Genomic DNA, 57,671 nt, shown 5'->3' on the forward strand with positions numbered 1-57,671 from the left:
AGAGCCAGAGCCAGAGCCAGAGCCAGAGCAGATCAAAAGATTGCTGACTTCGTCAGCGATTAAGGAAGTAGAAGCCACACCGCGTACGCTTCAAAGATCAGGTCGGCTTTAAGGCCGCCTCGCTTTGTTTTTGATCTGGGATCGCCCCGTTAAACACGCTGGCCGAACGCAGGCTTTGGAGCGTGGGTAACCCGGCAGGACGCCGGGTTAGCCGCACTGGGCCAAGGATGGCCCATTGCGGCGGCCCACGCTCCAAAGCCGGAGTGAGGGCACACCGAGCCTAGGCGAGGTGCCGAGTGTTGGGGCGAAGCGTTTTTGGTTACTTTTGGCGCTCTTCCAAAAGTGACCCGCTGTAAGAGCGGAACCCTAAGTGGCCGTTACCGCAGCAACGGATATGTACTCGGTCAAATCCAACGACATGGTCGGCCCGAAGGCCGCCACGGAAGCAAACCACAGACCTCTGAAAGTTGTGTAGTGGACTTGTTCCCTCGCAGGGCATCAGTTGGATAGGCGCCGGATCCCGAGCCGTCACAGCAACAATCTCCCAGCCCCAACAAAAAAATGCCCCCCCGCCAAGGGATGGGCATTTTCCCTCCAACCATTACTGCTTGGCGTGCTTGGCCTGTACTTCAGGCATCGCCGAAGAATGATGGTTAAGAATTTTCCACTGGCCACCCACCTGCTCATAGACGAAGGTGTAGCGCGCCTGCACCTGACGCACCTTGCCATCCGACTCGGTCAGGGTGAAGGTGTAGACGCCACTGTCCATGGCCACGTTGCTGCCCAGCTGGCGGATCTCGCGGTAGTTGATCTGGCCCACCGGCTTGAGCGCCAGGAAGTGGTCGAAGTAGTCGGTGATCTGCTCCGGCGTCGTGCGCACCTGGTTGGAAACGGTCGGCTGCAACACAGCGCCCGGCGCGTAGAGGTCGACCACGGATTTCGCGTTGCCGGTCTGCAGGGCGCTGTTCCAGCGATCGAATAAACCGGCAATCTCGCGGTCTTTGACATTGGCCGGCGCCTGGGCGACTTCACGGTAGACATACGGGGCCGTCTCGGCAGCATGAACAAACGGTACGCTCAGGGCAAACATCAGGGCGATCGGGGCGATATCGAATTTCATTGCATTACTCCAGTGGTCGTCGTTGAGGCCACTTTGCCAACCTGCCCGCCAGCCGCCATCGGCCAACCGGAGGTATTTACCTATGCCATTTGGCAGATAGCGCCCAAGGGGTCCGACCATGTCTAATAGATCCCCCTCGCGCCCGCAGCAATGGAGCATCAACCATGCATGACACGCCCCATGATCCCGGCAGCGCCCTGGCCATGCGCGCGCACTTTCGCCAATCGCAAAGTCGTACGGCGCGCCTGCGCCTGTTGGTGGATACCGGCCAGGAATTGCGCCAACTGGCCCCCGACGCCATGCGCGAACGCGTGCTCGCGCGGGCCTGCGCGTTTCTGGCCATGGACCACGGGCTGCTGCAGGAGTGGGACGCCGAGGGCATCGCCTATACCAGCGCCCGCCATGGCAACCCGTCGCGCTTGGGCAGCCTGGCCGCCCTCGCCGACCGCAGCCTGCGCACGGCGTGCTGGCAGGAGCGTCCATCCGAGGACGTGCCCAGCGTCTTGCAAGTGCCGTTGCGCGCCGGTGACGGCGATGCCTTTGGTGTACTGGTGCTGGGCAATAGCGTCAGCCTGCGGGCGCCGGAGCACGAAGACAGCGAGTCCCTGCAACTGCTCGCCACATTACTGGCCGCCCACCTGGAAAACGACCGGCTGCTGAGCACCCTCAAGCTGCGCGACAAAACCCTGTCCGACCTGGTCAACCGCTTGCTCCGCGCCCAGGAAGACGAACGCAAACGCGTCGCCTACGACCTCCACGATGGCCTGGCGCAAACCCTGGCGGGCCTGCACCAGCGGCTGCAAGGCTTTGCCGGGCGCTGCCCGCCGCTGCCGGAGGCATTGGCCGCCGACCTGGAGGCGATTCTTACCCTGGCCCAACACTCGGTTGGCGAGGGCCGGCAACTGATTGCGGGCCTGCGTCCCACGGTGCTGGATGATTTCGGCTTGTTCAAAGCCCTCGATAAGGAAGCCGACCGCCTGCGTGACGCCGGCATCAACGTGGTGTGGCAGGCGCACTGTGAGACGCGCTTACCCAGCCAGGTGGAAATCGCCTTGTTCCGGATCGGCCAGGAAGCCATCAACAATGTGCTCAAGCATGCGCGCGCCAGTCAAGTGCAACTGGTCCTGGCGCTGCACGACGGCCAGGCGTCCCTGCGGCTGGACGACAATGGCCGAGGCTTCAAGGCAGAGCCATCAGCAGATGACGTCCAGCATCTGGGCCTCGCCACCATGCAGGAGCGCGCCAGCCTGTTGGGCGGCAGCTTCACCTGCGTCAGCACCGTCGACGGCGGTACCCGGCTGCACGCCCGCGTGCCTGCGCACTTGATTGGAGTCCCGCAATGACCCACGTCCTGCGCCTGGTGCTGGCGGACGACCATGAAGTCACGCGCACCGGCTTTGTCTCCCTGCTGGCCGGCCACCCGCAGTTCGAGGTGGTCGGCCAGGCCAGTGATGGCCTGCAGGCGGTGGAACTGTGCGAACAGCTTCTGCCGGATATCGTCATCCTCGACATCCGCATGCCCGGGCTCAACGGCCTGGGCGCCGCACGCTTGCTGCAACAACGCCTGCCGGCGGTGAAGGTGGTGATGTTCACCATGGACGACAGCCCCGAGTACCTGGAGGCGGCCATGAATGCCGGTGCGGTGGGCTACTTGCTCAAAGACGCCAGCCGCGCCGAGGTGATCCATGCGCTACAACAAGTGGCCGCCGGTGGCGAGGCGCTCAACACGGCGGTCAGCGCCCGGCTGTTGCGGCGCATGACCGAACGCCAGGCCAGCGGTGCCGCCCCCGGCGAACCGCTCACCCCACGGGAACGCCAGGTCCTCGGCTTGGTCGCCAACGGCATGAGCAACCGCGCCATCGGCGAACACCTGGGCATTACCACCGGCACGGCCAAGGCCCATGTCGAGCGGGTGATCGGCAAGCTCGGCGCGGCTGACCGTACCCAGGCCGCCGTGCGGGGCATCGCCTTGGGCCTGGTGACACCCACATGAGGCGGCCCAAATGAGAAAGCGTTGGGCCGACCTGCCGCTGCGCGGCAAGGCGCTGGTGGTGATTTCACTGCCACTGGTGGTGCTGTTGCTGTCCCTGGTGCTGATCTACACCACGGAACGCCAGACCGCCCGCGCCGAAGAGGATGTGCGCCGGGTTTTACGCGTGCAAGGCGATATCCAGGCCGTGCATACCCTGCTCGCGGAAGCCGCCGCCAGTGTGCGCGGTTACCTGCTCACCCGCCGCGAAGACTTCCTGCCCAGCTACCTGAACGCCAAGCCCCAGATCGAGTCGGCCCTGCGCCGACTGGACCGCAACGTACGCGATCAACGGGTGCGCGAGCAGCTCAGCGCGATCAAGCCGCTGATCGACGGCAAGGTCGACGGGCTGGAGGAAATGCTCAAGGACAGCGACGCCACACCGGAGTCCATCAGTGCCATCCTGATCAGCAACAAGCACATCCTCGACGCCCTGCGCCAACACATCAGCACCATGCTCACCCTTGAGGCGTCGTTGCTGGCCGAGCGCAGCGCCGCCGCCTCCGAAACCCGCCAACGCTTGTTGCTGTCGACCTGGCTGGCGGCGATCTGCGGCTTGTTCGGGGCGATTGTCGCGGTGCTGTTTCTGTCCAAGGGTATTGTCGCCCGGGTGCAGAATGTGCAGCGCAATGCCCAACGCCTGGCCCTGGGCTCGCCGCTGCTGCCACAGCCGCCGGAAAAAGACGAAATCGGCCAGTTGGGCACCAGCCTGGTGGAGGCCGGACTGTTGCTGGCCGAACGCGAACGCGCCTTGCGCGACAACGAAGAACGCTTGCGGCTGATCATCGATGGGGTCAAGGACTACGGGATCTTCGCCCTCGACACGGCGGGCCATGTCACCAGTTGGAACAACGGCGCCGAGCGGATCAAGGGCTATACCGAACAAGAGATAATCGGCCAGCATTTCTCGCTGTTCTACCTGCCCCAGGAATGCCCGCAGCACCCGGACATGGCGTTGCGCGAGGCCACCCGCAACGGTGATTACACCGAAGAAGGCTGGCGCTGCCGCAAGGACGGCACGCGGTTCTGGGCCAGCGTGGTGATCACGGCGCAATACGACGGCACCGGCGCCCTGCGCGGTTTTTCCAAGATCACCCGCGACATCACCGACCGCCGCGCGGCGGAGATCGCCCTGCGCACCGCCCGCGAGGAAGCCGAACGCGCCAGCCGCGCCAAAAGCCAATTCCTGTCGCGCATGAGCCACGAACTGCGGACCCCGCTCAACTCGATCCTGGGCTTTGCGCAACTGCTGGACATGGACGCGCCCAAGGCGCAAAAGGCCGATGTCGGTCATATTCTGCGCGCCGGCCAGCACCTGCTCACGCTGATTAATGAAGTGCTGGACATCGCCAAGATCGAGGCCGGAAGCCTGGCGTTGAATATCGTGCCGATCCCGCTTGCGGGCACCTTGCAAGAGGCGCTGACGCTGGTGTCGCCCATGGCCGCCGACGCAGGCGTGCAGTTGCGGCCGCTGCCGGCACTGGCGGCGGATACGGGCATCGTTGCCGACCGCCAGCGCCTGACCCAGGTGCTGCTGAACCTGCTGTCCAATGCGATCAAATACAACCGGCGCGATGGCCAGGTGAGCCTTGAGGTCGATATCCGTGGACAACGAGTCAGCGTGGCTGTGTGCGATACCGGCAACGGCATCGCAGCCGATCATATGGGGCAACTGTTCAAGCCTTTCGAACGCCTGGGGGCCGACCCGAATGTGGAAGGCAGCGGCCTGGGCCTGGCACTGAGTAAAAGCCTGCTGGAGAACATGGACGGCCGACTCAAGGTGCAGAGCCAGCCCGGCGTCGGCTCGCGCTTCACCCTGGAACTGCCCTTCGTGCGCGTGGCCCACGCCCAGAGTATTGCCACGCCCGGCATCGACACCGAATTGAAGCGCCCTGCTCCCGTCGTCAGCACCTTCGAGGGCAAGGTGTTGTGCATCGAGGACAACCTCTCCAGCCTGGCGCTGATCGAAACCCTGCTGCAACGTCGGCCCGGCATACGCCTGCTGTCGAGCATGCAAGGCCAACTGGGCCTGGACCTCGCCGCGCAGCATGCGCCACAGCTGATTCTGCTGGATGTGTCGCTGCCGGACATCAATGGTTTGAAGGTGCTGCAACGCCTGCGTCAGTCACCGATCACCCGCGAAACACCGGTGCTGATGATCACCGCCGACGCCAGCGACCTTACCCGCCAGACCTTGCAGGAAGCCGGCGCCACCGCGGTATTGAACAAACCGATCAACGTGCCGGCGTTTCTCGCCCACCTCGACCAAGCTTTTCCGGAGCCCGCGTGAACCTCGACCTGCGTATCCTGATCATCGACGACCAACGCCCGAACCTCGACCTGGTGGAGCAACTGCTGGCACGCGAAGGGCTGACCAACGTGCTGAGCAGCACCCAGCCGCTGCGCACCCTGGAGTTGTTCAACAGCTTCGAGCCGGACCTGGTGATCCTCGACCTGCACATGCCGGAGTTCGACGGCTTTGCGGTGCTGGAGCAACTCAACCGGCGCATCCCCCAGGGTGAATACCTGCCGATCCTGGTACTCACTGCCGACGCGACCCGCGACACGCGCCTGCGTGCCCTGGCCCTGGGCGCCCGGGACTTCATCAGCAAACCCCTGGACGCGCTGGAAACCATGCTGCGGGTGTGGAACCTGCTGGAAACCCGGGTGCTGTACAAGACCTTGCGTACGCTGGTGCCGGCGGACCGGATTGAGTTGTTGCAACGTAGCGGATCAACGGCTATTCGACGCTGCTAGGGCGATTGGCTCACAAATCCACCACGTCGCCACGCCGGGATGTTGTATACGGCGGCCCGACACCGGACAATCCCGCGCCCGTCCATTTCGCACTACAGGGATATTCCGCGCATGGCTGCTTCCAATAAATGGCTGATGTCATCGGTTGCTTATTACCTCGATTTCTTCACCGTTCCGCTGTTTGTGGTAGCTGCCCTCTATCTGGCGCCCTTTGAGCCCTGGCTGGCACTGTCGGGCCTGCTGGCCTGGACGCTGGTGGAGTATTCGGCGCACCGTTTCCTGTTCCATTCGCTGTATCGCCGCGAGCATTGGACCCACCATATCGACGTGCTGGCCTACATCGGCGTGTCCAGCTGGAAAACCAGTTCGACCTTCGCCGTGCTGTTGTTGCTCGCCTGGTCCATCGGCCTCACCTCGGCGTTTATCGGCGCGGTGACGGGCTATTTCGTCTACATCTCGCTGCACTACGTGATGCACCGCCCGCAGCATTGGGCCTACGCCTTTATTCCGGGATTGGTGGCCAATCACGACCTGCATCACCGCAAAGGCATCGAGAAGAACTTCGGTGTGTCTTCGCCGCTGTGGGACCATGTGTTTCGCACTTATATTCGGGTTGAGGCGGATGCAGAGCCGGCCTGAGCCCCCTCAGTGCTGATAAATCTCCCCAGGGGGGATGCCTCGGGGAGCAGCAATTTACTGCGCTCAAGGCAAAACGGCAGGATCCAGAGTTTCAAGCCCTCGGCGCTCTTGAAATCGAAAACGGGCAAGGGTTCGCGGAACGACTCTGTCCATGGATAGATCAGAACGGCGTGCCCGGCGTCCTTCAAGTAGAGGTGGGCGTACGCATGGAGCTGGTAAAAGTCGGCCTGGCTGAGCTTGTACTTCTCGAAACGGTTGCCTTTGGCGCGATCCAATAACTTCCATTTGGTGTCGAGCACCATTCGCGGCTGCGTGCCCTCTTGAACCAGCAGGTCGGGCTTCAGGCGGAACCAGTTCTCGTCCTTGTGCACCACCAGGTGCTCGCGGCTGACCTGGGTTTTCAGGCCAAAGCCGTCCTCCAACTGGCGCGCCAGATGCTTCGCCACATAGGCCTCAAAAACCGCCTCCATCGGAAACAACAACGACGGCACATGATGCTGGCCGGCGCCCGGTACGGGGCTGTTGCCCTGCAGGATGAGCCGCGCCCATTCAAGGGCAGGTTCGTAATATGCCATGCCCCGGTCCAGCCGGATGCGTTTGAAGTCCTGCGCCACATCGGTGGGCAGCGGCACATCAGCGAAAACAAAACACAACTCGCGCGCCAGACGCTGATTGGCGGGCGCGCTGCACATATCCAGTGCTTTGCGCAGGGCCGCATGAATCAGGCGATTTTCAGCACGGTCCGGAGTGAACTCATCGTGCTCGGTAAAGAACCGGTCGCGCCGCACCAGATTCTCCGAGAGGTGACGCGCCATCACCAGCTTGCCGCGCAGGCTGGATAAGTTGGCTTGCCGGGCGGTGTAATCACTGCGCAGCCCTTTCCTGACGACATGCCTGACCGTCTCGAGAAACTGTTGCAGGAACACCTCGAGTAGCGGCATTCGGTCAGCCTGAAGATCGGCATTCAGCGTCTTGAGGTGACGAAAACCGCGCAGGCACTTGAGCATCTCGATCAGTTTCCGGCGCGCCAGGGACGCTGATGTTTCGCTGCCGATCTTGGGCAGGATCTCGATCTGGAAACCGCAAGGTGCACGCAGGACGCCCACATAGCTGGTCACCTGGATAACGCGCTGCCCTCGGCGGCTGGTCAGTCTGAGCCAGGCAGGTGCGTGCTCGTCGGCTTTCAGGCATTGCTCTTCCAGCCAGGCAAATACGCGCCCGGGGATTACCGTTGCGCTCACCCCGTCGCCAGACTCCACCAGCCTGCCGTACTCAAAGATCTGTATGGCACTCATTCGGCGACAGGCTTGAATAGCGTCGAATAGATACCGATGTACGCTTGCGGTGTGTTGAAGGTGTCAGCATTCAGGCTATAGCGTGGCCGTAGCGCATACTCGTCCCACTCATCACTCGAACCAAACAGGTTCGTGGCCCCTCTGCCCGACTCAACATCGCGTACAAACTGGAGCTCAGGCGCTTTCTTTTGGTTGTCGCCCAGTACCAGCCTGATTTTCTGCCAATCGTCGAAAAAGTACTCCTCCAGCAGCGGGATGATCCGGGTTCTGAAGAGCGTGGCCAACGCTCCGAAACGCTGCTCCGAGGACATGCCTTTCAATGGCGTGAAATAGGCATGCCCGATGGTGTGCTCACGGTCATACAACGCTTCGATGCGCATGTTCAGGGCGGTCAACAGTTGTTCCAGGTCAATCTGGTGATCGCCCTTGGACACCGTGACACCCTTCAATACACGGGGATCCGGCATCAGTTCGATGAACTCGAAGCGGCGGCGCAAGGCGGTATCGACCAGCGCCAACGAACGGTCGGCGGTGTTCATCGTGCCGATCACGTCGACGTTCAAAGGCACGCTGAACGGCTTGCCTGAATAGGGCAGCGTCAGTGTCACCGAATTGACCTCACCTTCACGCTTGTCGAGTTCGATCAAGGTGATCAGTTCGCCGAAAATCTTGCTGATGTTGCCTCGGTTGATTTCGTCGATCACCATCGCGTATTGATGCGCAGGGTCCTTCCTGGCCCGCTCGCACAGGCGCAAGAAAGCACCCGGTTTAATCTCATAACGAACGTCGCCGGTGGTGGTCGCATCCGCATGAGCAGCGGTGCTGTCGAAAATCACCGGACGCAGCCCTTCGACAAATTCTTCGTAGCCGTAAGACTGGTGGAAGGTAACGAATTCGAAGCGTTGCGAAGGGTAGTCGGCCTCGAGCAGACGTTGCAAGGTCCAGGTTTTGCCCGTGCCGGGCGGGCCGAAATAGATTTGATTGCGGGTGATGATATTGGCCTCAGACAGCGCACTGTCACCCAGCAATACGTCCTCTTCCATGGCGACAACCTCTTCGATGCGGTACTGATCCGGCCAATAGCCAATGCGGCGGGAACGCTGGCCTCGTTTTGCCGAAACGCCCTGTTTCTGCGCATTGGCCGCTTCAACCAATGCCACCAGTTCAGGGCTCAACTTCTGGTTCAGCGGCACGGCATCCAGGCCGTCAAACGCCAACCATCGGACTTCGACACAATCAAAGCGCACAAACAGTGCCCCCATCGTCGATCCCCGAATGGCGCTTTTTTCTTTCCCGCCGAATACCAACTGCGTGTTGGTGGCTTTCGTGGCCCACCAGTCAAAACCCAACCCATGAACCGCGATGGCAAGACGCACAAACAACTGCGTCATTTCGCTGCTCCACTTTGGCTGCCGTTCTCTGAAATCCTTGCAGCACTGAAAATGCTGCAACAGTTGCGCCGCGTTCGGCGTTGTAATCAAACCCAGTTGTTCGGCCACTTGGCTGTACCCGATTGGGAAATGGTTGATGGCGTGTGCGCTCCACTCGATGATTCCCGAGAAGCCTATCGCCAGGCCTTCTTCGGCCGACATGAGCGCAACAATCGGCGAGTCGTGGTAAGGCCCACGGATTTCGTCGTAGCGCCTGCGCAGGGAGGCATCGTCGAGTTTGGCGTCGACCAGATCGATCTTGACGAAGAAACCGTCAACAGCGTCGATGCCTACGGTGTAGGCCAGCTCCAGGGGAGCATCCGCGTACGGATAGATACGCGACCAGTTGTAGGCCACGAACTTTCTGTTCCACTGGTCTATGGGTCGGCGAATGGTTTTAGTGGTGCCTTGGGGGAAGAGACGCTCCTGTAAAGTCTCAGCCCACCGCTTGGTGATGTCATAGGCGTTGCGCAGTTGGCTGTAAGCGTCGCGATGGGTGGTATCGGTCTTGTCGAAGACCTTTTCGTGCCATTCGCTCAGGCATGCGAATTGGTCACGGGTAAAGTTGGTGGGTACCACGTGCTGAAATTCCTTCCCTTGAAAGTGATTTCATACTGCCATCAGTGCTTAAGGCTTGGATAGTAGCGAGGTCAAAATGTTTACGGAAAGTCACGCGTCTGCTCCACAGCCTGCTTGGCGATTGTTTTTATTACGAACAAATCTAGCCGCCCATACACCTGCGCCGCCAACCTTATCTACGCTCTAGCCCGTGCCAGGAGGCGCATTGAAGAGTCCATGACGGACCCACTGTCTCCCGGCGCCTGATGCCTAGGAGATACCGATGAGAATGGAAACCCATCGCCCCCGGCCCGGGTTCGGCTGTGCGCTGTTTGGCGCGTTGCTGAGCCCCCTGGTCGTCGCGGCCCCCACGTTGTCTACGCAAATACCCTTCGATGTCACGGCGACCCCGCCCTTTTCCCTGTCCAGCCTGCAAGCCAACTTCGATGAAATGTCGTGGCAGACGTTCATCGCGCTGAACTGGCCGGCCCTGGACACGGGTCAACCCAACAGCGCTGTGCAGATCGGCCAGCAGGACGCGGCCACCGTGTGGGAAAGCTATAAGGAGAGCTATCAGATATTCCTGGCCCAAGGGCAGAAGCCGCTGCCCTTTCATGCGCCCGCCAGCGTGCCGAAAGCCTGTGAAGGCAAGGGTTCCGGGCGCTTGCTGCAACAGATGGGCAAGGTTCCGGATGTGCTCGACGAGTTTATCCAGCCGTTTGAAAGCGGCCCCCTGGTGGACCAGAGCGGCGTGTACACGCGCAATGAAATCGTGGTCAACCAAGCCATGTTCGACGGCATCGTCAACAACGGCCTCTACAGCATCCAGGGCCAACAGGCGTTTTTTGCCGCCAGCCCGACCAATGCCGTGGCGTTCAGTTGCGGTAACCCGAGCACCAGTGAGGTGGGTTCGCTGATGGTCAAGGCCGCGTGGAAGGTGTTGGACGGCAACGACAATCCCGCCAGCTTCCATAGTGTCGATGCCCTGGTGTATACGCCGGGCAACAGCGACCCGAGCAAGGGGCCGGTGGTGGCCGAGTCCTGCGTGGCCGAGCCGGTCGGGCTGGTGGGCCTGCATATCGTGCACAAGACCACCAGCGCGCCGCAGTGGGTGTGGTCGACCTTCGAACACGTCGACAATGTGCCGGAAAAGACCACGCCGCCCGCCGAGCGCAAAGGCCCGTACCTGTTCTACAACGCCAGCAGCCAGGCCGAGGTCAACCAGCCGCCGCCCCGGCCATGGAACCCGGCGGTGAAGGCCACGCCCTCGCAGATCGTGCGCGAGATACCGTTGACCAATGAAACCAAGGCCCTCAACACCACCTACCAGACCCTGCTGCGCACGGTGAATCCCAACAGTGTATGGGCCAACTATCAGCTGATCAGCACCCAGTGGCCGACGCTCAGCGGCCAGCCGCCGTGCCAGATCTCCGCCACCAAGCCGCTGGGCAATCCGGCACCGTCGTTCCTCGCCAATGCCACGCTGGAGACCTATATCCAGGGCACCGTGCCCCAGGCGTCGTCCAGTTGCATTGCCTGTCACGGCAATGCCGCCACCCACGTGACCCAGTCGCCGCGCACCAGCTTCGCGGACTTCACCTACCTGCTCGAGCGCGCCCAATCCACCGGTGTGACAAGGAGTCAGCCATGAGTACCGACCTGGACAATTTCACTGGCCTGAGCGTGGTGCTCACCGGCATCGATCAGGAACTGCTGGCGCCGTCGGTAGACCCCATCGGCCTGCCCAGCACCTTTCTCAACTTCATCGGCCCGCGTGTCGGGCAAAGCGTGCTCAGCGCCCTGCTGGCCCAGTACGCCACGCTGGCGGCCGAGCAGGCGACACCGCAGCAAATCGGCACAGCGATCCTGATGCAGAACGGCCAACCGGCACCGACGCAAACCGCCCAGGTGGCACGCGCGATCATGAAGCTCTGGCTGCTGGGCGTGTGGTACCAGCCGTATACCCAGGGCGCGTTCCCGCTCGGCGAGCAAACCGTGGTGAGTGACGAGGCCTACACCCAGAGCTGGGCGTGGAGTATTGCCCAGGCCCACCCCATGGGCTACAGCGAGTTCTTCTTCGGCTACTGGAACAGCCCGCCGCCCAGCCTGGAAGACTTCACCGGGGTTAACGCCAGCACGCAGCCAGGAGCATCGTCATGAGTAGCGAACAAGCAGATGTGGTGATTGTCGGTGCGGGCCTTGCGGGCAGCCTCATTGCCTATCAATTGGGCCTGGCCGGGGTGCAAGTGCTGGTGCTGGAATCGGGGCCGGAGATCCCGCCCAATCGCAACCAGTACCTGGAGCGTTTCTATACCGCGACGTTGAAGACGCCCGAATCACCCTACCCGCCGGTGAGCACCTTGAGCCCGCTGCGCAAGCCGGCCGAACAGAACGCACCGCGCGCGACCATCGCCGACCTGATCAATGACAACTGGAAAAACCCCGAGGTCAGCTACCTGGTGCAAAAAGGCCCGCTGCCGTTCACCAGTACCTATGAGCGCGTGGGCGGCGGCACCACCTGGCACTGGGTCGCCACCTGCCTGCGCATGCTGCCGAATGATTTCCGGATGAAATCCCTGTACGGCGTGGGGGTGGACTGGCCGATCAGCTACAACGACCTGCAAAGCGCCTATTGCCGTGCCGAAGCGGAGATCGGTGTGGCGGCGAACGTGGCCGACCAGGCGTACCTGGGCATTACCTTCCCGGCCAACTATGAATACCCGATGACCAGCATCCCGCTGTCGCTGGTCGATGGCAGCTTCGTCAGCGCGGTGCAGGGCCAGTCGTTCGAGGGCCTGCCCTTGGTGGTCAGCCCGACGCCGGCCGGGCGCAACTCGCAGCCGTATGCCGGGCGACGGGTGTGCGCGGGTAACACCAACTGCACACCGATCTGCCCGATCCAGGCCAAGTACGATGCCACGGTGACCATGAACAACGCGCTCAACACCGGCAATGTGCGGGTGCTGTACAAGACCGTGGCGAGCAAGGTCACCGTGGGGGCGGACAACAGCATCAGCGGTATCGAGTTCATCCAGTATCAGCTCGGCGATGGGCCACCGACCGGCACCGGCGTTGCGGTGGGGCAACGTTATGTGATCGCCGCCCATGCCATCGAGACGCCCAAGTTGCTGCTCAATTCCACCAGCAGCGCCTGGCCCAACGGCATGGCCAACAGCAGCGGCCAGGTCGGGCGAAGCCTGGCGGACCACCCGATCTACCTGGCCTGGGGCCTGATGCCCGAGGGCAAGACGGTGTTCCCGTATCGCGGCCCGGTGTCCACCTCCGGCATCGAAAGCCTGCGCGACGGCGCGTTCCGCAGCCAGCGCGCGGCCTGGCGGATCGAGATCGGCAACGAGGGCTTCAACTGGCCGATCGGCGATCCCTACACCACCGTCGCCGACCTGATTGATGGCACCAACGTCAGCAAGACCAACCCGCTGCCAAACACACCGGGCGCGCCCCAGGTGCTGTTCGGCACGGCGCTGGTGCAACAGCTGAACAACCTGCTCACGCGGCAATTTCGGATAGGCTTCCTGGTGGAGCAAGTGGAGGAAGATCCCAATAACGCCAACTGCTATATCGTGCCTTCCAGCCAATACAAGGACCGCCTGGGCATCCCGCGCCCGGAAATCCACTACGACCTGTCCAACTACACCAAGGAAGGCTTCAAACAGGCGCGGATCCTGGCCAGCCATGTCATCACCGAACTGCTCGGGGCTACCGAACTGACTGCCGACATCCCGCCTGGGGTGTTCACCTACCAAGGGCAATCCTATTCGTTCCAGGGTGCCGGGCATTTGATGGGCACCTACCGCATGGGGGACGACCCCAAGACCTCGGTGGTGGACAAGACCCAACGCAGTTGGGACCACAACAACCTGTTCCTGGTGGGTGATGGCGTGTTCCCCACTACCGGCACCTCCAACCCCAGCCTGACCATCGCCGCGCTGTCGATCCAGGCCGGCGACACCCTGTGCAACGAGCTCAAGGCCGCGACAGTACAGGTGCAGGCCAACCAGCCATGGCAAGGCACTGGCGTGCAGATCAGCGGCCCGAGCCCGCGCCTGGTGCGGTATGTCAGCAGCAAGTGGCTGGCCAGCCCGGTGGGCGGCATGGTCGATGGCAACGGCAGCCCCGGGCTGATCGCCAAGGCGGGCTACACCTTGCCGGGAGCCAATGAGGGCGCGCTGATTGGCCGTGTGAGCAGCAGCGGGACACCGTTTCTGGTGGGTGACCTGGCGGAGATTCCGGCGGGGCAGACCGGGGAATTGCAGCTGTGCATCAACGATGATCTGGAGGGGCGTTATGGCATTGGGTTGGGGGATAACCAGGGGGCGCTGACGGTGCAGGTGGGGTTCGGTACCACGTAGGGTCCTGGGCTGCGGGGAAAACCCGCAGCCCATTTTTTTAGGTGGCTGGCAGACAGTCGAAAATGGCTACTCGCCACTACTTGAATCGATAGGTAAACTTCAAACCCATGCACCTCGGGGGCGGTCCCCGGTCTCTAATGTCATAGGAAACAGGTGGACATTCATGGAAGAAAGTCATATCTGGCTCGGCGAGCTATTAGCACGCGCACAGGCCAGTCAGCTTCAGAGCGAGATGACGGACGCTCAATTCCAGCAGGTTTTGCTCTATGTCCTCGCCGTGCAAATCGTGGACTGGGACAGCCCTAAATGGGTCAAGGAGCGGGAGACTAAGTACTGGGTCTACCACGACACCATTCAGGCCTGCGTGCACATGCTGATGGAGCACTGTGGCCTCGCCGAAAAAATCACTGCATGCGACGAACAGACCTACGAACAGCTATCAGTGCTGTTGGATGAGGTCACGGAGCAACTGGACGGAGAAGAGTGCCTCAACCTGTTCGACGCACTTTTTTATTTTCTTGCCACCCAAGCCCGTTTCGACCGCCGCCATGCCCAGATCAGCGGAGCACTCGCCACCGGCTTGGCGCGCGATGAAGGGCTGATCGACCTGGAGCCCTATAGTGGCGAAGCCTTCGTCAAGCATTTCGACCTCCATCAGGGCCGGTTTGCATACTTGCTTGTTGAAGGTAGCGCGGCCCTACACCACTTGACCCGACTCAGACTGATCGTGCAAGGCGTCAATGCCGAACTGATCCAAGGTCTGCCGAATGACTTCAAACGTGAGGGCCTGTCACTGCTGGATAACCCGGTCGACTTGAAACAGCCCTTCGTCTCACTGTTACAACGGACCGAAGAAGGCACGTTAACGGGGCGAACACTGATGGTGTTCACGCCTGGCCGGACCCCAACCCCCGCCTCCCTGGATAAACTCAAGCAACACCTGTCCAGCAATGACCTGCTTGAAGCCGTGTTCGATTTCACGAGCTATAACGACGCTGGCAACGCCACCCGCTACTACGCCTGGTTGTTGAATAGCCAAAAATCCCAGGCAGACAGAACGTTGTGCATCGACACACGCAAATTGCTGTCTGGGATTCGGGGGGTCAGCGCAGAAGAGCTCGCCTACTTCTCAGCAGCGATTTACCAGATATGGAGGTCAGATGGAGCGTTGCGCTTTAGCCAATACCCTGAGTCGAAGCTGCTGGGTTCACTCAAAGGGCTGTTTGCCCAATGGTTCGACACTGGGTATGAGGATGTCGACGGCGTTTGCGTAGAATTGGACACCAAGGATGTGCTCAGGACCCGCATCGGCGGGACTCGGGTTCCGCCCGTTGATCGAGTACGGGAAATTTCACTGCTCGACCGGCGCCCGCTGGAGCACCTGCTCGCGCAACCAGGCAGCGTATCTTCCTGCACCTACGTCATCGGTAACAATGGTGCCGGCAAAAGCCTGTTGTTGGCTTCTCTGGTTGACCACCTGCAGCAACAGTCCACCGCCAGTGTGGCCATTGTGGTCGGGCCGATTGACCGTTTTCCCTTGGGCAATCGCGAGAAGTATCCTCATTATCGCTACCTGGGCGACCGGACGAGTACCGGGTATTCATCGCAAACCATCGAGCGCAAGTTGATCGACCTGTTGGTCGAAACGGTCGAGATACCTGAGCGCCTGGCGTTGCTGGAAAACCTGCTTGAGCGCATGGGCCTCAAACAGCGCCTGTACCTTGCGCCCAATGGTGCATTCAACGAACTGCTGCGACCACTCGACCTGGCCGCCCAAGTCATTCCCCTTGCCCTCGCGGTCAGTGAACATGTTTCCCTCAAGGGACTGAGTCTCGCATTGAGTCGCCAAGGCCATTCCAACCTGCTGAAATTCACCGACCTCAGCTCCGGCGAACAACAGGTGCTGCTCTTGTTCGCCAAAATCATGGCAAGCGCCGGCCCCGGCAAAGTGCTGCTGATCGATGAGCCAGAAGTGAGCCTGCATGTCGGTTGGCAGCAGTTGCTGCCGAGCCTGTTCAGCCTGATGGCAGAACGTCTGCAAACCCGGTTCGTGATTGCCACCCATTCACCGACGCTGGTTGCCAATGCCAAGGACAACCTGAGCCATTGTTTTATGGCCAAGGACAATCAACTGACAGAAATTGCGCCTGAACAGCGCCACTCAGTAGAGACCATCCTGCTCAAGGGCTTCGAGACCTACACCCCGCACAACCGGGAAGTCGCCGAGCGCTGCGCGGCGCTTGTGACAGAGGCGATTCGAGCAACCAACCGGGGCCAGGCGGGTAAGTATGCCCAACAACATGAAGACCTCAGGAAAGCACTGGAATACATGACAACCATCATGAAGACCTCCGGTGACGCCGAAGACAAGCGCTACCAACAGGACCTGCAACTCATCGACCACGCGAGTCTTGCCATCACCGAAACCTTTGCCCTTGCGCAACAGGCGTTGCCAGCATGACCCGCCCCACCGGCGAGCCGAAGGCAGCGCTCCCCTACAGCGAACAGCGCAAGTTTCTGCACGCATTGCGCAAGGGGGCAAAAGCTTTTGATAAAACTATCTGGGGCAAGCTGGGCGACCCTGCCAAAGCCGACTGTGCGGCGCTCAAAAAACGCTTGCGCGTAGCGCTGAAAAGCCGCCAGGAGCCCAGGTGTTGTTACTGCAAGCGCTGGTTGCTTAACCATGCGAGTGCAGCACCCATCGAACACGTGCTGTCACGCGACACCTATCCTCAATTCGCCTTGCATCCGCGCAACCTGGCGATTGCGTGTGTCGATTGCAATTCGGTCAAGGGCAAGGCCGACTGGGGCAAGTTCCCTGGCGCCCCGGCGCTTTACCCCACGGCAGACGTCATGACCTTCTTTCATCCCCGTCACCATCGCTACGATGAACATATCCGCTTCATCCGTATGGAAACCAATCGCCAGGAGTTCGTCAGCTATCACGGCCTCACGCCCCAAGGACAACACCTGTGCACCCAATTACTCAGCGCTGTGGTCGGTAAGCGCAGCCTTAAGCGCAGCTACCCCGCGCTGGCGGGCTGGCAACGCACCATCGACGACTTGGATGCCCAGGGCGACTCAACAGACCGCCCAGAACTGCAAGCCTTTCGCCATGCCATGGAAATAACGATTGCCGAACGGCTGAACGACGGCGGCAAGGCCAGCGCACTGTGGGTGGTTCCAGATGACGCCACCAAAGATGCTGCACCTAAAACATCGGGCCGCAAACACACTCGGTCACGCAAACAGCAACTCGCTCATGATCCCATTCGCGCTATCCAGGAACAGCTTGCATTCGACTGATCGCGCAGACGTCAAGCTACACCGCAATCTGGATATGTAGCCTCAACACAAAGGACCTGAGAGGTTCGTTACACACGCAACAACAGTCCTTTGTCATCACGCCCATTGATAGCCCCCTAACGAAACCCCCATGCTAGAGGGCTAACCCCGCGCTTATATCATTCCGAATGATAGTTACCTTTGCTTCATTCGATTCGTGACATACCGCCTCGCCGCGCATGATCCGCCCATCTCAAATACATTGGCGGATGCACCTCATGGAACAGTCACTCAAACATTTGCGCTTCCCCCTGGCGATCCTGGCCGTGGTGGTGATGAGCGCGTGCGGCAAGACCCCGGAACAAGCGGCCGCCATGCCACCGGCAAAAGTCAGCGTGGCCAAGGTGCTTGAGCAGCCGGTCAACGAGTGGGATGAATTCACCGGTCGCCTGGAAGCGCCCGAAACCGTACAGATTCGTCCACGGGTCTCTGGCCAGATTGACCAAGTCGCTTTCACCGAAGGCGCTTTGGTCAAGAAAGGCGACCTGCTGTTCCAGATCGACCCGCGTCCGTTCCAGGCCGAAGTGCGCCGCCTGGAAGCCCAACTGGCTCAAACCAAAGCCGCCGCCACCCGCAGCGACAACGAAGCCCAGCGCGGCGAACGCCTGCGCCAGAGCAATGCGATCTCCGCCGAACTGGCCGACTCGCGCACCACCGCCGCCCAGGAAGCCCGCGCCGCCGTCGCCGGGATCCAGGCGCAGTTGGACCTGGCCAAGCTGAACCTGAGCTTCACCCGCGTGACCTCGCCGATCAGCGGCCGCGTCAGCCGTGCCGAAATCACCGCCGGCAACCTGGTGACCGCCGACGTCACCGCGCTGACCAGCGTGGTCTCCACCGACAAGGTCTACGCCTACTTCGACGCCGATGAACGTGTGTACCTCAAGTACACCGAACTCGCTCGCCAAGGCCGTCGTGGCGCTACCACCCCGGTGTACCTGGGCCTGTCGAATGAAACCGGCAACCCGCACCTGGGCCAGATGAACTTCGTCGACAACCAGGTCAACCCGGCCACCGGCACCATCCGTGGGCGCGCCGTGTTCGATAACAGCAAGGGCGAATACACCCCTGGCCTGTATGCGCGCCTGAAGCTGGTCGGCAGCGGCACCTACTCCGCCGTGCTGATCAACGACGAGGCCGTCGGCACCGACCTGGGCAAGAAGTTCGTGCTGGTGATGGAAGGCGACAAGCCGGCGTATCGCGCAGTGGAACTGGGGCCGAAGATCGAAGGCTTGCGCATCGTGCGCAGCGGCCTGAACAAGGACGACACCATTATCGTCAAGGGCCTGCAACGCGCACGCCCCGGCTCGCCGGTCGCCCCGGAAACCATCCCGATGGCCAGCAAGGAAACCCTCGCCGCCTTGGCCCAACAACGACAAGCGCTTGAAGCCAGCAACCTGGAGCAAGTGGCGCCGGAAAAAACCGCGCCCAAGCTCGCAGCCGTTGCGTCTCCACGCGGTTAAGGGATACGACTCAAGATGAATTTTTCCAAGTTCTTCATTTCACGGCCGATCTTCGCAGCGGTGCTGTCGCTGCTGATCCTGATCGCCGGTGCGATCTCGCTGTTCCAGTTGCCAATCAGCGAATACCCGGAGGTGGTGCCGCCGACCGTGGTGGTGCGCGCCAACTTCCCGGGCGCCAACCCCAAGGTCATCGGTGAAACCGTGGCCGCGCCGCTGGAGCAAGCCATCACCGGCGTCGAGGGCATGCTGTACATGTCCTCGCAATCGACGGCCGACGGCAAGCTGACCCTGACCATCACCTTCGCCCTGGGCACCGACCTGGACAATGCGCAGGTGCAGGTGCAAAACCGGGTGACACGGACTCAGCCAAAACTGCCTGAGGAAGTGACGCGCATCGGTATCACCGTGGACAAGGCCTCCCCCGACCTGACCATGGTGGTGCACTTGACCTCCCCGGATCAGCGCTACGACATGCTGTACCTGTCCAACTACGCGATCCTCAATATCAAGGATGAGCTGGCCCGCCTGGGCGGCGTCGGCGACGTGCAGTTGTTCGGCATGGGCGACTACTCCCTGCGTGTATGGCTGGATCCGAACAAGACCGCCTCGCGCAACCTGACCGCCACCGATGTGGTCACCGCGATCCGCGAGCAGAACCGCCAGGTGGCAGCCGGTGCCCTGGGCGCCCAGCCTGCACCATCTGACACCAGCTTCCAGTTATCGGTGAACACCCAGGGCCGCCTGGTCACCGAGGAAGAGTTCGAGAACATTGTGATCCGCGCCGGCGCCAACGGTGAAATCACGCGCCTCAGGGACATCGCCCGGGTCGAGTTGGGATCGAGCCAATACGCACTGCGCTCGCTGATCGATAACCAGCCGGCCGTCGCGATTCCGATTTTCCAGCGCCCCGGCTCCAATGCCATCGACATCTCCAACGATGTGCGCGCCAAGATGGCCGAGCTGAAAAAGAGCTTCCCGGCCGGCATGGATTACCGCATCGCCTATGACCCGACGATCTTTGTGCGCGGTTCCATCGAAGCGGTGGTGCACACCCTGTTCGAAGCGCTGATCCTCGTGGTGCTGGTGGTGATCCTGTTCCTGCAGACCTGGCGCGCCTCGATCATTCCGTTGGTGGCGGTGCCGGTCTCGTTGATCGGGACCTTTGCGGTGATGCACCTGTTCGGCTTCTCGCTCAACGCGCTGTCGCTGTTCGGATTGGTACTGGCCATCGGCATCGTGGTGGACGACGCCATCGTGGTGGTGGAGAACGTCGAACGTAATATCGAGCTGGGCCTGGAGCCGTTCCCGGCGACTGAAAAAGCCATGAGCGAAGTGACCGGGCCGATCATCGCCACGGCGCTGGTGCTGTGTGCGGTGTTCATTCCAGCGGCGTTTATCAGTGGCTTGACCGGGCAGTTCTACAAACAGTTCGCCTTGACCATTGCGATCTCGACGGTGATCTCGGCGTTCAACTCGCTGACCCTGTCCCCTGCCCTGGCCGCCGTGTTGCTGCGCGGTCACGACGCACCGAAGGATCGTTTCTCGAAGGTCCTCGACAAGCTCCTCGGTGGCTGGCTGTTCCGTCCCTTCAACCGCTTTTTCGAAAAGTCCAGCCATGGCTACGTGAGTACCGTACGCCGGGTGATTCGCGGCACGGGCATTGCCCTGTTCGTGTACGCCGGCCTGATGGTGCTGACCTTCTTCGGGTTTGCCCACACCCCGACCGGCTTCGTACCGGCCCAGGATAAGCAATACCTGGTGGCTTTCGCCCAACTGCCCGACGCTGCGAGCCTGGACCGCACCGAAAACGTGATGAAGCGCATGTCGGAGATCGCCCTGAAGCAGCCCGGTGTGGAAGCTGCGATTGCCTTCCCCGGCCTGTCGATCAACGGGTTCACCAACAGCCCGAACAGCGGCATTGTGTTCGTGACCCTGAAGCCGTTCGATGAACGTAAAGACCCGAGCATGTCCGCCGGGGCGATTGCCGGGGCGTTGAATGGCCAGTACGCCAACATCGAAGAAGCCTACATGGCGATCTTCCCACCGCCGCCGGTACAGGGCCTGGGCACCATCGGCGGGTTCCGCCTGCAGATCGAAGACCGTGGCAACCTCGGCTATGACGAGCTGTACAAAGAAGTGCAGAACGTCATCACCAAGAGCCGTGGCGTGCCCGAGTTGTTCGGCCTGTTCACCAGCTACACGGTCAACGTGCCCCAGGTCGATGCCGCCATCGACCGCGAAAAGGCCAAGACCCACGGCGTGGCGATCAGCGACATCTTCGACACCCTGCAGGTCTACCTGGGTTCCTTGTATGCCAACGACTTCAACCGCTTCGGGCGTACCTACCAGGTCAACGTGCAGGCTGAACAACAGTTCCGCCAGGACGCCGACCAGATCGGCCAGCTGAAAGTACGCAACAACAAGGGCGAGATGATCCCGCTGGCGACCTTTATCAAGGTCAGCGACACCTCGGGGCCGGACCGCGTGATGCACTACAACGGCTTTATCACCGCCGAGATCAACGGCAACGCGGCACCGGGCTACAGCTCCGGCCAGGCCCAGGCGGCGATTGAAAAACTGTTGAAGGATGAACTGCCCAACGGCATGACCTACGAGTGGACCGACCTGACCTATCAGCAAATCCTCTCGGGCAACACTGCGCTGTTCGTGTTCCCGCTCTGCGTACTGCTGGCGTTCCTGGTCCTGGCCGCCCAATACGAAAGCTGGAGCCTGCCGCTGGCGGTGATCCTGATCGTCCCGATGACGCTGCTGTCGGCCATTACCGGGGTAATCATCTCCGGTAGCGACAACAACATCTTCACCCAGATCGGCCTGATCGTACTGGTGGGCCTGGCGTGCAAGAACGCGATTCTGATCGTCGAGTTCGCCAAGGACAAACAGCAGGAAGGCCTCGACCCGCTCGCTGCGGTACTGGAAGCCTGCCGCCTGCGTCTGCGGCCGATCCTGATGACCTCGTTCGCCTTCATCATGGGTGTGGTGCCACTGGTGTTGTCCAGCGGTGCCGGTGCCGAGATGCGTCATGCCATGGGCGTGGCGGTGTTCTCCGGGATGATCGGGGTGACCTTCTTCGGCCTGTTGCTGACACCAGTGTTCTACGTACTGATCCGTCGCTATGTGGAGCGCAGCGAAGCGCGCAAAGCGGCCAAGGCCTTGAAGCTGGAGACACAGCAATGAGTGTGAAAGTATTCCTGCCGAGCTTGCTGGTCCTGGCGCTGAGCGCCTGTGCCGTGGGCCCGGACTACAAGACCCAGACCCCGGAGGCGGCGAACATCACCGCCGCCGCGGACGCCAAGCAGTATGACCACGCCAAGTTCGAAGGCATCTGGTGGCAGCAGTTCGACGACCCGACCCTCAACCAGCTGGTCACACAATCGCTGCAAGGTAACCGTGATCTGCGCGTGGCGTTTGCCCGTCTGCGGGCCGCGCGGGCGATTCGTGATGACGCCAGCAACGACGCCATGCCGACCATTACCAGCCGCGTCAGCAGCGACCAGGGCAAGGGCCAGATCCCCGGCCAGACCACCCGCAGGGTCAAGACCGAGCGTTACGACCTGGGCCTGGACATGGCCTGGGAACTGGACCTGTTCGGGCGCATCCAGCGCAACCTGGAAGCCACCGACGCCGATCAGCAAGCCGCCGAGGCCGACCTGTACCAACTGCAAGTCACCCTGATTGCCGAACTGGTGGACGCCTACGGTCAATTGCGCGGCGCGCAACTGCGTGAACGCATTGCCCTCGACAACCTGAAGAACCAGCAGGACTCGCGCACCATCACCGTCAGCCTGCGCGACGCCGGTGTGGGTGACCAACTCGACGTGGAGCGCGCCGACGCACGCCTCGCCGCAGTGGAAGCCAGCGTGCCGCAACTGCAGGCCGAACAGGTGCGTGAGCGTAACCGCATCGCCACCCTCCTCGGCCAGCGCCCCGACAAGCTGACCGTGGACCTGGGCCCGAAAGACCTGCCGGCGATTGCCAAGGCGTTGCCGATCGGCGACCCGGGGCAACTGCTGCAACGGCGCCCGGACATCCTCAGCGCCGAACGCAAACTGGCCGCCGCCACCGCGCGTATCGGCGTAGCCAAGGCCGACCTGTTCCCACGGGTCAGCCTCAGCGGCTTCCTCGGCTTCACCGCCGGGCGCGGTTCGCAGATCGGTTCGTCCGCCGCAAATGCCTGGGCCCTTGGCCCGAGCATCACCTGGGCCGCCTTCGACCTGGGCAGCGTCCGCGCCCGCCTGCGGGGTGCAGACGCCGAAGCCGATGGCGCCCTGGCGACCTACGAGCAGCAAGTGCTGCTGGCGCTGGAAGAGTCCGAGAATGCCTTCAGCGATTACGGCAAGCGTCAGCAACGCCTGGTCTCGCTGATCCGCCAAAGCGAATCCAGCCGCGCCGCCGCCGACCTCGCCGCGATCCGCTACCGCGAAGGCACCGTGGACTTCCTCGTCCTGCTCGACGCGCAACGCGAACGCCTGGCCGCCGAAGACTCCCAGGCCCAGGCCGAAGTGGACCTGTATCGCGGGATTGTGGCGATCTACAAGGCGCTGGGAGGTGGCTGGAAGCCAGACACCGTCGTGGCGACTGCCAAGTAACGTAAAGAGCTCCTTTGGTTGGTCGCATCCAGCCAATTTTTAGCCCCGTGGCCTATTTGATCATGGGGCTTTTTTTGTTTGGAGCGTCCTAAAATGTTGAAAGTTACTTCTGTAAGCGAAACAAGAAGTCCTTCGTAGGTCACTTCCTAATACCGCGCTGCGCCTGGCAATCAGGAGTACATGCTTTTTATTGCGGCTGCCATTTCTTCTACAACACAGAAAATGAAGCCTTCTAAAAAAAATGCATGCACCTTAAACTTTAAATATCGTCAGCTTAAAAAGACAGATATTTAAATAAAAATGAGCACCCTGAAGCCACTCAAAAACAAGCACGACAACCTATATTACTCCTTATCAATTTTTATGAACCTTGATGTCCAAAGAAGCCTGTTTGTACTTTACCTGCTGCAATTTGGAATTACACAAGGGGAAATAGGCATTCTTCAATCTTTTTTATTCTTTTCTTCCGTAGCGTTAGAAATCCCATCCGGTTTGCTCGCGGATCGATATGGTCGTAAATATTCTCTCATACTCGGCTTTTTAGGGTTATTTATAAGCGGCATTGGATTTCTGCTATTTTCCTCCTTTATTCCTTTCGCCATAATATTTTGTCTGTTCGGCGCCAGCATTGCCATGGGCTCCGGTTCGGACAGGGCATTACTGTATGATAACTTACTGGCCCAGCATCGCGCCGAAGAGTATCCTAAAATACTCTCACGCGCCCGTGCCATTGGTGCGATTTCATTAGGCTTATCTATGCTGCTTGGTGGCGTATTACAAGACACATGGTCTTGGAACAGTGTTTATATTTGTTTTGCGGCATCAAAGCTCATTGGAGCTGTTGTTGTGACATTCATTCCCGAAATGAAGCTCCCGGCGTTCTCACTGAATTTGAATAAAAAAAGTCACAAAATTAATGAAAAAACGGAGGGACATCTCACCTCGCTGATTAATTTTTTTCGGTCTAAAAAAGGCGCATTTCTTATACCTTTGTTTATTGGATATGCTTTATTCGAGCTTTCAACGATCCCCTTGTTCATCTATGGCCAACCCTTTTTTTCCATGCAGGGTTTAGAGGTACCTATCATCGCTGGCATTTATGCTGCTGTTGAAGCCCTGTCGGCATTAATGTTCATGGCTGCTGGATTTTTTTGTTCTCGCTTTTCTCTCGGCATAATTGCTTTCTCTACCACCCTTATTGCCACCTTTCTTCTTTTCATTCTTTCATTGAATATCGGTACAACCACTTCGGTCGCAAGCTTCCTTCTAATCATGTCGCTCCCTGCCATATATGAAACCTCATACGAAACCTATATTCATGACAATATTGAGTCACACATCCGAGCATCGTGCCTATCTGTGGCGAACCTGGTTAACTCAGTTATTATCGGCATCTCCTATACTGTTTTCGGCGGTTTGTTGGATGCATATGGTTTTTCGGTGACGTTGATCATCGTTGCAGTCTCCTGTTTTGTTGGTTTATTGGGTGTAAGTACAACATTGCTGTCAAGTGGGCAAAAAGACCATTTAAAAAAACAAGAAGCTTGAATCGTCCCAGGTTTTCCACGGGGCCGTCGAGTCGTTGAACTATCGTGGTTTTAAACGGCAAATTTCAGCCAATCCGTCTTTCCCCAGTGCATTCAAACATGCGCTTCAGTGCCACTTGAACACCTCTTGAACGACATCGCTGACAGACCGTGGAGCGTGAGGCCCGTGCCCGCCCGGCCGGGGGAGCCGCTCCAGCACCTGGACGATTTTGCCGGTCTGATCATGGCGCACCAGCACAAAGCGCGGTAAAGGAGCGCTGCTGACTGCACGCTTGCGAATAATCCTGACGGGCAATTGTTCGGTAATTACACCACCTGTGGCCTTGGCCTTGTCCAGCGCCTGTTGAATCGCTTTCACATTTTCCTTGTACAACGGCCGGTTGTTTTTAGCCTGGTCCAGCAACGCAATGCCGAACAGGGTCGAATCGGCGTTATGCGCCTGGGGCGCCTTGGCGAACAAGCTCAAGGTCGCCTCCTGCACCTCGTCCCCCAAGTGGCGAAAGTGCTTGGGGTCCGTGGTGTTGCCCAGGTTGAGCAAGTCTGCAATGTCCTCGCGTCCGCCTTTGATCGCGCCGGAATAGACATAATCCTCATCACCGGGGAAACCATGGGCCTGCTCATGGATCAGTGTGTTGGCCATGGCATCGTCGCTACTCCCCATGCTGCGGTAATAGTCCGTGGCGCCGTTCACATTAACCTCTATGTATTTTTCCTGGCGATAGCCTGCTTTGTAACGGCTATAGGACGACGGCAGGAGCTGGGCCTGCCACTCCGAGCCTTCGTTTTCGAGGAAGTTGATGTTGGAAAGATCCAGCTTGTCCAAATCCACTTTCATGGTGCGCTGCTTGCGCGTAAAGGCAGCCACGACGTCCTCGGAATCCGCGCCGAAGAAGGTTTTGCACACGAATTTGAGGTCTTTCTCGAACTCAGGATCGGACAACGCACTCAAGGCACCATTGAGTCGCTCCCGGGCGATGGGCAGTGCTCGTTCAATGGCTTGACGGCTTTGCTCAAGGAGGGGTGTCGCGGCGGGCGTCCCGGCGGTCTCCAGAGTGGGCAGTTGAGCCGGGTCGTGAGGACGTGGTTGCTCACCGTCAACGGAAGGCCTGCGCATTTTCCGGGGACGCTCGGTGGCAAAAGGCGGCGCGCCCAGTTGCTCCTTCATCGCGGTCTTCCAGGTCGCACGGAGCTCCCCCAGCGGCCTGCCAAGACGAAAAACAGGGCGGCTGCTCAACCATTCGTAGCCTGCCTGTAACGGCTGCTCCAAACCCGCAACAGGGTTGAACAGGTTATTGCTCAGCGCACCAAACGCTCTGGTGGCCGCCGACATCTTGGACAAGGCAGTCTCTGCCCGACTGACAGCCTGCGCCCCTTCCACAACCTCGCCAGCGACCACGGAGCCGATCATCACAGCGTCGAGCGCACAGCCGGTGAGCGCGCCCAGCTCGGTCTTCACGCGCCCGGAGGCGATGTCGTCGTAGCATCCCTTGAACGGAATAAGCAGGTCTTCAATGGTCTTGACCGCTTCCTGCGTGCGCGCCTCGAAACGCTCACGCGGCGTCGTGCCCATGGCGGAGTCCAGGAGTTCCTGGCGATTGAGCACCAGGTCATGGCGCCGTACATAGGCGGCAAAATCCCTGGTTTTCTGCGAAAAGTATCCGCCGTCTGCCAATGATCCGCGCCCGCTGCCGGCCGGCAGGGTTTCGCGCAAGGCGCGTATCTGTACCTCGGACTCCCCGGCCCCATGGCCGTCCGCGTGGGATTGCAGTTTCGTCACCCACACACGGGGCACCTGCGCTTCGCCTCGGGCCAGTGCCTTGAGGAAATCGGGACGCTCGAAGTACTCGCCCCTCAAGGGCCAAAACTCAAAACATTTCGCATTGTCACCCTGTCCCGCCTGGACGATAAAACCATAGCGCCCCTTTACCCGCTCCGTTTGTTCCGCCGCATCGCTGATGGCCTTTCCTTCGGCGGTGATGGACTCGCCCTCGACCCGGTAAAACGTCAGTTCTTCTCGCTCAAGCAGCTGTCGGTCCTGATAGGGCATTTTGCTGAACAGTTCCTTGAGACGTGTGGTGATGGCTGAGGTGAACGTGTCGCCCCCCGACTTTACCGAACGGTCGAGCATGTCTTTGGTAAACCGAAGCCGATTAAAACCCGCCTGCAGGTCGGCGAGCTCTCCGCCCGTTTCTGCCGTAGTCCCGCCAAAGGGACCGTTGGCCACTTTTTGCGCATACTCACCGTTCTTCAACGCCCCCATCATATGCAGGTCGATCAAGCTCAATTCATGGGAGGGATCAGCCATGAAAAAAGGCATCGGATAGGTATCTCTCTGCACGGGCTTATCCAAGTCTCGCCCTGGGAACACCGCCTTGAGGTCCGCCTGGGCCAAGGCTCTGCGCGTCACGGGAGGGGTCTGCAGGACCGCAGTGGCCTTTTGCGTGGTCTGGATATAGTCCTTGTATTTGCCCGCGCTCTTGCGCAGATCTTCCACGGTGTAACGGTCATCGGCACGGCCCGCGATCACGCCATTGAGCACGCCCCAATCCAGCAACGGATCTGCCTCGGCCGCCTGGAACAACGGCACCAGTGTGGGTGTTGGAGGCTGGAGAGCCGCGCGCTCCAGCACTTGAGCATAGGTCAGGGTCCGACTCGATCCTGGCGCGAGGGCTTCAAGCAGGGCAACGGTTTTCCTCAACACCAGCCAGGCGGGAGAACCGATATGCACGGTGTCGGGGATATCCCGCACCAGAAACTCCGGCGCGACAGTCGCCAGGAATAGATGGCTGACAACCTCCACGGCGTCCGGACTCACGCCTTTGTTCTGCACCAGGTGCATGTGCAGGTCTTTGCGGGCATCGGCCATCTTGAGCCCGGCATTTTGCAGCGAGTACAGGTCATACCCCGCCACGTGATTTCTCTGCTGCCCCAGGTGCGGATCAATACGCAACAGATGGGCGGTGACCTGCAACTGATTGAGCTGCTGTTTGCGCAAACCATCGTGGGGAGCGTTCAGCCCTTCCAGCAAACGGTGCTGGCGGTACACATTGAGATTCTTCTGGCTGCGTAACCGCCCAAGGATGTGCGCATCGACATCACCGGAAAGAGGCTGCTGTTTATCCAGCCACTTCGGGCCGACGAAGCGTTCAAAGGACCCAACCAGCGTTTGGCGGTCTTGCTGGCTCAGTTTCAGCGGCGAGTCCAGCGCCAGCCAGGGCCCGGTATAGTTGCCCATCGGCGGGCTGGAGGGAAGCGGATGGCGCTGCCAGCCAATCAGGTTGCGAATGACCTTGGCCGAACGCGGGACATCCTGCCCGTCGGCGTTGGGTAGCGTCACGCGCAGCATCTGCAATGCATCGACTTCGCCCGTGGAATGGAGGATATGTCCGGTGGTTTGCGCCATGTCCAACAGCGTGTCGAAGCGTTTCTTCAAGCCTGGCCGGGCGGATACAGGCTCGCTCAAATCGATCCAGCGCCCTGCACTGTCCAATACCTCCAAGCGTCCATCGAAGATGCGTAGATGGGCGGTCTGGCTGTCGATTCCATATTTTTCCCAGGCCGCCTGCATGCCTGGACGATTTGCCAAAGCGGCCAGGGCCTTGCGCCCACGCTGTACATCGGTCGCCAGCGTGGATCTCGTGACGCTTGAAAAGCGGATCTCGGCGAGGTCGATAGTGTCCTGATCCGCCTTGCCCTGCACGTGGCGCTCCAAGGCAGCGATCCAGCGTTCCTTATTTCTGGCTTCCAGTATCGCCGTGTCGAGCAGGGCTTGCGAAAAATCGCTGATGCCCTGCAATTGGCCGGGGATGTGATGAACCAGCGTCGAAGGGCGCAGCAAAGGCTCCGGACGGATGACCTCTGGGGAACGATCTGGCTGAATCCCGGTGGCCGTGGATGGAAAACCCACTGCAACGGGTTCAGGCGTAGCAACGACCTTGGACATCAGGAGAACTCGCTTTCACGATTGAAGAGTGTCTACCCTGCCCCGAATGGATGGGATCGGAAAAGTCCTGGCCGCCAGCAGCCTGTGCGCGACTCAACGAGGTTCCCCCAGGATCAAACTGCGGTAATGCCCAGGATTGGACCCCACCCACTTGCGAAACGCCTTATAAAACGAACTGGTATCGGCAAACCCCAACCGCGCCGCGATCTCGGCAAAGCTGATCTGCGGTTCGGCCAGCCACACAATCGCCAACTCCTTGCGCACGCTGTCCTTGAGCCCCTGGTAGCTCTGCCCTTCTTCCGCCAGGCGGCGGCGCAGCGTGGAAGCGGAGATACACAGCGTGGCCGCAAGGCCCTCGGTCTCAGGCCAGGTGTCGGGAGGCATTTGCCGCAGGTCGTGCTTGATGCGTGTAGCCAGGCTGTCGGGGTTGCGGTATTTGACCAGGATGTTGGCCGGCGCATGGCCGAGGAAGCGCTTGAGTTCTTCCGGGCTGCGCTTGATCGGCAGGTCGAGGCAGTCGGCGGAGAAGATCATCCGCGTGCGTGGCCGATCAAAACGCAGGTTGTCGGAAAACATCACCTGGTAGTCATCGCAAAAGTCCGGCTGCGGGCAGCGCAGTTCGATGGCCAGGATCGGGATGCGCCGGCCTGCCAGCCAGCAGGCGACGCCGTGCACGATCATCCAGTAGGTGAAATAGGTGAATGCGCGCTTGGGCGCTGGCTCGGGTTCTTGCAACACAATTTCCGCCAGGCTCTGTTGGCGCACCAGCTGGGCTGGCAAGTGTTCCAGCATCAGCGAGAGGAACCCCAGGCCGGTTTGCAGGCCCGCTGCCAGGCTGGGCTGTGCAATGGCGGCGCGACAAAGGAACTCGAGGCTACCGGACTTGAGCTTGCGCGGGTCCATGCCGAAGAACTCATCGTCCATGCGCCTGGCCAGCAGACGCCACAAACGGGCGTAGGCGGTGGCCGGAACGCGGGCCACGGGCTGTTCCAGCAATGCCGGATCGATCCCGACCTTGCTCAAGGCTTCGACGGTGGCCGGCCCCGGTGCGCAGCTCTGCAACAAAGCTTCGCGCACGAGATGGATGGAGATGGTGTCTTTTTCCGACATGGGAGGTTGGGCAATCCGGCGGCATTCGAGATGCCGTGCATCATAAGGTGGGTTGCGATACGCCACCACCGTTCAGCCATTGTTCAGCAAACGTCAAGTTTTCCTGTTTAGCAATGAGTATCATTATGTTACAACTTAGCTTCCTACCTACTTAAGCTGCGGTGCCCGATGCTCGTTCCCTTTTTAATCATGCTGCGCGAAGGCATTGAAGCGGCGCTGATCGTCGGCATCATCGCCAGTTACCTGCAACAAACCGGCCGCGGCCAGTGGATGCCCGCCGTATGGATCGGCGTGTTCCTCGCCGCGGCCCTGGCCTTGCTGGTGGGCGGTGGCCTGGAACTGGTCAGTGCCGAGTTTCCGCAGAAGCAGCAGGAATTGTTCGAGGGCATCGTCGGCCTGGTCGCCGTGGGCATCCTCAGCTCCATGGTGTTCTGGATGCGCAAGGTCGCGCGCTCCATCAAGCATTCGCTGCACGCCTCCCTTGACCAGGCGTTGACCGGTTCCAAACACCAGGTCACGGCGCTGATCCTCATGGTGTTCTTTGCCGTCGCTCGTGAAGGCCTGGAAACCGTGTTCTTCCTGCTGGCTGTGTTCCAACAGAGCGAAGGCCCAGGCGCACCGATTGGCGCCCTGCTCGGCCTGGTCCTGGCGATCATCGTCGGCTTCCTGATCTACACCGGCAGCATGCGCCTGAACCTCGGTGCGTTTTTCCGCTGGACCGGCCTGTTCATCCTCGTGGTCGCCGCCGGCATCCTCGCCAATTCGGTGCAAGCCCTGCATGAAGCGGGCGTGTGGAACCACTGGCAGACCGTGCTGTTCGATTTCAGCGCCGAGCTGCCGATGGACAGCCCGCTCGGTTCGGTACTGGCCGGCATGTTCGGCTACCAGGAAGCGCCGACCGTCAGCACCCTGGGCGCCTATCTGATGTATCTGGTGGTGGCGCTGGTGATGTTTTTCCTGCCCGCGGCACCGCCCAAGCCTGCCGCCAGCCCTTCTTCCGTTTCCAGCCAGTAAGGACCGTCTCTTGTCCAACCCAACGCCTCAACCCGCTTCGCCCCCCCGCGCCCTGCGCTGGGCGGTAGCCGGCTCGGTGGTCGTGATGATCGCCGCCGGTGGCCTGTTCTATTACGCCTCGCAGCTGGCGGCCAGCAAGCGCCAGACCAACCACGATGAAATCGCCGTGACCATCCATGGCCATGCCTGCGAGCCCAATGCACTGACGGTGCCGGCCGGCCGTGCGAGCTTTCGCATCATCAACCGCTCTGACCGGGCGGTGGAGTGGGAAATCCTCGACGGCGTGCTGGTGGTCGAAGAGCGCGAAAACATCGCCCCCGGCCTGAGCCAGGTGATCAACGCCAACCTGCTGCCAGGCGACTATGCGATCACGTGCGGCCTGCTGAGCAACCCGCGCGGCACCCTGCATGTGACGCCAACCGCAGAATCCGACGCCCAGGCCAAGGCCAAGCCGTCGATGGTGGCGTTTATCGGCCCGCTGTCGGAGTTTCGCGTGTACCTGAGCAGCCAGGGCAGTGCCCTGGTCAAGGCCGTGACCGCCCTGCAACAGGCGATCGACGCCGGTGACCTGGCCCAGGCGCAAGCGCTGTACGTGCCGGCCCGTGAGGCTTACCAACGTCTGGCCCCGGCCTCGCAGCGCCTGGCCGAGCTGGACAACGCCATCAACGCCCGGGCCGATTACTTTGAAAAACGTGAGCAAGACCCGGCCTTCAGCGGCTTCCATCGCCTCGAATACAGCCTGTTCCAGCAACGCAGCCTTGATGGCCTGGGGCCGATTGCGCAGCGCCTGGTCTCCGATGTCACCCGCCTCAAACAGCAGTTGCTGGCGCAGTCGCTGCCGCCGGAACAACTGGTGAGCATCGTGGTGCGCAACCTCAACAGCCTGGCGGATGTACGCGCCATCAGCGGTGAAGAAGAGCGCTACAGCCATGTCGACCTGAATGGTTTCGCCGCCAACCTGGAGGCCGCGCACAAGGTGGTCGAACTGATGCGTCCGCTGCTGACCAAGTCCGCCGCCGACCTGCTGCCGACAGTCGACAGCGCCCTCGCCGCCTTCGATGCCGAGCTCCAGGGCTTCAAGCTCGACAAAGGCTACGCCACGTATGACAGCGTTACCGCCGATCAGCGCAAGCAGATCGCCGACAAGGCCAAGGCTCTGGCCGCCGCACTCGATGGAATCGACCCCGCCCTTGGCCTTTCCGGCCTGCAGTGAAGACGACCGCACACATGAGTGATTCAGAACAGTTTTCAGCACAACGTCGCCGTGTCCTCCTGGGCATGGCCGCCACCGGTGCCGCCATCGCCGGCAGCACCCTGACCTGCCCGGCCATGGCGGCCGCCGCCGAGCAAGTCACCACCGCACCGCGCAGCGACAAGACCCAGGACCACCACGATTTTTTCGGCCAGCACCAGAGCGGCATCGTCACCCCACGCCCGGCCTGCGGCATGCTCGTGGCGTTCGATGTCCTGGCCAGCGACCGCGAAGACCTGGAGCGCCTGTTCCGCACCTTGAACGAGCGCATCGGCTTCCTGATGACCGGCGGCACCGTACCCCAGGTCGACCCGAAGCTGCCGCCCACCGATTCCGGCATCCTCGGCCCGGTGGTCACGCCGGATAACCTGACCATCACCGTGTCCGTCGGCGCATCGTTGTTCGATGAGCGCTTCGGCCTGGCCGCCGTCAAACCCAAGCGCCTGATCCGCATGGTGGGCTTCCCCAACGATGCGCTGGAACCGGCGCAGTGCCACGGCGACCTGAGCCTGCAATTCAGCTCCAACACCCCGGACACCAATATCCACGCCCTGCGCGACATCGTGAAAAACCTGCCCGACCTGCTGCTGGTGCGCTGGAAGCAGGAAGGCAGCGTGCCGCCCCAGGCACCGGCCAAGCCCGGCGAACCGGCACAAAGCGCGCGCAACTTCCTGGGTTTCCGCGACGGCTCGGCCAACCCCAACTCCAACGACAACAAGGCCATGGACCAAATTGTGTGGGTCCAACCCGGCAGCGACGAACCGAGCTGGGCGGCCCATGGCAGCTATCAGGCGGTGCGCATCATCCGCAACTTCGTCGAACGCTGGGACCGCACGCCGCTGCAAGAGCAGGAAAGCATCATCGGCCGTGTGAAGACCAGCGGCGCGCCCATGGATGGCCAGAAAGAATCCCAGGTGCCCGACTACAGCAAGGACCCGGAAGGCAAGCTGACCAAGCTCGATGCCCATATCCGCCTGGCCAACCCGCGCACCCCGCAGACCCAGGCCAACCTGATCCTGCGTCGGCCGTTCAACTACTCCAACGGCGTCAATAAAAACGGTCAGCTGGACATGGGGCTGTTGTTCATCTGCTACCAGGCTGACCTGGAGAAAGGCTTTATCAGCGTGCAAACCCGGCTCAACGGCGAACCCTTGGAGGAATACCTCAAGCCGGTCGGCGGCGGGTATTTCTTCACCTTGCCGGGGGTCACGGGGCCCAAGGATTTCATCGGGCGCACGCTGCTCGCTGCAACGCCTTTTCAAACCACTGCCCACACCTAAAACAAACCAGAGCGGAACACGTCCCATGAAGAAGTCGACTATCGCGTTGTCGTTGTTAATGACCCTTTCGCCGCTGGCAGCGTTTGCCGCTACCGCGCCGTTGGACCTGGTAGGCCCGGTGTCGGACTACAAGATCTACGTCACCGAAGAAATCGGCGAACTGGTCACCCAGACCCAGGCGTTCACCGACGCCATCAACCAAGGCGACCTGGCCACCGCCAAGAAGCTCTACGCGCCGACCCGTGTGCACTATGAGTCCATCGAGCCGATCGCCGAGCTGTTCAGCGACCTGGATGCATCGATTGACTCCCGGGTCGATGACCACGAAAAAGGCGTGACCGCCGAAGACTTCACCGGTTTCCACCGCATCGAGTACGCGCTGTTCTCCCAGAACACCACCAAAGGCCTGGAAGCCCTGACGGCCAAGCTCAACACTGACGTCAACGACCTGAAAACCCGTGTCGACGGCCTGACCTTCCCGCCGGAGAAAGTCGTCGGCGGGGCCGCTGCGTTGCTGGAAGAAGTTGCCGCCACCAAGATCTCCGGTGAAGAAGACCGCTACAGCCACACCGACCTGTATGACTTCCAGGGCAACATCGACGGTGCGAAGAAAATCGTCGACCTGTTCCGTGGCCAGATCGAGAAACAGGACAAGGCTTTCCTGGCCAAGGTCGACAAGAACTTCGCCAGCGTGGACAAGATCCTGGCCAAGTACAAGACCAAGGACGGCGGCTTCCAGACCTATGACAAGGTCAAGGAAAACGACCGCAAGGCGCTGGTGGGCCCGGTCAACACCCTGGCCGAAGACCTGTCGACCCTGCGCGGCAAGCTGGGCCTGAACTGATACGACCTCCCGCGCCTGGCGCGGGAGGTCGTCGGCTCAACGGGTTGGCTGGAAGCCGTTCAGTGGCGTGCCGAAAGGCGCGCCGCTGCGCGGGTCAATCGCATACCAGCGGCCGTTGTATGGCGTGGCGTGCATGTCGACCTCCCGATAACGCCCCGCCTTGCCCGCTGTCGGTGTCACCACGGGCGCCTCCGCGCCGCTCGCCTGCCCGGCTGCAACCAGCAGATACGCACGCAATTTCTCCTCGGCGGTCACCAGGTGTGGGACCGACTTGCCCCACTTCATTGCCCCACCCGCCAGCAACGCCGGCAGTTTTACCAGTCCCTTGGTCGCGGCATTGATCATCTGCGGGTAACCATCCAGCGGGTTCAGCGCCGCACTGGTAAACAAACCGGACTGCTTGATGAAGTCAAATGCTCGATCGCTGAAACTCGCTCCAGCTTTCACCTGGGGCACTGCAATCGCCGATGGCTTGAGTCGTGTAACAAGCTGGGTCAGGCGGCTGGGCACCAGGGCCCTGGCAGAGCGGATCAGCGCCCGGGCCTGGCTACCCGCACCAATGGCCACGCCGACTACATCCAGTGCCAGGTTGGTCAGACCTGCGCTGATATTGCCTTGTTTGAACTCCTGATACGCCCCCACGAACGGCACGAACCCCAATAGAAAGGCATGATCGCGTGCCCGCGCCTCACGATGCTTCTCCAGCGGCAGTGACTCGCTTGCGCGTTGCAACATGCTTTCGGTGGGCTCGTAAAAGTTGTCCTGGGCGATCCTGTTGACGATGCTCGCTGTTTTTCGCGAACTGTAGGTGTCCGGGACGAACGATTCCGGCGTATGGCTGAGAGGTAATTCTCGCGCAGCAAATGCGCCGCCCAACGCCGACACGATCACCGCCTGGAACGCTGGGTTGGGATCAGGATGGGAGCCGTTGGCATAGGCGTCCAAATCAAGGTTCATCTGCGCGCCGCGCACCACCGGTAAATACACCAGGCCGTGGGGTGATGGAAAACCCTCGTGGTGAATGACGCCGTCGAGCTCCATCGCGTCGGTTAGATCCGTACGCTTGATGATCTTGCCGTTGGCGAACACCTCGAAATGCACGACCGTGGGTCCATGCTCAACGCGCATCAGGGTGCCGTGGCGCGCCCTGCTGGCGTCTTTGAGTGCGTCGGTCTCCTTGGCCTGGATCTCCCCGGTTTCCCGGCGCAAGGTGAAAAGTTCGACCTTGCCCAGTTCAAGCAACTTGCGATCCTCCAGAGGCAACTCGGCAAACATCAGCTTAAGCTTGGTGGCGTACGCGTCCTGGAGCTTTTTCCGGTGCTGGAGCACCGAGTTTTCCAGCAACTTATCCATCTCGGGCAGACGGCGAATACGTGTATCGAGCCTGGCCCGCGCCGCCTCGGTTACCTGGGGGGGGCGCGCGTGCTGGTAAGGCGTTTTCGCCGCCGCCGGGAAAGCAGGCATGTCGTCACTGAGCACCCATTTGCCCGGTGCCAGGTCGCCGGTCATATAGGTCTCCACCAACGAGCGGGTGCGCGGTTCCGAGATCGGCAGGTTGCGACGATCCTCTGCACTGGCCACATGCACGGTCATGCCTTCCAGTTCGGCCTGGGTGATACCAGGAAGCACGCGCAGCAATTCCTTGATCGCCAGCGCCTTGCGCGTCGGCAGTTCACTGCTCGCAGCCGTGAAGGCGGTGGCGACGTCTTCGCGCTGGCGGAAAAATACCCGCGCAGCCTCCTGGATATCCCCCGACGAGTATTCACCGTCACTGCGCTGCCTGATACAGCCGTTCAACACCCCCCAATCAGCGATGACTTTCAAGGCATTGAGTTGCATCAGCGTCGCCTGCGCGTCACTGACGGGTTCCAGGGTGGTCAAGTCGGTGACCTGCTGTTCATTCATCATCCTCGACGTCCCTGGCGCATTGTGATCGGCCAATGCGCAGCCCAGGCGCAGCTCCATCCAGGCCGGCGTGCCGATACTCACGGACTCGGGCACGTCGCGCACGAGCATTTCCGGCGCCGCCTGCGCCAGGCACACCTGGGCAGCCAACACCGCCAGCTTGGGTTCCAGGCCTTTGTTGTGCTGAAGGTGGCGCTCGATATCACGGCGTACCTGACTGAACGAGCGCCCCATGTTCGTTGGCTGGTAGATCGAATAGCCAGCCACTTCCCCGGGCTTGTCGGACATCGAGGGATCGACGTGCAGCTTGATCGCGGCGGTTACCAGTTGCTGGAGCAGCGTCCTGGGCAGCGTCGAGTTAGCGCCCTGGCCCACCTGCCAGCGCAGCGCGCCAGCCATTTGCTCGCCGAACGCCAAGGCATCCGGGCTGTCCAGCAGCCTGTCCAGGTGAGCCTGCGGGTCGGCCTGCAACGCCTGCAATGTGACCCCGGACAATGCGCTGAACCCACGAGCCAGGGGACCGCGCAGGCGGATGTCGGCCATGGTGCCCATGTGCTTTTGATCGTCTGCGGTCAAGGTGCCCGGCTTCCAGTCCCGGGGCAACAACGCGCCGTAGTCCCCCAATGGCGGCGGCGTTGGCAAGGCAGTGCGCAACCAGGCAACCAGGTTGCGCGTTTCACTCACGGTACGCGCCGAGCCCAAGCCCTTGAAATCCAGGAGCTGGCGCATGTCGTAGCGTGGCGTCGAGTACAGGGCGTTGCCCAAGGGCACGCTGAGCGCCGCCAGTGCCTCGAGCTCATCGTTCAGTTCCGGTACGGCTTCCACATAGCGGGTCAGATTCACCCAACCGCCTACCGGACTCAGGCGCTCAAGCCTGCCTTCAGACACCCTGAATGGCGCACCGGCCCAGGCAAAGCCCTCCTGCTCCAGCAGGCGAACCATTTGCGGGCACGTGACAAACCGCTGCAAACGCTCCACCGCAGCCTGGCTATGCCGGGGCAATGACGATGCCGGTGAAAGCTCGGTCTCATGATCCGACCAGTCCGTACGCGCAGTGTCCGGCAGTTCTTCAAGTTCTGCTTCAAGGCGATCGGCCAGGGCAAGGCGCTCCTCCAGTTCGCTGATCACTTGCCAGGTCTGCTCAAGGTTGCCGGCAGTGATCTGGCCGAGCCCTTGGCGCGGCAGCCACAATGCGTCGTCTGACCCGATAAAAGGCAGCCCCTGGTCCGAGGGGTCCAGCAGTTCTCGAATCGGCCTCAGGGTGCGGGAAACTTCGTTCCAGCCGGAGTTATCGGTCAGGCTGAATCTGACGGTGCTGCGTACACCATTATGGTTGGCATAACCCTCGATATGATCGCGGTGAAAGGTCAGGGTCGCAGGTTCAAGGCGCTGCTCGGCAATCCACTGTTGCAACGCTGGTCGGTTCAGCAGGTGTTGGTACAAGCGCGTTGCCATGCCCGGACTGCTGTCCGGCGGCACCTCGACCATCGTGTAGCCGCTGCTTTCAGCGGCGGCAACGCGCTCAGCCAACTGAGTGTCGGCGGCGGCAGTGCGGGCCTGATCCCGGGGAGGCAGTCGCGTCCACGGGCCAGCCGCGGCCGGCGTTGCATCGGCAGTGGATCGCCGCCTGCGCAGGGCGGGTGGTTGAGTCGGTATGGGATCAGGCGCAGCAGGCACTGCGCTGGGTGGGGTGGGAAACTCCGGAACGGATGGGCGGCTGTGAGGCAGTAGCATCAACATAGTCATCGCTCTCTCGGATGAGTCCATTAAGAATGGATCCGTCCATCCGTGAACGGTGAGAGGCACTGTAAAGACGCTTATCCCAGGCTGGATATAGGAACTGTCCGATACCCTCTACGATTGCATTGCTGATGATTTCACAAGGCGGCTTAAAGGATTCGGTACAGCAATCGCTCAATCCTCACCCGGCTGACGCGACGCAGGAACTTGCCCACCGCCTGCGGATAATCCACCAGGGTTTGCAAGTCCTGGTAACGCTCGATCCGCGTGGTGTGCTGGAAGATCTGCGCCAGTTCCGTGCGTCGCGGCTCCAGCCACTGGCCTTGGGGGTCATCGACGAGCAAGGCGTTTTCCAGGTCGAGACGAAACGCCCGTGGGTTGAGGTTGTTGCCGGTGAGCAAGGTGTAGCGCTGATCGACCCACATGCCCTTGAGGTGGTAGGTGTTGTCGCCGTCGCGCCACAGGTGCAGGTTCAACTGGCCGCTGTCGATCACCGGTTGATGACGCTTGGCAAAGCGGCGCAGGCTGATTTCATACAGGTACGGCAGTGCCGAGATCACCTTGAAGGGTTCGCTGGGCGGGATGTAGAAATCGTTGGCGGTCTTGTCGCCGACGATGATGTCGACCTTCACCCCACGCGCCAGGGCGCGGTTGATCTCCCGGGTCACCGGCAGCGGCAGGTTGAAGTACGGCGTACAGATGGTCAGTTGGTGCTGGGCGCTGGCGATCAGCTCGAGGATCACGCGGTTCAACGGGTTGTTCTTGCCCACGCCGAGCAACGGGCTGACAGACAGGTGGCCGTTGGGCAACTGCCCTGCCGTGGTGTCGTAGGCCGCGTGCTTGAGACGGCTGCGCAGGTCGCCGATGTCGTTGCGCAGGCTGCGGGTGGTCGGCGGGTTGGGCAGGTCGAGGCGGTGCACGGCCTTGGAGGTCACCAGGCCGTGTTCCACCAAGTGCTGCATGGAATCCGCCAGGGGCTGGCTGTGGATCAGGTGGTAACGGTCGAAGCGGTATTTATCGAACTTGTGCAGGTACACGTTGTTCAGGCTGGCACCGCTGTACAACACGCTGTCATCGATCACAAAGCCCTTGAGGTGCAGCACACCGAACAGCTCGCGGGTTTGCACCGGTACGCCGTACACCGGCACTTCACTGGCATGGCGCTGCGTCATGGCCTGGTACCAGGCGCTGTTGCCCGGTTGCTTGCCGGCGCCGATCAGCCCGCGCTGGGCGCGCAGCCAGTCGACTACCACCACGATGTCCAGTTCCGGCCGTGCGGCCTTGGCGGCGTGCAGGGCGTCGTAGATCTCCTGCCCTGCCTCGTCCTGCTGCAGGTACAACGCGACGATGTAGATGCGGCGGGTGGCCGTGGCGATGTTCTCCAGCAGGCAGCGACGGAAAGCGTCAGCGCCGGACAGCACGTCAATGGCGTCGGGAGTCAGGGGAAAACCGCGCAGTTTGGGCAACAGGGAGCGTTTGAAGAACGACGGCATAAGGCTCGCAATGGGTCGAATCCGAAGAGGCCCCGAGCTTACACCATGGGGGTGCTCAGGTCTCGCAGTGGCAGAGAGTAAAATTCTTGTTGACCAAGAAGAACGATCGTTCTACTTTTCAAGCCATGAACGATATGACTCATAACGAAACACGCGACATTATCCTCGACGTCACCGAGAAGTTGATCTATCGCCACGGCATCGCCGCCACCGGCATGGACTTCCTGGTGAAAACCGCCGGCGTCTCGAGAAAAAGCATTTACCGTTACTTCGCCAATAAAGATGAGCTGGTGATCGCGGCCCTGCAGCGCCGTGACGAGCGCTGGATGCACTGGCTGCGCGGCGAAGTGGAGCGCGTCGATGGCAGCGGCGCACGCTTGCTGGCGCTGTTCGACGCGCTCAAGGCCTGGTTCGGCTCGGCGGATTTTCGCGGTTGCGCCTTTATCAACACCAGTGGCGAAACCGGCGACCCGCACGACCCGGTCCGCCTGCTGGCCAAGGCCCATAAACAGAAACTGTTCGAGTACGCATTCGAACTGTGCCAAGCACATGGTACCCCCGACCCCGAACGGCAGGCCGCGCAACTGCTGATCCTGATCGATGGCGCCATTACCGTTGCCCTGGTCATGGGTGATTCAACAGCTGCCGATAATGCGCAATGCATGGCGCGAACGTTATTGGGACTGTGAACGCACCCGCCTGGCAACTTTCGATAACGCTGTATGGTTTTAAGGAGCCGCCTGATGTCATCTACCGCAGAAACACGTCCGCCCTTGCCGCCGTTTACCCGTGAATCGGCGATTGAAAAAGTGCGCCTGGCCGAAGACGGTTGGAATTCCCGCGACCCGCACCGGGTGTCGCTGGCTTACACCCTGGACACGCAATGGCGTAACCGTGCCGAATTCGCCCATGACCGCGAAGAGGCCAAGGGTTTTCTCACGCGCAAATGGGCCAGGGAGCTGGATTATCGGCTGATCAAGGAGCTATGGGCCTTTACCGACAACCGCATCGCCGTGCGCTATGCCTACGAATGGCACGACGACTCGGGTAACTGGTTCCGCTCCTATGGCAATGAGAACTGGGAATTCGACGAGAACGGCCTGATGGCCAATCGTTTCGCGTGCATCAACGACCTGCCGATCAAGGAGAGCGAACGCAAGTTCCACTGGCCGCTGGGACGGCGCCCGGATGATCATCCGGGGTTGTCCGAACTCGGGCTTTGACTGAAGCCGCAAGCTTGAAACTTCAAGCTTGCGGCTCATTGCTCAATCCTGATTGAGGCCCACCCGATACAGCACGCCATCGTCCTCATCCGTCAGCACATACAGAAAGCCATCCGGCCCCTGCCGCACATCGCGAATGCGTGCCTTCAAGCCGCCCAGCAAGCGCTCCTCATGGATAACCTTGTCGCCATCGAACTGCAGACGAATCAGTTCCTGGCTGGCCAGCGCACCGATGAACACGTTGTGCTGCCACGCCTTGAACCGGTCGGCGTCGTAGAAGGCCATGCCACTGATGGCCGGTGATTTCTCCCACACATGGTGGGGCGCTACGGTGCCTTCTGCGGTCTTGCCCTTGGCCTCGGGAATCGGTGTCAGCGAATAGTTGATGCCGTGAGTCGCCAGCGGCCAGCCGTAGTTCTTGCCGCGCTCGATAATGTTGATTTCATCACCGCCGCGCGGCCCGTGTTCGTTTTCCCAGAGCGTGCCACTCCATGGGTTCAGCGCCAGCCCTTGCGGATTGCGCTGGCCGTAGGACCAGATCTCGGAACGTACCCCGGCTTGACCGACAAACGGGTTGTCATCGGGCACGCGGCCATCCGGGTAGATCCGTACGACTTTGCCCTGCAGCTTGTCCAGGTCCTGGGCGGTCGGGCGGTCGTTGTTTTCCCCCAGGGTCACGAACAGGTAGCCATCGCGGTCGAAGGCCAGGCGCGAGCCGAAGTGGTTGCCGGTGGAGAGTTTCGGCTCTTGGCGCAGGATCACGTTGAAATCGGTCAAGCCACTCATGTCCTTTGCCAGGCGCCCGCGCCCCACTGCTGTGCCGGCCGTACCACCCTTGCCACCGCCTTCGGCGTACGTCAGGTAGACCATGCGATCCTGCTTGAAGTCCGGCGACAGCACCACATCGAGCAAACCGCCCTGCCCCTTGGCCCACACCTCAGGCACGCCGGTCAACGGCGCAGACAGCTTGCCGTCCGGACTGACAAGGCGCAGGCGCCCCGGACGCTCGGTCACCAGGAACCCTTGCTGGTCGGGTAGAAACGCCACGGCCCACGGGTGATCGAGGCCTTTGGCGATCGGGGTCGCGGTGATGCTGCCTTGTTCACTGGGGAACTGCTGCCCATCGGCGGCATAAACGGCCGTCTGCGCAAGCAGGGTGGTGGCGAACAGGGTGGCGAGCAGGGTTTTGCGTATAAACATAAGACAGCGTCCTTACCGGCGATTGCCGTTGGCATCATAGGTGGGGGCTTTGGAGTCGGTGGCTGGGCGGCTGGGGGCCGCATCGCGTTGCGGGTAGCGATTGCCGATACCACCGTTTTCCAGGGTCGGTGCGCGCGGCGTCGGCACGGTCTGAATACCACGCACCGCCGGCGTATTGGGCTGGGTGCCCTGCATGCTGTTGGGATTGGCCCGGTGGATCGGGCCGGTATTGGAATCGCTTCTGCCGGGCAGGTTTTGCGCGAGGGCAACTGGCCCAAGTGCCAGGCCCAACACCAGCACCGCGAGATGACGCACACAGCTGTTCATGACAAAGCCTCTCTGGGGCGAGGAGTACGTGCTTTCGATACCACGCTACGCCCTGGGTTCGGCTTTCGTAACTAAATAGTTTCTGATCAGGTGTAACGAGATCTGTCCGCGCATCTGCCCGGCGAAACTTTTCACGCAGCCTTCGAGTCACCAGAACACAGCTTCTTGTTAAGGAATCGCACGTATGCCACGGGCAATCTGGAAAGGCGCCATCAGTTTCGGCCTGGTTCATATTCCGGTATCGCTGGTCTCGGCCACGTCCGCCCAGGGCGTGGATTTCGACTGGCTGGACAAGCGCAGCATGGACCCGGTGGGCTACAAACGCATCAACAAGGCCACGGGCAAGGAGGTCTCCAAGGAGAATATCGTCAAGGGCGTGGCGTTTGAGAAGGGTCGCTATGTGGTGCTCAGTGAAGAGGAAATTCGCTCGGCCCACCCTAAATCGACCCAGACCATCGAGATCATCGCCTTCGTCGACAGTGACCAGATCCCGCTGCCGAACATCGACACCCCCTACTTCCTGGCCCCGGACAAACGCGGTGGCAAGGTCTACGCGCTGCTGCGCGAAACCCTGAACAAAACCCGCAAGGTCGCCCTGGCCAACGTGGTGCTGCATACCAAGCAGCACCTGGCGGCAGTGATGCCCCTGGAGTCGGCGCTGGTGCTGGTGATGCTGCGCTGGCCCGCCGAGGTGCGCGGCCTGGATGAACTGGAACTCCCCAACGACGTGACCAAACCGAGCCTGGCCAAGGGCGAGCTGGACATGGCCAAGCGTCTGGTGCAAGACATGAGTGCAGAATGGCAGCCCGAGGACTATCGCGACAGTTTTCAGGAAAAAATCATGGCGCTGGTGGCGAAGAAGGCCAAGGCCGGCAAGATCGAAGACGTCGAATCCCAGGAAGGCAGCGACGAGCGCAAGTCCGCCGATGTGATCGATTTGACCGAGCTGCTCAAGCGCAGCCTGGCCGGCAAACCGACGACGAAAAAACCGGCGGCAAAAAAAGCCGGCAAAAAGGCCTCTTGAGCCTGCCATCTACAGGAGAACCCCATGGCAAAGCCCCTGAGCGAATACAACCGTAAACGCGATTTCGAGGTCACCGCCGAGCCATCAGGCAGCTCACCGGGCCGTAAACGCAAGGCATCGGCACTGAGCTTCGTGATCCAGAAGCACGATGCGCGCAACCTGCATTATGACTTCCGCCTGGAACTGGACGGCGTGCTGCTTAGTTGGGCGGTGCCCAAAGGCCCGAGTCTGGACCCGAGCCAGAAACGCTTGGCTGTCCATGTTGAAGATCATCCCATCAGCTATGGCGGATTCGAGGGCAGTATCCCGGCCGGCCAATACGGCGCCGGCGACGTGATCGTGTGGGACCGCGGTGTGTGGAAGCCCCACGACGACCCGCACAAGGCCTATGCCGCCGGCAAACTCAAATTCACCCTGGTCGGTGAGAAGCTCTCGGGTGACTGGGCGCTGGTGCGTACGCGCCTCAAGGGCAGCGGCGACAAGGAGCAGTGGCTGCTGATCAAGGAAAAAGACCAACAGGCACGCCCCGCCGCCGACTACGACATTGTCCAGGCCCAACCCAAAAGCGTGCTCAGCGGCGCATCCGTGGGCAAAACCAAGCCCAAACCACGCGCAAAAACACAGAAAGCCACAGCCGCCTTACCCGATCAATTCGCGCCGCAATTGGCAACCCTGGTTGACCGCGCGCCCGAGGGCGATTGGCACTACGAAATCAAGTTCGACGGTTACCGCATGCTCGCCCGCATACGCGACGGCGAGGTTCGCCTGTTCACGCGTAACGGCCACGACTGGACCGAACGCCTGCCACGCCAGGCCAAGGCCTTGCACGCCCTCAAGCTCAAGGACAGCTGGCTCGATGGCGAGGTGGTCAGCCTCAATGGTGATGGCCTGCCGGACTTTCAGGCGCTGCAAAATGCCTTTGATATCGGCCGCAGCCTGGACATTGTCTACTACCTGTTCGACGCGCCGTTTTTAAACGGCAGCGATCAGCGCCAGGCGCCGCTGGAGGAGCGTCGCGCCGCGCTCAAAGACGCCTTGTCCGGCAGCCGCAGCAAACTGCTGCGCTTCTCCGAAGCGTTTGCCGCCAACCAGCAGGATATTTTCGAAAGCGCCTGCGACCTGGCCTTGGAAGGCGTGATCGGCAAGCGCAAGGGCAGCCCCTACGTCTCCACTCGAAATACCGATTGGATCAAGCTCAAATGCCGCCTGCGCCAGGAGTTCGTGATTGTCGGCTACACCCGCCCCCAGGGTTCGCGCAGTGGTTTCGGCGCGCTGCTGCTGGCAGTCAATGACGATGGCGGGCTGGTCTACGCCGGGCGGGTGGGCACCGGGTTCGACCAGGCCTCATTGAAAAACATCTACGCCCAACTCACCCCTCTGGAGCGCAAGGCATCGCCTCTGGAAAAACCCCTCACCGCCGCCCAGGCACGGGGTGTGCACTGGGTGGAACCGCGCCTGGTCGGCGAAGTGCAATTTGCCGAGTGGACCCGCGAAGGCGTGGTGCGCCAGGCGGTCTTCGTGGGGTTGCGCACCGACAAGCCCGCAGGGCAGATCATCCATGAACAGCCGCGCACGGCAAAATCCCTCAAAGCGCTGAAAAGCCAGAAGCCCAGCAGCGGCGTGAACATCACTCACCCCGAGCGCGTCATCGACCCGCAAAGCGGCACACAAAAACAGCAATTGGCGCAGTTCTACGAAGGCATCAGCGAATGGATCCTGCCCTTCCTGCGCCATCGCCCCGTGTCCCTGCTCAGGGCTCCGGAAGGCATCGAGGGCGAGCAGTTCTTCCAGAAGCACGCGGAGCGCCTGGCGATTCCGAACATCAAGCAACTGGACCCGGCACTGGATCCAGGCCATGCGCGCCTGATGGAGATCGACACGACGAAAGCGCTGATTGGGGCCGTGCAAATGGGCACCCTCGAACTGCATACCTGGGGCGCCACCTCGGACAAGATCGAAACCCCGGACCTGTTTGTGCTGGACCTTGACCCGGACCCGGCGCTGCCCTGGAAAACCATGCTGGAAGCCGCTCAGCTCACCTTGTCGGTACTCGACGAGCTGGGGTTGGAAGCCTTCGTCAAGACCAGCGGCGGCAAAGGCTTGCACCTGGTCATACCGTTGGCGCGGCGGGATGGCTGGGACAGCGTAAAGGCCTTTGCCAAGGCCATTGCCCATTTCATGACCGAGCAACTGCCCGAGCGCTTCACCGCCACCTCCGGGCCGAAAAACCGTGTAGGCAAGATCTTTATCGATTACCTGCGCAATGCACGAGGCGCGAGCACCGTGGCGGCTTATTCGGTGCGCGCACGCCCTGGGCTGCCGGTGTCGGTGCCGGTCAGTCGCGAGGAATTGAAGGGCTTGCGCGGCGCTCAGCAATGGACGGTGGCCAACCTGCACCAACGCTTGCACGGGCTGAAGGTTGATCCTTGGGCCGGCTACGCCAATCGGCAGAAGATCAATAAAAAAATGTGGGAAAAGTTGGGCGCAAAGCCACCGGAGTGACTAACGCCCGGGTCGACTTCAAATCAGTATGAAGATGAGTGCCAGTGCCGCGAAGATCGCCCATTTTTCCAGGTAGTAACGTGTGCGGTTGCGTTTTTTCAGCTCTTTACCACGCAAGCGAATCTTGTACAGCCGGTTAAACGCGCGATTGAGCCCGCCGGTCTTGTCGCCTGCATCGTTGGGCGAGCCTGCAGCGGCCATGACGTTACGACTGAACCAACGGTTGAACGTGGCAGCCCAGCGATATTTCATCGGCCGCTCGATATCGCAAAACAGGATGATGCGGTTCTGCTGCGTGGTGTTTTCGGCGTAGTGGATGTAAGTCTCGTCAAACATCACTGCCTCACCGTCACGCCAGTAATAGTTCTCGCCGTCCACATTGATATAGCAGCCCGGATCATTCGGGGTCACCAAGCCCAAGTGATAACGGTACGAACCGGCGTAGGGGTCACGGTGGCGCACCAGCTTGGAACCCGGTGGCAACTCGGCGAACATTGCCGCCTTGATCGAGCCGATGCCCTGTAACAGCTCGGTGGTACGCGGGCATAGTTTCACCGCCGAAGGATGGCTTTCGCCGTACCATTTCAGGTAAAAGCGCTTCCAGCCAGACTTGAAGAACGAGTTGAAACCTACATCGTTGTACTGGTCCGAGCGCTTGATTTCACCCATGTGCATGAGGTTCAGGCCCTCCTCGCGAATCTCCTTCCAATGCGCCTCAAGGGGGCTCAAGTCAGGAAAGTCACTGGGTGACAGGTAGGGGCGGCCGGGTAGCCTGGAGCACAGGTACAGCAAGCAGTTGATCGGGGCCAGGAAGGTCGAATGATCACTGAGTTGGCGGCCCAGCTTATGCCGCACCCGACCACGCAGGTGTACATACGCAATGGAGGCAACGTAGAGAACAACAATGATGAGTTTCAAGGAATTTCGTTCACATGTCAGAAGAAAACAGGCTGCTCCTGCGCGCCCACAACGGCTGAGGATGGATAGCAGCGTCTGAAATCACAATTCACACAATTGGCACGACCGGCTGAGTAATGTCCCGATACGTGGTCCGTGGCAGTTATTTAGCCACAGTTTGTAACCAAAAGTTAATCAAGAATTGTGAAAACCTGTCTAGTGAATGTGCCAGGCAGACGCCTTGACGGGCAGGCCTTGGGGCACGGCAACCACCGATCATCGAACGGCGAAAGATGGTAAAAGGCTGCACCGCCGGCAACGTCCGGCAATTACCCCCTCAGCAAAAAGGAATTTGTATGTCAGCCCTTTCAGATCCGGATAGTCAAGCCCTTCAAGGCGCCTGGGAGCAAACCTCACTCGAAGACAGTGGCGTACTCAATCCCATCGATGCCCACAGCGCTCCGGGTGCTTTAACCACCATCAGCGGCGACCGTTTCGAAGTGAAGACCGTCAGTGGCGAGGTGTTGTTGGCGGGCCGGTTTTTCCTCGACAGCAGCACGGTTCCCAAAAGCATTACCTGGGTGGACGCCCTGGGCGATGACGCCGGTAAGCACCTGCCCGCCAGTTATCGCCTTGAGGGGGATTCATTTGTGTTCATTGCTGCGGATGAAGGTATGCCCAGGCCCATCGTGTTCAGTACCGGCCCAGGCCAAACCATGCGCACTTTCGTGCGCCGCGCTTGATGCTGTGCGCCATCCGAACGCGCGACAGCATTTTCACAAAGCCTTCACTTTCAGCCCTATAGGCATGGGTATCTACACAACTTCCAGTGAATACGGAATCTATGGCAATTAGGCTTCTGTGGTGAGCGGGCTTGCCCCGCGCTGGGTTGCGAAGCAGCCCCAAAACCTTCACCTCGATTGATTCTGGCACTCTTCGGTGACCTTATTGGGGCCGCTTCGCAACCCAGCGCGGGGCAAGCCCGCTCACCACAGAGTTATGTGTCAGCCTTTAAGAGTTGTGTAGATACCTATGCCTATAGGTGAAGCCTACCTACTCCAGTAAATCCCTTGGCCCGCCAGTGCGCGGTTTTTTTTTGCCTGGTGCGAATCGGCTCAGGCGGGACGCCTGGTGGCGGCCAGCGTGAAGCACAGGGGCAACTGGGCAGGCTGGTGCTCGTACTGGTCGTAAAGTTCTTCGCGATTGGAGTGGGCATATTCCTGCAGATGGTCGATCTGCAATTGCGCAGCAATCGCCGCGCTCACCACATCCCCCAGGGTGTGCACATACCAATAGGAGGTCGGCCCCGCCACTTCGCCCTGCCCCTCATAGACAATCGACTCCTGCAGCACAAAAGGCTCACGCTGGAAGTACGAACTGGCCGGCAACAGTGGGTCTGGCGCGCGCGGGTCGAACATTTCCAGAAACGGGTGGGTTTCATACATCACCAGCGTGCCACCGGGTTTCAAGGTCCTCGCAACATGGCGCATGAACAGCGCCACATCCGGCATCCAGCCCAGCACGCCGATGGTCACCAAGGCAATGTCGAAGCGCTCGTGCAAGCGGGATGGCAACTGGTGGATATCGCTTTCGATGAATTCCGGGTTGTGGGGCGAAACGTCGGCAAGCTCACGGGCCTGCTGCAGGAACGCCCGGGATTGATCCACACCGACCACCGAGCACGCGCCCAGGCCAAACAGCGACAGGCTTTCGCGACCGTTATTGCAGCACACCTGCACTACCTCTTTGCCGGCAACGCCGATGTCTTGCAACAGCCCGGTAAGGGTGGGGTCGAGGCACGAAAACCCAGGGTCGCGGACCCCGTTAAGCAGGGCGCTCCAGGTCTCGGTGGTTTTATGCAGGTCGGCGGATTGATCCCAGGCGTCCTTGTTGCAGGCAATCGCCTGTTGAGCTGAGGGCATGTCCATTGCGTCTCCAGATAAGTCATACGGCGAGGCAAAGAAAATAAGCCACAAGCCCGCAGATTAAAACCCCAGCAGCAGGCGAAACTAAATGAACTGCGCGCAGGTCACTAGCGCAATGAGTGTTCAGCCTTTGAACGCCCCCTGCGAAGTCCTGATCGTGGCCAAACACGCCGACCTGCGTAATACCCTGTCCCTGGACAGCCTGAATTTTTTCCTGGCGGATGTGCGCGACGGCCTCGGCCCGTACCTGGCCATCTACTTGCTGGCGGTGCACAAGTGGGATCCGGCCAGTATCGGCGTAGTCATGACCCTGGCAGGTATCGCGGCGCTGATCACCCAGGGCCCGGCGGGTGCCCTGATCGACCGCACACGCAGCAAACGCGCTGTGATTGCCGTTGCCGCCCTGCTGGTGACCGGCAGTTGCCTGCTGCTGCCCTTCGTCAGTTCATTCAGCCTGGTTGCCTTGACCCAGGCGGCCAGTGCCATCGCCGCCTCGGTGTTCGCCCCGGCGATCTCCGCGATTTCCCTGGGCATTACCGGGCCACGTGCGTTCACCCGGCGCACCGGGCGCAACGAAACCTTCAACCATGCCGGCAACGCTGTGGCGGCGCTGTTGGCCGGTGGCCTGGCGTACCTGTTCGGACCCGTGGTGGTGTTCTACCTGATGGCCTTTATGGCAGTGGCCAGCGTCGTCGCGGTCAGTTGCGTCTCCGCCAAGGCGATCGACCATGAGGTGGCCCGGGGCTTCGACCCTGCCCACCACAGCGACCATGAGCAGCCGTCCGGCATTGCGGTCTTGCTGGCCAACCGGCCGTTATTGCTGTTTGCCGTCTGCTGCGCCCTCTTCCACCTGGCCAATGCGGCGATGCTGCCACTGGTCAGCCAGAAGCTCTCGCAGATCAACCTGCAGATGGCCACGCCGCTGACCTCGGCCTGTATTGTCGCCGCACAATTGGTGATGGTGCCGATGGCCTGGCTGGTGGGCAGCAAGGCCGACGTGTGGGGGCGCAAGCCGCTGTTGCTGTTCGGCTTCATGATCCTGCCGCTGCGTGGCGTGCTCTATACCCTGTCCAGCGATCCCTACTGGCTGGTGGCCGTGCAGATGCTCGACGGTATCGGCGCGGGGATCTTCGGTGCGCTGTTCCCGGTGATCGTCAAGGACCTGACCCAGGGCACCGGGCGTTTCAACGTCAGCCTGGGGGCGCTGTCCACCGTATTTGGGCTGGGCGCGGCCTTGAGCAGCAGCCTGGCCGGTTTTGTGGTGCAGCAGGCCGGCTACAATGCGGCCTTCCTCACCCTGGCCGGGGTGGCGGGCGTCGCGTTGGCGCTGTTATGGCTGGCGATGCCGGAGACGCTGGCCAAACCCTTCTTCGCGCCTCACGCATCTGCGGCCTGATATAAGCGACACTGTGCGCCGAACCCAAACAGCAAATGGAGTTGCCCCTATGAAGAAATACTTCCTGTATCCGCTACTGCTTCTGCTCGCAGGATGCAGCACGGGGCCCTATCTGCATCCGGAGTCGACGGTGGGCAGCAACGCCCTGCTTTCGCGCACCTGCCCCGGCCCGAAAGCGGCGATGAGCTATGCCCCACTGGCAGAAGAACTCAACTGGGTTCATGTGCTGGTCTATGTTGCGCCACCCGGCACATCCAGCTGGCCGGGTAACCAGCGCTCAACCGCTGCTGAACTGCGCCTGTTCGGACGGCTCTACCCATCCAATAACACAGCAGCCGTCAAACAGGCCGACCCGACGCTTTGGGTCAGTGCAGCGTCGCCCGTTGTCACGGTCACCCTGGCGAATGGGCAAAGCTATCCTGTCACCATTGAACAACTCAAAACCGGTTTCGACCCCAGGAAAACATTCCACAGCGGGTTCAAAGGGACAGCGTTGGGCCAAGGCGACATGGATGATTTCACGCTTACCTTCCCGGACATATTCGTCAACGGTGAAAAAGTCCCTATGGCCCCGATTCACTTCAAGAAACGCGAAGAGCGTTATGCGCCTGTGTTTAATTGCTGACGGGCCGGGTTTCTGGCGCTCAGCCGACTCTGTTATCGTGCGTCCTTCGACCGCAATGGAAGCATCGAAGAATGAATTCCTGGAAGACGCTGGCAATCGCCCTCATGGCATCGATCAGCACCAACGCTATGGCATGGTATGTGGAGAACCCGGTCGAGAGAGCGCTGAGCGCCACCACCCTGTTCCCGACCATTGTCCTCGGAGGGACCACGGCATTTACGGTCTACTCGCCCTCAATAATGAAAAAAGCGAAGGATGATGCCCTTGTATTCATTGGCTCCGAGGGCGAAATTCGCGGCGCTCAGTTTGAGCAGGCATCTCTACACTACCGCTCGGCCCCTCACACGCGCCCCATGACCGACATGCAGCTCGCGCAGGCAATCGCAACAACTTACTGAGCGCGGCTTCGTCGAGAATGGCTTGCCACATTCAAAGCGCTGAACATCCGTCGTCGGCCGCCATACAACTGTCGCCTGACATATGCGACAATGCGCGCCAAATTCCAACACACATCCCCCATTTTTTGCTCAGCGACCGGGTTTCGCGCCTTGATGTCGCTGTTGATGCATGCCTGAAGGCTCCTGCCGCCACGCTCGCAACCCATTGATAGGTAAAGTAATTGATCTCCACAGCTAACATCACCATGCAGTTCGGCGCCAAGCCGCTCTTTGAGAACGTCTCGGTCAAGTTCGGCGCCGGCAACCGGTATGGTCTGATCGGTGCCAACGGTTGCGGCAAGTCGACCTTCATGAAAATCCTCGGCGGCGACCTCGATCCGTCCGGCGGACAGGTCATGCTGGAGCCGAATGTGCGCCTGGGCAAGCTGCGCCAGGACCAGTTCGCCTACGAAGAATTCACCGTGCTCGACACCGTGATCATGGGGCACGAGGAGCTGTGGAAGGTCAAGGCCGAGCGCGACCGTATCTACTCGCTGCCGGAAATGAGCGAAGACGACGGCATGGCCGTGGCCGAGCTGGAAACCGAATTCGCCGAGATGGACGGCTACACCGCCGAATCCCGTGCCGGTGAACTGCTGCTGGGCCTGGGTATTCCCCTGGAACAGCATTTCGGCCCGATGAGCGAAGTGTCCCCCGGCTGGAAACTGCGTGTGTTGCTGGCCCAGGCGCTGTTCTCGGACCCGGAAGTGCTGTTGCTCGACGAACCGACCAACCACTTGGACATCAACACCATCCGCTGGCTGGAAAACATCCTGACCCAGCGCTCCAGCCTGATGATCATCATCTCTCACGACCGTCACTTCCTGAACAGCGTGTGCACCCACATGGCTGACCTGGACTACGGCGAGCTGCGCCTGTTCCCGGGCAACTACGACGAGTACATGACCGTGGCGACCCAGTCCCGCGAGCAACTGCTGTCGGACAACGCCAAGAAGAAAGCGCAGATCTCCGAGCTGCAGTCCTTCGTCAGCCGCTTCTCGGCCAACGCCTCGAAAGCCAAGCAGGCGACCTCCCGTGCCAAGGCGATCGACAAGATCCAGCTGGCCGAGGTCAAGCCTTCGAGCCGCGTGAGCCCGTTCATCCGTTTCGAACAAACCAAAAAGCTGCACCGCCAGGCGGTCATCGTCGAGCGCATGGCCAAAGGTTTCGACGGCAAGCCGCTGTTCAAGGACTTCAGCTTCCAGGTTGAAGCCGGCGAGCGCGTGGCGATCATCGGCCCGAACGGTATCGGCAAGACCACCCTGCTGCGCACCCTGGTCAACGAACTGACCCCGGATGCCGGCAGCATCAAGTGGACCGACGCCGCGGAGCTGGGCTACTACGCCCAGGACCACGCCAGCGACTTCGAAAACGACATGAGCCTGTTCGACTGGATGGGCCAGTGGACTCAAGGCGAGCAAGTGATCCGTGGCACCCTGGGGCGCATGCTGTTCTCCAACGACGAGATCCTCAAGTCGGTCAAGGTGATCTCCGGTGGTGAGCAAGGCCGCATGCTGTTCGGCAAGCTGATCCTGCAAAAGCCGAACGTGCTGATCATGGACGAACCGACCAACCACTTGGACATGGAATCCATCGAGGCGCTGAACCTGGCGCTCGAGAACTACCCAGGCACGCTGATCTTCGTCAGCCACGACCGTGAGTTCGTATCGTCCCTGGCCACCCGCATCATCGAGTTGAGCGCCAACGGCGTGATCGACTTCAGCGGCACTTACGACGATTACCTGCGCAGCCAAGGCGTGGTGTTCTAACAGTAGCGACCTGAAACCCTGGGAGCATGCTTGTTGTGGCGAGGGAGCTTGTTGTGGTGAGCGGGCTTGCCCCGCTCACCACAACAAGCCCGCTCACCACAAAAGCCCGCTCGCCACAGTAAGCCGGTTTCTCAGCCAAAGTAGTTAGCCTGCTTCCTTTTCCCCCAAGCCCTTGCCATGATGCGTTCACCGCCCGCCCGCGAACGAGTGCCCATGTCCAACGCCTCCTCCTCCCTGTCGATCACCCTGCAGATCGTCTCCATCGTCTTCTACACCTTCATCGCCTTTATCTGCATCGGCCTGCCGATTGCGGTAATCCCGGGCTATGTCCATGAGCAACTGGGCTTCAGCGCGGTGGTGGCCGGGATTACCATCGGCTCGCAGTACCTGGCAACTCTGCTCAGCCGTCCCATGGCCGGGCGCATGTCCGACAACGTCGGCACCAAGCGCGCGATTGTGCTGGGGCTGGCGGGCATCCTGGTCAGCGGTGTGTTGACGTTCTTCGCCACCCTGGTGGACAGCCTGCCCAGCCTGAGCCTGGGGATTCTGATACTCGGCCGGCTGTTGCTGGGCGTGGCCCAAGGCCTGATCGGCGTGGGCACCATCAGTTGGTGCATGGGCCAGGTCGGGGCGGAGCACACGGCGCGGTCGATTTCGTGGAATGGCATTGCCTCCTACGGCGCCATCGCCATCGGCGCGCCGCTCGGAGTGGTGATGGTCGCCGAATATGGCTACACCAGCCTGGGTATCGCGCTGTCGGTATTGGCGGCGCTGGGCCTGGTGCTGATCCGCAATAAACCCTCGGTGCCGGTGGTACGCGGCGAGCGCCTGCCGTTCTGGGCGGTGTTCGGGCGCATTGCACCCTTTGGTGCCAGCCTGTGCCTGGCGTCCATCGGCTACGGCACCCTGACCACCTTTATCACCCTGTATTACCTCAATCGCGGCTGGGCCGGCGCGGCGTACTGCCTCACGGTGTTTGGCGTGTGTTTTATCCTCTCGCGGCTGCTGTTCATCTCCGCGATCAGCCGGTTTGGCGGCTTCAGGGCGGCGATTGCCTGCATGATCATCGAGACCCTGGGCCTGACGCTGCTGTGGCTGGCACCCTCCACCGGCGTAGCCTTGATCGGTGCAGGGCTGACCGGCTTTGGCTTGTCGCTGGTGTACCCGGCGCTGGGCGTGGAGGCCATCAAGCAGGTGCCCAACAGCAGCCGCGGTGCGGGCCTGAGTGCCTATGCGGTGTTTTTCGACCTGGCCCTGGCGATTGCCGGGCCGTTGATGGGCGCCGTGGCGTTGAACCTGGGTTACAGCTGGATTTTCTTCTGCGCAGCGCTGTTATCGGTCACGGCGCTGGGCGTGACCTTGCTGCTCAAGCGCCGCGCCTACTGATCGGCGGTCTGCAAACCGGCGCGAGTAGCCTGGCCGAGGATGTGGGTGAAAAAACGCCCGGCCTCGGAGATCAGGTCGCGGTGGATGCCTTCGCGGTCGACGCCATCGGCATCGGTGCAGATCGCCGGCATCGCGGCCAGTTGGTCGCTGTCACACGGCGCCATGAACACGAAGTGCCCTGCCCCCGCCAGCAGCTTGAAGTCCGGTGGCTCCGGCAGTTTGCGTGCCAGGGCGGCGGCGTTCTTGTCGACCGCCACCAGCTTGTCGCCGTCGCCGCTGTAGAGCAGCACCGGCACATGCACATCGGCCAGGGTGTGGCGGCCGAACATCAGGCTCAACGGCGCCATCAACATCAAGGCATGAATGCGCGGGTCGGATTGCGGTTGCAGGTCGTCACGGTCCACCACCAGTTCGCCCTTGGTGGTGCAGGCATCACGATCTTCGGGGCGTTCCTGGCAATAGCGACGCAGGCGGTCGAAGTCCGGCTTGGCCCCCGCCAGGATCAACGCGGTTTCGCCACCGGCCGAATAGCCGATAACGCCCACCTGATCGACGTTGACGAACGGCGACAGCATCGGGTCGCCCAGGGTCGCGGTGATTGCTTCGGAAATCTGGATCGGCCGGCCGTACAGGTTACTCACCGTGCCCAGGCGGCTGTGGTCCTTGTAGTTATCGCCGGGATGCAACACCGCGACCACCACAAAGCCTTTGCGCGCCAGGGAAGTGGCCAGGTCATGCAGGGCCAGCGGCGTACCGGTGTTGCCATGGGACAGCATCAGCATCGGAAAGCGGCCAATGGCGATCTTGGAGTCTTCGCTGGCGGCGACGTGATAGGGACCCAGTTGCGTGCTGTGTTCATCGTCGGTGGACGGGTAGAAGGCCACGGCTTTCATCGGCTGCAGGTCCAGCGGGTCGAGAAAGGTCATGCGATGGAAGCCCACACTCCAATGGGGGTGCGGCGCGGGCGCGGCGTGCACTGAAATCAGGCCGCCCAGCAGGGAAAGAACCATAACGGCACAAAGACGCATCATGAGGATGTCCACCTTTGCTGCGTGACCACGTTCAACACCCGCGGCATGTCTATATGAAAAGTCCATGGTTCAAGGCACTCGCATCAGGTGATAAACCCATGCGTGCATAACCTGGGCCAACGTAATGACAGCGGGTAAACGAAAAAACTCCGTATTCCGGTCGTTTCAGGCGACAAGAATACAGAGTTTAGGCGCCCGGCTTCGGATTGAAACCGAGCAGAGGCGAAATTTACACAAGCCTTACGCAGCAGCGAACAATTGTTCGTTGATGAGCACGTTGGCGTCGCTCAAGGCCTTGCTGCGGAACTCATCGCCATAGGCCAGGCCATGGGCGCGGACGAATTCGATGTCGGTAATGCCGAGGAAGCCCAGCATCACTTTGAGGTATTCCTCGTGGGCCACACCGGTTGCCTGGCCGACATGCAGGCCGCCGGAGGTGGACACAATGATGACTTTCTTGTTACCGCACAGGCCTTCAGGGCCGGCTTCGGTGTAACGGAAGGTCTGTCCGGCAACGGCGATGCGGTCGATCCAGGCTTTCAACTGGGTTGGAATGGTGAAGTTGTACATCGGCGCACCGATCACCACGGCGTCGGCGGCGAGGAATTCGGCCAGGCTGTTGGCACTCAGGTCGGCCTCGTGCTGTTGTGCGGCGTCACGCAGTTCGGCGGCGGTGCCCAGGGCGCCCAGGGTCGCGCCGGAGAAGTGGTTGATGCCTTCGCTGGCGAGGTCACGGTAAGTCACTTCCACACCCGGCTCGGCCGCCTGCCAGGCCTTGACCACGCCAGTGCTGAGCTGACGGGAAGCCGAGTTGTCGCCGAGGATGCTGGAATCGATGTGCAACAGTTTCATGGTGGATCTCCGAGTGTGGGATCGACAGTGGCGATCAGATGGAGTGGATGCTACGCATGAAACCAATAGTCGATAAGACGCCTGAAATGCGATAGTTTGTCCCACTGACAGGACAATAGGCTGACCATGCAAGACCTCAACGACCTCTACTATTTTGCCAAAGTCGTCGAAGCCGGTGGCTTTGCGGCGGCCGGGCGGCTGTTGGGCATTCCCAAGTCGCGGCTGTCGCGGCGCATTGCCGAGCTGGAAGAGCGCCTCGGCGCGCGCCTGCTGCAACGCACCACGCGGCAACTGACCCTGACCGCCGTCGGCGAGCGCTACCTGCGCCATTGCCAGGCGATGCTGCTGGAAGCAGAGATGGCCGACGAGGCCGTCGCCAGCATGTCCAGTGAACCGCGCGGGCGGCTGAGGGTGACGTGCCCGGTGGGGCTGGCGCAAAACATAATGCCGGATGTGGTTGCGGGTTTTCTGGCTGCCCACCCCCAGGTGCAGCTGGAGATGACCCTGGTCAACCGCCGTGTCGACCTGGTAGCCGAAGGCATCGATGTGGCGCTGCGCGTGCGCGAACTGGGCGATGAAGACCCGCTGCTGGTCACCAAGCGCCTGCGCCCCGCCCAGACGGCCCTGGTCGCCAGCCCGAACTTTTTGCACGGTCGGCACATCAACACCCTCGACGACCTCAAGCAACTGCCGATACTCGGCGCGCTGGAAGCAGACCGCATGGTGCACCAACGCATCCTCGATCCTGAAGGCAACCCCCACGACCTGGTGATGGAAGCGCGCCTGGGCGTCGATGACTTCAACGTACGCAAGGCCAGCGCCATCATGGGCCTGGGCTTTACCGTGCTGCCGCTGATGTACTGCGAAGAAGAACTGGCCAGCGGCCGGCTCGTACAGTTGCTGCCGGAGTGGTCATTGCCGGGCGGCTGGCTGCAGGCCGTCTACCCGCATCGCCGCGGCGTGCTGCCGGCGATTCGCGCCTGGATCGATTACCTGGAAGAAGGCTTCAAAAGCTGCGGAGACCGCCTGCTATGAAAATGACCGAAGCACAGGTCGCGACGTTCTGCCTGAGCCTGCCCGGCGCGCGGGAAGACTACAAATGGGGCGGCGTGCGGGTGTTCTCGATCGCCGGCAACAAGATGTTCGCCCTGCAGAATCTGCGCGGCGACTCGCTGGCGTTCAAGGTCGACAAGGACTTGTTCCTCGGCCATGTGGACTGTCCCGGCATCCACCCGGCGCCGTACCTGGCACGCGCGCAGTGGATCATCATGAACACGCCCTACCCGCTGGAGGCCGAGGAACTGCGTAGCCTGTTGCAGCGCTCCCACCAGTTGGTGGT

At 61.0% G+C, this 57,671-nt stretch carries 43 protein-coding genes (1 of these 43 running past the window's edge); 30 read left to right on the forward strand and 13 right to left on the reverse strand.

The features are described from left to right. Positions 1-601 precede the first annotated feature (601 nt). Positions 602-1,120: an SgcJ/EcaC family oxidoreductase gene (locus PspCFBP13509_RS29070; protein ID WP_065927722.1), complete on the reverse strand. Its 519-nt coding sequence runs from the start codon at positions 1,118-1,120 to the stop codon at positions 602-604. Positions 1,121-1,284: 164 nt separating this feature from the next. Here PspCFBP13509_RS29070 and PspCFBP13509_RS29075 point away from each other — a divergent pair, with 164 nt between their 5' ends. The 5 genes from PspCFBP13509_RS29075 (at position 1,285) to PspCFBP13509_RS29095 (ending at position 6,545) form a co-directional block, all read left to right on the forward strand. Further along, entirely contained in the window at positions 1,285-2,463 is a 1,179-nt protein-coding gene (locus tag PspCFBP13509_RS29075) for a sensor histidine kinase (protein ID WP_137213042.1), read from the forward strand. Beyond that, complete coding sequence (locus PspCFBP13509_RS29080) at positions 2,460-3,113, forward strand: response regulator (protein ID WP_065927724.1); 654 nt, start codon at positions 2,460-2,462, stop codon at positions 3,111-3,113. The genes PspCFBP13509_RS29075 and PspCFBP13509_RS29080 overlap by 4 nt, the downstream gene beginning before the upstream one ends. 10 nt (positions 3,114-3,123) lie before the next feature. After that, positions 3,124-5,439: an ATP-binding protein gene (locus tag PspCFBP13509_RS29085; RefSeq protein ID WP_137213043.1), complete on the forward strand. Its 2,316-nt coding sequence runs from the start codon at positions 3,124-3,126 to the stop codon at positions 5,437-5,439. Further along, positions 5,436-5,906, forward strand: coding sequence for a response regulator (locus PspCFBP13509_RS29090; protein WP_065927726.1), 471 nt, complete (start codon positions 5,436-5,438; stop codon positions 5,904-5,906). Before PspCFBP13509_RS29085 ends, PspCFBP13509_RS29090 begins: the two co-directional genes overlap by 4 nt. 111 nt (positions 5,907-6,017) lie before the next feature. After that, on the forward strand, positions 6,018-6,545 hold the full coding sequence (locus PspCFBP13509_RS29095; protein WP_065927727.1) for a sterol desaturase family protein: 528 nt from the start codon (positions 6,018-6,020) through the stop codon (positions 6,543-6,545). Here PspCFBP13509_RS29095 and PspCFBP13509_RS29100 read toward each other — a convergent pair. Beyond that, positions 6,509-7,840 (reverse strand): McrC family protein, encoded by a 1,332-nt coding sequence (locus PspCFBP13509_RS29100; RefSeq protein ID WP_137213044.1) that lies wholly within the window; start codon positions 7,838-7,840, stop codon positions 6,509-6,511. The genes PspCFBP13509_RS29095 and PspCFBP13509_RS29100 overlap by 37 nt on opposite strands. Next, on the reverse strand, positions 7,837-9,849 hold the full coding sequence (locus PspCFBP13509_RS29105) for an McrB family protein (RefSeq protein WP_137213045.1): 2,013 nt from the start codon (positions 9,847-9,849) through the stop codon (positions 7,837-7,839). Before PspCFBP13509_RS29105 ends, PspCFBP13509_RS29100 begins: the two co-directional genes overlap by 4 nt. Before the next feature lie 262 nt (positions 9,850-10,111). Between PspCFBP13509_RS29105 and PspCFBP13509_RS29110 the strand changes: the two genes are divergently transcribed. The 9 genes from PspCFBP13509_RS29110 (at position 10,112) to PspCFBP13509_RS29150 (ending at position 25,158) form a co-directional block, all read left to right on the forward strand. Next, a complete protein-coding gene (locus PspCFBP13509_RS29110; RefSeq protein WP_137213046.1) occupies positions 10,112-11,479 on the forward strand; it encodes a cytochrome C in 1,368 nt (455 codons plus the stop codon). Further along, a complete protein-coding gene (locus PspCFBP13509_RS29115; RefSeq protein WP_065927731.1) occupies positions 11,476-11,988 on the forward strand; it encodes a sorbitol dehydrogenase in 513 nt (170 codons plus the stop codon). Before PspCFBP13509_RS29110 ends, PspCFBP13509_RS29115 begins: the two co-directional genes overlap by 4 nt. Next, positions 11,985-14,198: a GMC oxidoreductase gene (locus PspCFBP13509_RS29120; protein ID WP_137213047.1), complete on the forward strand. Its 2,214-nt coding sequence runs from the start codon at positions 11,985-11,987 to the stop codon at positions 14,196-14,198. The genes PspCFBP13509_RS29115 and PspCFBP13509_RS29120 overlap by 4 nt, the downstream gene beginning before the upstream one ends. A gap of 163 nt (positions 14,199-14,361) precedes the next feature. Then, entirely contained in the window at positions 14,362-16,659 is a 2,298-nt protein-coding gene (locus PspCFBP13509_RS29125; protein WP_137213048.1) for an AAA family ATPase, read from the forward strand. Then, a complete protein-coding gene (locus tag PspCFBP13509_RS29130; RefSeq protein ID WP_065927734.1) occupies positions 16,656-17,504 on the forward strand; it encodes an HNH endonuclease in 849 nt (282 codons plus the stop codon). The genes PspCFBP13509_RS29125 and PspCFBP13509_RS29130 overlap by 4 nt, the downstream gene beginning before the upstream one ends. A 257-nt stretch (positions 17,505-17,761) precedes the next feature. Next, on the forward strand, positions 17,762-19,003 hold the full coding sequence (gene mexE, locus PspCFBP13509_RS29135; RefSeq protein ID WP_065927800.1) for a multidrug efflux RND transporter periplasmic adaptor subunit MexE: 1,242 nt from the start codon (positions 17,762-17,764) through the stop codon (positions 19,001-19,003). A gap of 15 nt (positions 19,004-19,018) precedes the next feature. Then, a complete protein-coding gene (locus PspCFBP13509_RS29140) occupies positions 19,019-22,198 on the forward strand; it encodes an efflux RND transporter permease subunit (RefSeq protein WP_065927735.1) in 3,180 nt (1,059 codons plus the stop codon). After that, on the forward strand, positions 22,195-23,610 hold the full coding sequence (locus PspCFBP13509_RS29145) for an efflux transporter outer membrane subunit (protein WP_065927736.1): 1,416 nt from the start codon (positions 22,195-22,197) through the stop codon (positions 23,608-23,610). Before PspCFBP13509_RS29140 ends, PspCFBP13509_RS29145 begins: the two co-directional genes overlap by 4 nt. 300 nt (positions 23,611-23,910) lie before the next feature. Next, positions 23,911-25,158 carry an MFS transporter gene (locus PspCFBP13509_RS29150; RefSeq protein ID WP_242001111.1) on the forward strand — a complete coding sequence of 416 codons (1,248 nt, stop codon included), beginning with the start codon at positions 23,911-23,913 and terminating at the stop codon, positions 25,156-25,158. Positions 25,159-25,263: 105 nt separating this feature from the next. Here the strand turns inward: PspCFBP13509_RS29150 and PspCFBP13509_RS29155 are convergent, their stop codons facing one another. Together PspCFBP13509_RS29155 and PspCFBP13509_RS29160 are read right to left on the reverse strand one after the other, a co-directional pair. Next, a complete protein-coding gene (locus PspCFBP13509_RS29155; protein WP_137213049.1) occupies positions 25,264-29,100 on the reverse strand; it encodes a hypothetical protein in 3,837 nt (1,278 codons plus the stop codon). 93 nt (positions 29,101-29,193) lie between these two features. Beyond that, the gene (locus PspCFBP13509_RS29160) at positions 29,194-30,210 is read right to left on the reverse strand and encodes an AraC family transcriptional regulator (protein WP_065927739.1); all 1,017 of its coding nucleotides are present in this window, start codon (positions 30,208-30,210) and stop codon (positions 29,194-29,196) included. A 168-nt stretch (positions 30,211-30,378) separates the two neighbouring features. Here PspCFBP13509_RS29160 and efeU point away from each other — a divergent pair, with 168 nt between their 5' ends. From efeU to efeO (PspCFBP13509_RS29180), 4 genes are read left to right on the forward strand one after another with little or no spacing between them, the layout of a single operon-like run. Beyond that, positions 30,379-31,224, forward strand: coding sequence for an iron uptake transporter permease EfeU (gene efeU, locus PspCFBP13509_RS29165; protein ID WP_027607884.1), 846 nt, complete (start codon positions 30,379-30,381; stop codon positions 31,222-31,224). Between the two features lie 10 nt (positions 31,225-31,234). Continuing rightward, positions 31,235-32,437, forward strand: coding sequence for an iron uptake system protein EfeO (gene efeO / locus PspCFBP13509_RS29170; RefSeq protein ID WP_137213050.1), 1,203 nt, complete (start codon positions 31,235-31,237; stop codon positions 32,435-32,437). Between the two features lie 14 nt (positions 32,438-32,451). Continuing rightward, positions 32,452-33,756 carry an iron uptake transporter deferrochelatase/peroxidase subunit gene (gene efeB, locus PspCFBP13509_RS29175; protein WP_027607886.1) on the forward strand — a complete coding sequence of 435 codons (1,305 nt, stop codon included), beginning with the start codon at positions 32,452-32,454 and terminating at the stop codon, positions 33,754-33,756. A 25-nt stretch (positions 33,757-33,781) separates the two neighbouring features. Next, positions 33,782-34,600 (forward strand): iron uptake system protein EfeO, encoded by an 819-nt coding sequence (gene efeO, locus PspCFBP13509_RS29180; RefSeq protein WP_027607887.1) that lies wholly within the window; start codon positions 33,782-33,784, stop codon positions 34,598-34,600. A 36-nt stretch (positions 34,601-34,636) separates the two neighbouring features. On the opposite strand, the gene PspCFBP13509_RS29185 is transcribed toward efeO (PspCFBP13509_RS29180), so the two are convergent. After that, the gene (locus PspCFBP13509_RS29185; protein ID WP_137213051.1) at positions 34,637-38,035 is read right to left on the reverse strand and encodes a hypothetical protein; all 3,399 of its coding nucleotides are present in this window, start codon (positions 38,033-38,035) and stop codon (positions 34,637-34,639) included. Positions 38,036-38,394: 359 nt separating this feature from the next. Next, positions 38,395-39,738: a CDP-diacylglycerol--serine O-phosphatidyltransferase gene (gene pssA / locus PspCFBP13509_RS29190; RefSeq protein WP_074846587.1), complete on the reverse strand. Its 1,344-nt coding sequence runs from the start codon at positions 39,736-39,738 to the stop codon at positions 38,395-38,397. Between the two features lie 125 nt (positions 39,739-39,863). Here pssA and PspCFBP13509_RS29195 point away from each other — a divergent pair, with 125 nt between their 5' ends. Together PspCFBP13509_RS29195 and PspCFBP13509_RS29200 are read left to right on the forward strand one after the other, a co-directional pair. After that, a complete protein-coding gene (locus tag PspCFBP13509_RS29195) occupies positions 39,864-40,427 on the forward strand; it encodes a TetR/AcrR family transcriptional regulator (RefSeq protein ID WP_065927744.1) in 564 nt (187 codons plus the stop codon). Between the two features lie 54 nt (positions 40,428-40,481). Then, positions 40,482-40,961, forward strand: coding sequence for a nuclear transport factor 2 family protein (locus PspCFBP13509_RS29200; RefSeq protein WP_065948682.1), 480 nt, complete (start codon positions 40,482-40,484; stop codon positions 40,959-40,961). 42 nt (positions 40,962-41,003) lie between these two features. Here PspCFBP13509_RS29200 and PspCFBP13509_RS29205 read toward each other — a convergent pair whose 3' ends face one another. Both PspCFBP13509_RS29205 and PspCFBP13509_RS29210 read right to left on the reverse strand, forming a co-directional pair. Continuing rightward, on the reverse strand, positions 41,004-42,161 hold the full coding sequence (locus PspCFBP13509_RS29205) for a PQQ-dependent sugar dehydrogenase (RefSeq protein ID WP_137213052.1): 1,158 nt from the start codon (positions 42,159-42,161) through the stop codon (positions 41,004-41,006). 12 nt (positions 42,162-42,173) lie between these two features. Next, positions 42,174-42,488, reverse strand: coding sequence for a hypothetical protein (locus PspCFBP13509_RS29210; protein WP_065927747.1), 315 nt, complete (start codon positions 42,486-42,488; stop codon positions 42,174-42,176). A gap of 184 nt (positions 42,489-42,672) precedes the next feature. Between PspCFBP13509_RS29210 and ku the strand changes: the two genes are divergently transcribed. After that, the gene (gene ku / locus PspCFBP13509_RS29215; protein WP_137213053.1) at positions 42,673-43,512 is read left to right on the forward strand and encodes a non-homologous end joining protein Ku; all 840 of its coding nucleotides are present in this window, start codon (positions 42,673-42,675) and stop codon (positions 43,510-43,512) included. Positions 43,513-43,536: 24 nt separating this feature from the next. After that, positions 43,537-46,014 (forward strand): DNA ligase D, encoded by a 2,478-nt coding sequence (gene ligD, locus PspCFBP13509_RS29220; RefSeq protein WP_074846578.1) that lies wholly within the window; start codon positions 43,537-43,539, stop codon positions 46,012-46,014. An 18-nt stretch (positions 46,015-46,032) separates the two neighbouring features. Here ligD and lpxO read toward each other — a convergent pair whose 3' ends face one another. Beyond that, positions 46,033-46,932, reverse strand: a complete 900-nt coding sequence (lpxO, locus tag PspCFBP13509_RS29225; protein ID WP_137213054.1) for a lipid A hydroxylase LpxO — start codon at positions 46,930-46,932, stop codon at positions 46,033-46,035. Positions 46,933-47,267: 335 nt separating this feature from the next. Between lpxO and PspCFBP13509_RS29230 the strand changes: the two genes are divergently transcribed. Beyond that, positions 47,268-47,654: a TIGR03067 domain-containing protein gene (locus PspCFBP13509_RS29230; RefSeq protein WP_065927751.1), complete on the forward strand. Its 387-nt coding sequence runs from the start codon at positions 47,268-47,270 to the stop codon at positions 47,652-47,654. A gap of 372 nt (positions 47,655-48,026) precedes the next feature. Here PspCFBP13509_RS29230 and PspCFBP13509_RS29235 read toward each other — a convergent pair whose 3' ends face one another. Next, entirely contained in the window at positions 48,027-48,839 is an 813-nt protein-coding gene (locus PspCFBP13509_RS29235; protein WP_065927752.1) for a class I SAM-dependent methyltransferase, read from the reverse strand. Between the two features lie 154 nt (positions 48,840-48,993). Here PspCFBP13509_RS29235 and PspCFBP13509_RS29240 point away from each other — a divergent pair, with 154 nt between their 5' ends. The 5 genes from PspCFBP13509_RS29240 to PspCFBP13509_RS29265 all read left to right on the forward strand — a co-directional run bounded on the left by PspCFBP13509_RS29240 (position 48,994) and on the right by PspCFBP13509_RS29265 (position 54,449). Continuing rightward, on the forward strand, positions 48,994-50,232 hold the full coding sequence (locus tag PspCFBP13509_RS29240) for an MFS transporter (RefSeq protein WP_065927753.1): 1,239 nt from the start codon (positions 48,994-48,996) through the stop codon (positions 50,230-50,232). Positions 50,233-50,281: 49 nt separating this feature from the next. After that, positions 50,282-50,857, forward strand: a complete 576-nt coding sequence (locus PspCFBP13509_RS29245; protein WP_065927754.1) for a hypothetical protein — start codon at positions 50,282-50,284, stop codon at positions 50,855-50,857. Positions 50,858-50,928: 71 nt separating this feature from the next. Further along, positions 50,929-51,255: a DUF2388 domain-containing protein gene (locus PspCFBP13509_RS29250; RefSeq protein ID WP_137213055.1), complete on the forward strand. Its 327-nt coding sequence runs from the start codon at positions 50,929-50,931 to the stop codon at positions 51,253-51,255. 221 nt (positions 51,256-51,476) lie between these two features. Then, complete coding sequence (locus tag PspCFBP13509_RS29260) at positions 51,477-53,063, forward strand: ABC-F family ATPase (protein WP_074846575.1); 1,587 nt, start codon at positions 51,477-51,479, stop codon at positions 53,061-53,063. Positions 53,064-53,276: 213 nt separating this feature from the next. Continuing rightward, positions 53,277-54,449, forward strand: a complete 1,173-nt coding sequence (locus PspCFBP13509_RS29265) for an MFS transporter (protein WP_065927756.1) — start codon at positions 53,277-53,279, stop codon at positions 54,447-54,449. On the opposite strand, the gene PspCFBP13509_RS29270 is transcribed toward PspCFBP13509_RS29265, so the two are convergent. Further along, complete coding sequence (locus PspCFBP13509_RS29270; protein ID WP_137213056.1) at positions 54,443-55,480, reverse strand: alpha/beta hydrolase family protein; 1,038 nt, start codon at positions 55,478-55,480, stop codon at positions 54,443-54,445. The genes PspCFBP13509_RS29265 and PspCFBP13509_RS29270 overlap by 7 nt on opposite strands. Before the next feature lie 240 nt (positions 55,481-55,720). After that, positions 55,721-56,332 (reverse strand): FMN-dependent NADH-azoreductase, encoded by a 612-nt coding sequence (locus tag PspCFBP13509_RS29275; protein WP_065927758.1) that lies wholly within the window; start codon positions 56,330-56,332, stop codon positions 55,721-55,723. A gap of 126 nt (positions 56,333-56,458) precedes the next feature. Here PspCFBP13509_RS29275 and PspCFBP13509_RS29280 point away from each other — a divergent pair, with 126 nt between their 5' ends. Together PspCFBP13509_RS29280 and PspCFBP13509_RS29285 are read left to right on the forward strand one after the other, a co-directional pair. Continuing rightward, positions 56,459-57,367: a LysR substrate-binding domain-containing protein gene (locus PspCFBP13509_RS29280; RefSeq protein WP_065927759.1), complete on the forward strand. Its 909-nt coding sequence runs from the start codon at positions 56,459-56,461 to the stop codon at positions 57,365-57,367. Next, positions 57,364-57,671, forward strand: partial view of an MmcQ/YjbR family DNA-binding protein gene (locus PspCFBP13509_RS29285; protein WP_137213057.1) — the 5' portion only. 55 nt of this gene lie beyond the right edge of the window; 308 of the gene's 363 nt are visible here — the first part of the coding sequence; it begins with the start codon at positions 57,364-57,366; the stop codon falls past the right edge of the window. The genes PspCFBP13509_RS29280 and PspCFBP13509_RS29285 overlap by 4 nt, the downstream gene beginning before the upstream one ends.

Source organism: Pseudomonas sp. CFBP13509 (assembly GCF_005233485.1).
GTDB classification, from domain to species: Bacteria; Pseudomonadota; Gammaproteobacteria; order Pseudomonadales; family Pseudomonadaceae; genus Aquipseudomonas; species Aquipseudomonas marginalis.

What these genes read in the sequence shown, in the direction of transcription:
- PspCFBP13509_RS29070 (WP_065927722.1), bottom strand. Translation starts at nt 1,120, where the DNA reads ATGAAATTCGATATCGCCCCGATCGCCCTGATGTTTGCCCTGAGCGTA.
- PspCFBP13509_RS29075 (WP_137213042.1), top strand. Translation starts at nt 1,285, where the DNA reads ATGCATGACACGCCCCATGATCCCGGCAGCGCCCTGGCCATGCGCGCG.
- PspCFBP13509_RS29080 (WP_065927724.1), top strand. Translation starts at nt 2,460, where the DNA reads ATGACCCACGTCCTGCGCCTGGTGCTGGCGGACGACCATGAAGTCACG.
- PspCFBP13509_RS29085 (WP_137213043.1), top strand. Translation starts at nt 3,124, where the DNA reads ATGAGAAAGCGTTGGGCCGACCTGCCGCTGCGCGGCAAGGCGCTGGTG.
- PspCFBP13509_RS29095 (WP_065927727.1), top strand. Translation starts at nt 6,018, where the DNA reads ATGGCTGCTTCCAATAAATGGCTGATGTCATCGGTTGCTTATTACCTC.
- PspCFBP13509_RS29100 (WP_137213044.1), bottom strand. Translation starts at nt 7,840, where the DNA reads ATGAGTGCCATACAGATCTTTGAGTACGGCAGGCTGGTGGAGTCTGGC.
- PspCFBP13509_RS29110 (WP_137213046.1), top strand. Translation starts at nt 10,112, where the DNA reads ATGAGAATGGAAACCCATCGCCCCCGGCCCGGGTTCGGCTGTGCGCTG.
- PspCFBP13509_RS29115 (WP_065927731.1), top strand. Translation starts at nt 11,476, where the DNA reads ATGAGTACCGACCTGGACAATTTCACTGGCCTGAGCGTGGTGCTCACC.
- PspCFBP13509_RS29120 (WP_137213047.1), top strand. Translation starts at nt 11,985, where the DNA reads ATGAGTAGCGAACAAGCAGATGTGGTGATTGTCGGTGCGGGCCTTGCG.
- PspCFBP13509_RS29125 (WP_137213048.1), top strand. Translation starts at nt 14,362, where the DNA reads ATGGAAGAAAGTCATATCTGGCTCGGCGAGCTATTAGCACGCGCACAG.
- PspCFBP13509_RS29130 (WP_065927734.1), top strand. Translation starts at nt 16,656, where the DNA reads ATGACCCGCCCCACCGGCGAGCCGAAGGCAGCGCTCCCCTACAGCGAA.
- mexE (WP_065927800.1), top strand. Translation starts at nt 17,762, where the DNA reads ATGGAACAGTCACTCAAACATTTGCGCTTCCCCCTGGCGATCCTGGCC.
- PspCFBP13509_RS29140 (WP_065927735.1), top strand. Translation starts at nt 19,019, where the DNA reads ATGAATTTTTCCAAGTTCTTCATTTCACGGCCGATCTTCGCAGCGGTG.
- PspCFBP13509_RS29145 (WP_065927736.1), top strand. Translation starts at nt 22,195, where the DNA reads ATGAGTGTGAAAGTATTCCTGCCGAGCTTGCTGGTCCTGGCGCTGAGC.
- PspCFBP13509_RS29150 (WP_242001111.1), top strand. Translation starts at nt 23,911, where the DNA reads ATGAGCACCCTGAAGCCACTCAAAAACAAGCACGACAACCTATATTAC.
- PspCFBP13509_RS29155 (WP_137213049.1), bottom strand. Translation starts at nt 29,100, where the DNA reads ATGTCCAAGGTCGTTGCTACGCCTGAACCCGTTGCAGTGGGTTTTCCA.
- PspCFBP13509_RS29160 (WP_065927739.1), bottom strand. Translation starts at nt 30,210, where the DNA reads ATGTCGGAAAAAGACACCATCTCCATCCATCTCGTGCGCGAAGCTTTG.
- efeU (WP_027607884.1), top strand. Translation starts at nt 30,379, where the DNA reads ATGCTCGTTCCCTTTTTAATCATGCTGCGCGAAGGCATTGAAGCGGCG.
- efeB (WP_027607886.1), top strand. Translation starts at nt 32,452, where the DNA reads ATGAGTGATTCAGAACAGTTTTCAGCACAACGTCGCCGTGTCCTCCTG.
- efeO (WP_027607887.1), top strand. Translation starts at nt 33,782, where the DNA reads ATGAAGAAGTCGACTATCGCGTTGTCGTTGTTAATGACCCTTTCGCCG.
- pssA (WP_074846587.1), bottom strand. Translation starts at nt 39,738, where the DNA reads ATGCCGTCGTTCTTCAAACGCTCCCTGTTGCCCAAACTGCGCGGTTTT.
- PspCFBP13509_RS29195 (WP_065927744.1), top strand. Translation starts at nt 39,864, where the DNA reads ATGAACGATATGACTCATAACGAAACACGCGACATTATCCTCGACGTC.
- PspCFBP13509_RS29200 (WP_065948682.1), top strand. Translation starts at nt 40,482, where the DNA reads ATGTCATCTACCGCAGAAACACGTCCGCCCTTGCCGCCGTTTACCCGT.
- PspCFBP13509_RS29205 (WP_137213052.1), bottom strand. Translation starts at nt 42,161, where the DNA reads ATGTTTATACGCAAAACCCTGCTCGCCACCCTGTTCGCCACCACCCTG.
- PspCFBP13509_RS29210 (WP_065927747.1), bottom strand. Translation starts at nt 42,488, where the DNA reads ATGAACAGCTGTGTGCGTCATCTCGCGGTGCTGGTGTTGGGCCTGGCA.
- ku (WP_137213053.1), top strand. Translation starts at nt 42,673, where the DNA reads ATGCCACGGGCAATCTGGAAAGGCGCCATCAGTTTCGGCCTGGTTCAT.
- ligD (WP_074846578.1), top strand. Translation starts at nt 43,537, where the DNA reads ATGGCAAAGCCCCTGAGCGAATACAACCGTAAACGCGATTTCGAGGTC.
- PspCFBP13509_RS29230 (WP_065927751.1), top strand. Translation starts at nt 47,268, where the DNA reads ATGTCAGCCCTTTCAGATCCGGATAGTCAAGCCCTTCAAGGCGCCTGG.
- PspCFBP13509_RS29235 (WP_065927752.1), bottom strand. Translation starts at nt 48,839, where the DNA reads ATGGACATGCCCTCAGCTCAACAGGCGATTGCCTGCAACAAGGACGCC.
- PspCFBP13509_RS29245 (WP_065927754.1), top strand. Translation starts at nt 50,282, where the DNA reads ATGAAGAAATACTTCCTGTATCCGCTACTGCTTCTGCTCGCAGGATGC.
- PspCFBP13509_RS29250 (WP_137213055.1), top strand. Translation starts at nt 50,929, where the DNA reads ATGAATTCCTGGAAGACGCTGGCAATCGCCCTCATGGCATCGATCAGC.
- PspCFBP13509_RS29265 (WP_065927756.1), top strand. Translation starts at nt 53,277, where the DNA reads ATGTCCAACGCCTCCTCCTCCCTGTCGATCACCCTGCAGATCGTCTCC.
- PspCFBP13509_RS29270 (WP_137213056.1), bottom strand. Translation starts at nt 55,480, where the DNA reads ATGATGCGTCTTTGTGCCGTTATGGTTCTTTCCCTGCTGGGCGGCCTG.
- PspCFBP13509_RS29275 (WP_065927758.1), bottom strand. Translation starts at nt 56,332, where the DNA reads ATGAAACTGTTGCACATCGATTCCAGCATCCTCGGCGACAACTCGGCT.
- PspCFBP13509_RS29280 (WP_065927759.1), top strand. Translation starts at nt 56,459, where the DNA reads ATGCAAGACCTCAACGACCTCTACTATTTTGCCAAAGTCGTCGAAGCC.